This window comes from Pedobacter antarcticus, from assembly GCF_900103515.1.
Classification (GTDB): domain Bacteria; phylum Bacteroidota; class Bacteroidia; order Sphingobacteriales; family Sphingobacteriaceae; genus Pedobacter; species Pedobacter antarcticus.
In genome coordinates this window covers 230,687-288,357 of sequence record NZ_FNGZ01000003.1, presented here as the reverse complement: position 1 = coordinate 288,357, position 57,671 = coordinate 230,687, and the positions used below count along the sequence as shown (strand labels likewise).

Sequence of the window (57,671 nt, the reverse complement as noted above, 5' to 3'; positions counted from 1 at the left end):
GACCACGTTCAAAAAAGGATATTGTAAACTTTAAGCCACCAGCCAAACCAAAACCTGCAGCGAAGAGCAAAACGAAAGGTTTACCAGGCGCAATAAAGGCCAAAGAAACAGGACTTAAACAATTGCAACCGAAACAAGTTCCTTCGGCGAATGCTGTGAAGAAGGCTGCAGTAACACTCCTTCCAGTAGTCAAACCTGTCACAGACAGCCTGCTTAAAAAAACAGACGAAATTAAAAAAGCAGCAGACATTGCAGCTCCTCTGGTTAAACCGGTCGCGGACAGTGTGCTTAAAAAACTTAAATAGTTTCTGCCTTCAGAAAAGCAATCAGTTGCTTCATAGCCAGACCGCGGTGACTGATTGCGTTTTTTTCTTCGCCGCTCATTTCAGCAAAAGTAACGGAATATCCGTCTGGCTGGAAAATCGGGTCATAGCCAAACCCAGCCTCACCGGAAGGTTTTTCTCTTAGTGTACCGTTGACCCTTCCTTCAAAAAAGTGTTCCTCTCCATTGATAAGCAGCGAAATAACCGTCACAAAACGTGCACGTCTGTCTGCAGTTCCCTCCATCTTTTTCAGTACAAGTTCAAGGTTGGCCCGGTCACCGCCGCCGCCTGCATAGCGTGCGGAGTAAATCCCAGGCTCATCATTCAATGCTTTAACCTCTAATCCGCTGTCATCAGCAAAACAATCCAGGCCAAAATTCTGTGCAACATATTTACTTTTCAGTGATGCATTACCCGCAAAGCTATCAGCAGTCTCAGGGATATCGGTATCACAGCCAATATCCAGTAGATTAAGTACTTCATAAGTACCATTTAAAATTGCGCTTACCTCTTGAGTTTTATGTTTATTCTGTGTAGCGAAGACTAATTTTTTACTCATAATTCTAATTTCTTCAGACTTCCCCAAAGTGCTTTTTTACCATTAAGATCGGCCGCTAATAGATGCAGGTTGGCGGAAAAGATCATTTGAATCTGTTCATGAAAAACCAGTTCATTACTATTTTTCTCCGGCAGTCCCAGCATTGAGGTACTTACCCCAAAGCTTAGTACAATCCTGGGTTTGAAATAAGTGAAAAGCTCTTCATGTCTGCTTGTCGCGCAGAGGGAATAATTCAACAGCGCAAAATCATTTGCTGTAAGCTGAATTGCTTTCACGATGTTCCGGAGCAATTCCCTTCCTTCAACAGAGCTGACTTCTTCGTTATCATCCTGTACCAGGATCAGAATCTGCCGCTGATTTTTCCCCAGAAATTTATAACTGATTTCAGGAACTGAGACAGGCAATATAACCGGGGCTTGTATTACAACTGGCTCCTGTTCCTGCTGCAGGTAAATTTCTTCCGTAAAGAACATACGGAGTGCCGCATCATCTTGGATAAGTTGCTGACCCATGAACGTTTGTTTTGAGAATTAAATTTTGTGTTAAAATTAGTTAAATATCTTATTATAGCGCCTTAATTTGTTACTTTTATACCTCAAAATACCTATTTAACCTTTGTGAAGAAAGCCGGCAGTTTGTTCCTATTTTGTTTTTTGTATTTAGGCTCCCAGGCGCAAAGCGTTGCTGTGATTAATGGCAAAGAGCTGAGCCTGAAAGAATTTAACTGGGTTTATCAGCGACACAGACCAGATAAAACGACGCCAAATCTGGATGACCTTATCTCGTTTCTAAATATTTATATAGACTTCAAACTGAAAGTACAGGATGCAATTGCAGCCAAGATGGATCAGGACAGCTCTTTTCTGGCTGAAACAGGCTCTTATCAAGCGGCTTTGCAACAACAATTAAAAATGAAGCCCGGTCAGGAAAATGAAAAGATGCTGATGAATGAATTGAAAGATGCACTGCTTTTTTATAGCATAACGCAACAAAAAATATGGGAAGCTGCAAACCATGCTGAAAGCGGTATCCTGAGTTTTTATACGGATCATCAGCGTTCTTATCAAGACAGACCGTTTGAAGAAGTGAGAGATGAAGTCACGGAAGATTATCAGCATGAACTGGAGTGCGAGTGGATCAACTCCCTGCGTACCAGGTACCAGGTTAGTATTAACCAGCACCTACTGGGTTCGCTGGTCAGATAAACAGCTGACAAATCATTGAATAATAGTAGATTTGCAAATAAAATATAATTGAATAAAGTATAATGAAGAAAGTTTTATGGTTAGCAAGTGGATTACTCTTCTTGTTTTTTAACGCACAGGCTCAGATAAAACCACAATCCAAAAGCGTTGATAAGGTAGTTGCCGTACTGGGAAGTGATGTAATCTTATTGTCGGAACTCAATCAGCAATATGTGATGTACCTGAACTCAGGTAATCCGGTGGATGAAAAAGTTAAATGTTATATTTTACAGCAAATGCTGGTACAGCACCTGTTAAAACAGCAGGCTGAAATCGATTCGGTAATGGTCGATGATAAGCAGGTCGATGACGAACTGGACAGAAGAATGCGTTATCAGATTCAGCGCGCCGGTGGTCAGGATAAACTGGAAGAGTTTCTTAACCGCTCCGTTCTGCAATATAAAGACGAGCTGAGACCTGACATCCGTGACCAGTTGCAGGCCAACAAAATGCAGGGTACTATCACGGAAAAAGTGAGTATTACTCCTATCGAAGTAAAAAAATATTACGATTCTTATAAAAAAGACAGTTTACCAGATATCCCTGCTGAGTATGAGGTTGGTGAAATTGTATTACATCCTGAACTCACGAAAATTGAGAAACAACGTTATTATGACAAGTTGGATGCTATCAGGCTACGTGTTAAGAGTGGAGAAGATTTTGGCTTCCTGGCTAAAACTTACTCCGAAGATCCGGGTTCTGCTGCCGAAGGTGGAGACCTTGGTTTCTTTGACCGTACGATGATGGCTAAAGAATTCACTGCATATGCATTCAAATTAAAACCAGGAGATCTTTCCCCGGTATTTGAAACCGAATTTGGCTATCACGTACTGCAAGTTATAGAAAGACGTGGTGAGCAGGTTCATGCCCGACACATCCTGATTCGCCCGCAGACTACTCCTGAAAGTTTAAAGCGCGTAAAACTACACGCGGACAGTGTTTACAATACCCTGATTGATAAAAAACTATCATTCTCTGCTGCTGCATCATTGTACTCTACAGACAAAGAATCTAAATATAATGGTGGTATGATTCTCTTTGCTGACAACGTAACAGCCAGAACGACATTTATACCTGCTGACAAACTCGATCCTAAAACATTCCTTGTTGTAGATACAATGAAAGTTGGTGAAATATCCAGACCGGTTACTTTCACTGGTCAGGATGGTAAAGAAGGTTATAAAATTGTGTTCCTTAAATCCAAAATTCCACCACACAAAGGGAATTTAGAACAAGATTACACGAAGTTCAAAGAGAAGGCACAACAACAGAAATCGGACCGTGTTATGAGTGAATGGTTCGAGCAGCGCAGAAAAAATACTTACATCAGAATTGACGAAGATTATTTGGGATGTGATGAACTTAAAATCTGGACCAAACCAATGGAAAAGAAGTCGGCTGAATAATAACTATCCGTATAACAAAAAAGGTGCAATTTCTAAATTGCACCTTTTTTGTTATACGGATAGTTGATCCCGGAATTATCTTTTTATTTTTTGCGCCGACGGGCCGGCTTTTCCTTTTCAGCGGGTAGTTCCATTTTCTGAAAAATGTTGGGAAAGTCTGTGATGATTCCATCAACTCCGAGTCCGATCATATAATTCATGTCTTTCGGGCTATTTACTGTCCAGGGCACTATTTTAATACCCTTTTCATGGCAGCGGTCTACCAATCCCTTACCTACCAGCACTGCATACGGACTATAATAATCTGGATTGAAACCCAGATCACTGATATTCTTTTCAAAATCAACTTTCTCGTCGATCATCAATGCTGTTCTCTGCTTCGGATAATGCTCATGTACATATTGAAGTGAACGTACATCAAACGCCTGTATAATCACTCGTTTAGCCATTTTACGTGATTCTACCACGTCCATAACCAATGCTGCAAACTCGGCAGGCTCAGGATGGAATACGAGGTCACCGTTACGGATAGTTTTTATCTCAATGGCATAATCCGGTTTCGGTAACCGGTTCTTTTTAACATAGGCTTCAACCGAATCTATCACTTCTTCCAATAACGGTTTGTAGGCGTGATACTTCTGTTGTCCGGGAAACCTTTTGTGCACTTTACTGCCCACATCAAATTTCCTGACTTCCTCATAATCCATTTTATAGATATTAAACTTCTGCTGATCTTTCAGCGTAATATCCTTACCCGCAGGCGTAAGACTAATTTCGAAGTTAAAATAAGGTTCATGGGAAAGTAGTACCTGCTTATCTTTAGAGATAACGACATTCATACCCAAAGTATTCGCTCCCAGATCCAGTGCACGGAGCATTGCACCAATCGTATTTTCCGGCATGAGCCCCCGGGCGCCACGATGCCCTTGTTTTTCAAACTGCTGCGCTTGAAGGTTCTGCCCTGCAACAAACAGTAATATCCAGATTAGATGTCTTTTCATATCAATTAATATCTTCAGCAAAAAAGCTGTTTCGGGTAAATTATAATTTGAGATGGGTAAGCTAACAAAAAAAAGGGTTTCTCCTGCCTTGAAGCAAAAGAAACCCTCTCTACATTTAGAACTTAAATAGCTTAACGTTCAGCAGGCGTAAAGATTTGCTCTACCAAGTACCAGTTATGATCTGCCTGACGCTCATAAACAAAAATATAGTTGAAGCTTTCTCTCAGGTCTGTACGATAATCAATAGTAGCCAGGCCATAGGTATAAGCCAGATCACCACCCGGTGCTTTATTAGCAACCGTAGTCTTCAGGTTCATCTTATCTACAAAGCTGTTATAAAAAGCAACAATTTTGTCTTTACCAATTACCGGCTCATAACCAGGAAATGAAACTCTAGCCTCTTTGGCCAGAAAACCACCAAAAGCAGCTACACCATACGATTTCAAAGTCGCATTTAAAGTTTTTTCAGTGGTATTGATAATTTCTCTTCCAGCAGAAATTTGTTTTTCATCGCCATATTTCGGTTTAAAATAATCCTTAGGCTCTACAAACTCAGCTTTAGCTACTTTAAGAGGTTTATTATGCGTGGTCTCCATATCCATCAGTACTTCCCAACGGTTCGCCACTGCCTTCCAAATAGTCAGGTACTGACCATAAGTTTTCTCAGCTCCGTCTTTTGTGTACCCCCCGCTTGAAAAACCCCAGTCTCCGCTTCTGGAAACCCTGGCATAATCCACATTCCGGCTTAGATTTTTTTCATTTGATTGTGTCGAATAATATGTTTTTGCATTCACCGGATTTGGCCTGAACACCAGTGCATTTGAGGCACTATGTGAAATAAAGGCAGATTTAACGCCATCTTTCGCTGCATCTGCAGCAAAGTCTTCTCCAGCTTTAGCCAGTGATTTTGTCGTGCCATCAGATTTCTGTGCAAAAGCAGACAGAGACAGGCCGGCAGCCATCAGGGTACAGATCATTCTGTTCATCATATTGATAGGGATATATTTAATTAATATTTATAGTTTATTCCAGGTCGTACCTTCTTTGCTGTCTTTTAACTGGATGCCCATCTCCTGCAATCCTATTCTTATTTTATCCGAGGTAGCATAATCTTTATTCTCTTTTGCATTCTTACGGATATCAATAACCATATCTAAAACGGCATTCAGCTCTAAATTAGAACTTTCTTCGTCTTTTAGACCAAAGATATCGTAGACAAACTCTTGCATCAACTGTTTTAAAGCTATCAATTGTTCCGCAGAAATCTTAGCTTTTCCATCATAAACAGTATTAATGAGTCTTGCTGCTTCAAATAACTCAGCAATAACCACCGGACTGTTAAAATCGTCACTCATCGCCTGAATGCAGCGGGATTTTAATCCTGCCACGTCGATTTCGCCATCTGCTGAAGGCTCTAGTTTATCCAACAGGTTCAACGCGTTCATTAATCTTCTAAAACCTTTCTCCGATGCCTCCAGTGCATCATTTGAAAAATCTAGTGTACTTCTGTAATGCGCCTGCAACATAAAGAATTTTACGGTCATCGGACTATATCCTTTACGTAATAATGGATGCGCTCCCTTAAATAATTCGAGGGGAAGAAATCCATTTCCTGCCGACTTGGACATTCTGGTTCCGTTAACGGTTAACATATTCGTATGCATCCAGTATTTGGCCGGCTGTTGATGGTAGCATGCCTCTGACTGCGCAATTTCATTTGTATGATGAGTTGCGGCAAGATCCATTCCCCCGCCATGAATGTCGAACTGTTCGCCAAGATACTTAGCACTCATGGCAGAACATTCAATATGCCAGCCTGGAAAACCTACTCCCCATGGAGAAGGCCAGCGCATTAGCGTTTCGGGCTTTGCTTTAATCCATAAAGCAAAATCTAAACGTCCCCGCTTCTCGTCCTGCCCACCCAGTTCTCTGGTATTGGCCAGCATATCTTCGAGATTTCTATTGGTTAAAACTGTGTAATTGTATGTTTCACTATATTTTTCTACATCAAAATAAACAGTACCATTAATTTCATAGGCATAACCGTTCGCAATAATTTCCTTGATCATTTCGATCTGCTCCAGGATGTGTCCGGTTGCAGTAGGCTCTATGCTTGGAGGAAGTGTATTGAACATCCTCAGGACATCGTGAAATCCAAGTGTATATTTCTGCACGATTTCCATTGGTTCCAGCTGCTCCAGCTTAGCACGCTTTGCAAATTTATCATCTCCCTCATCACGATCACCTTCAAGGTGACCTGCATCGGTAATATTACGTACGTAGCGAACTTTATAGCCCAGGTATTTAAGGTATCTGAAAATTAGATCGAAGGAAATAAAAGTACGGCAGTTTCCCAGATGGACATCACTGTAAACTGTAGGCCCGCAGACATACATCCCCACATGAGGTGCATTTACAGGTTCAAAATTCTCCTTTTTACGGGTTAGGGTGTTATATAATTGTAAGCCTTTGTCCATTTTTTATGTGCATTTAATTAAAAGGGCCCTGCAAAAATCTATTCTTTGATACAATCTGCAAAAAACAGCATTCAGATAGCCCTGAAGCGCCCCGCAAAGTTAAAAATTTATAGGTATGATCTTGTAGATTTAAATTGACTTAATCAATTTTCAGGTCACTTCTTACAGGGAAATGATCTGAGAGCTTCGCATTGATAATATGATAGTTCATCACACTGACTGCAGGCGTAACCGCTATATAATCTATTTGGAAGTTAGGGAATTTTCCGTTATAAGTTCTTCCAAGCCCTGTACCCTGCTCTATAAAAGTGTTTTTTAATGATTTTGTCATTTGGGTCACTGCATAAGAAGCCGGAGTATCGTTAAAATCACCAGCGATCAGGTAAGGTGTTTTGCAGGTAGACATGTGAGCCTTCATGATATCAACTTGTGCACTTCTTTTTAGAAATGCAGTCTTAAGCATATAGGCGATCCGCTTCGCGGGAGTGATCTCGGGTTCCATTTTTGTTTTAACCTGGTCGAGATAAGTATAATCCTGTTTATCAAATGCGATAGATTGCAAATGAACATTATAGACCCTGAAAAGCTTTTCGTTTATTTTAAGATCGACATAGATACTGGCATTTCCGTTGTGATTGGTACTAAACAAAATGCTTCCTTTATCTTTTATCGGGAATTTGGAAAATATTGCCAGTCCGGTAGCCTCGTAATCATTAGATGAAGTCGGAACGAAATAATAAGAATGGGTTTTAAGCATTTGTTTCAGGCTGTCGGTAATTGCAAAAGTGCCTTTGTTCCTTGTGTAATATTCCTGAAAACATAAAATATCCGGATCCTGTTCCCTTACGACATTCAGCATTTTTTCTTTGATCAATTCGTTATTGCTCTCCCCGTAAGGTTTAAAGCTATGCACGTTATAGGTCATCATCCTAACCAGACCTTCTTTTTTCGGCCCGTCGCCGGTGTTTCCGGTAAAGCCCACAGTTGCAATCAGCGTATGCCAGCCACTAAGGATCAACAGCACAGTTAATACAGGGTAGATTAGTTTTTTTCTACTGATCCATATAAAGATCATGATCACATTGAGCAGCAAAAAGAAGGGATATGCCAATCCGAAGAAAGCGAACCATTTTACCTGGCGGGGATCAGTATAACCAGCCAAAATACCAAATAGCAAACCTAGAGCAGCTATTACAGCAATAACCAGATATACAAAGCCCAGATATGATCCTTTATTTCTTCTCATTTTAATTCCCCTGCCGGATAATTATTCTTTACTTGCCCTGAATAAAATCGCTTTTTCTGCTGTAGTCAGCTTATCATATCCAGATTTAGAGACCTTATCCAGAATTGCATCTACCGCAGCCTGGTTCGCCTGGTCTTTCTGCTGTTTATTTTTCTTCGTACTTGTTTCGTTTTTTACGACTTTAAGTTTTGGTTTAGGTTTGAACCAGTTACTCCAGTCTTTTCCGCTCCTTAGAAGTTTAATATAAGTAAAACCTGTCAGCGCGCCGCCAAGATGGGCAAAACTATCCGCCGCATTCATCGAAGCCATTCCGATCAGGTCAATTGCAATATAAGCAAGAACCAGGTAAATCAGTTTGATCCTTCCGATAAACAACAGGCTTATCGTATAATCAGGAACCAATGTGATCGTCGCAACAGCGATAGCCATTACAGATGCAGATGCACCGATCAGTGTTGCCGTATAAACACTGTCTGAAAATACCGGAAAAACATGATAAGCGATTGCGAAAAAGAGCGCCCCTACTATTCCACCTGTCAGATAAACAAAATGAAACTGTCGGGGTTTAAGGAAATCCATGAAGATTTTACCTAACCAGAACAACCATAAACAGTTGAAAAGTGCCTGAAAGATATCTTTATGAAAAAACTGATAGGTCAGCAGGGTATAAAAACGTGTTGGCAATTGTTGCCAGTCAGCCGGGAAAGCAACATATGGCCTTACATAATCAATAAACCGGATGCCCGTATTGCCTGCGAGAAAAAAGGTTGTGCCAAATAATGCCATGGCTACAAACACGATTGTAATTAATCCAATATATAAATATACGGGGTTTCCGGAACGGAATACTTTATAAGTGACTTCCTCTAGTGCTTTCTTTTTACTCATGATAATCGTAGAATGTATTTTTGTCTTTCCAGAGTTTAACTAGTATAAAGCCCAGAATTGCACCACCCAGGTGTGCATAGTGTGCCACAGAGTCTCCCTGGAAACTTGCAACGCCTAGACTGAGTTCAATAAGTATATAAACCGGAATAATATATTTTGCTTTAACTGGAACTGGAATAAACATAATATACATTTCCGCATTTGGATACAACATACCGAAGGCAACCAGAAGACCAAATATGGCACCTGACGCACCAACCATCGGACCTGAATAGATACCTAGCAATGTTTGTCCGCTTTCCTGACTCAGTCCGCTAATGTTAAGAGACGCCATGCCCCTCGCAATATCAATAGTGACAGCCCCCGGATTGATTGCCGAACCAGTCATCTGATAAACTTCAAACGCTTGTACACCCCACTGCAACGCGAGAGCACCTAAACCGGTAATCAGATAAAAATTAATGAACCTTTTTGCACCCCACCTGCTTTCCAGAACGGATCCGAACGAAAACAAGGCGAACATATTAAAAAGGATATGTGTAAAACCGCCATGCATAAACATGTAAGAGATTGGCTGCCATATTTTAAATAGTGGTGAATCGAAATAAAACGCACCCAGATAAAACGCGAGGTCGATACCTTTGGACTGGAAAACATAGGTGGCTGCAAAAAACAGCGCGTTTATAATGAGCAGGTTTTTGACAACCGGTGGTATATGAATATTGTTCATGCAAATTATTTATCAAATTTCTTATCTACTTCATTCATGGTCATAGTCTGAATTACAGGCTTTCCACTAATACTGAAATTAGGAGCTTTACAAGCGAAAAGTTGCTCAATCAACATATTCATTTCTTCCTGTCCCAAAACAGTACCGCTCTTAATAGCACTGTTTCTAGCCATACTTCTGGCCAGGGCATCTCTTTTACCGAGCTTAAGATCCTGCTGAGAATTCTTGAACCCTTCTATAAGGTGTTCAAATAACTGAGTCTCGTTTACTTGATTACTACCCAGATCTACAGGAATCCCTTCAATAACCAATGTGTTTTTTCCAAATTCGCGGACTTCAAACCCAAGACTCTTAATATCGTCAAGCAAGCTCTTTGCCAATTCGTAGTCATTCGGACTCAGTGTAACTGTTTGTGGAAAAAGACTTTGTTGAGAAGCTCCTTTTCTGTCTTCGAGATTAATACTAAAACGTTCGTACAAGATTCTTTCGTGTGCAGCCTGCTGGTCAATCAGCATCAAACCAGATTTGATCTGGGAAATAATATATTTGTTATGAAGCTGCATCAGCTGTTTCTGTACTGGTGCATATTGTGCTTCCGGACCATTACCCGGCAACTCCATTTTAACCTGTTCAGCCGGCTGACTTTCCGAAATCTCATACAGCGAACCCCAGTTCTTGGTTTGCTGTTGCTGTCTGCCCCCACCCTGATAAGATCCGACGCTGCTTTTTTCTACAGGAGCACTGTCATTCGCAAAAGGATTAAAATCAGGATTAAAGCTAATACTTGGCGGAACAATTTCATCCAGAGATTTTGGACTGATCATCCCACTGAAAGCAGATTCCTGATCAAAGTCTATGGTAGGACTGATATTGAACCTGCCCAATGAACGTTTTACTGCCGAATGTATAATTGCATAGATAGATTTTTCGTCGAGATACTTAATTTCTGTTTTCGTCGGATGTACATTTACGTCTATCTTGGCAGGATCTATATCTATAAAAAGCACGTAAAGCGGAAAATTATCTTCTGCCAGCAAATCTTCATAAGCTTTATTAAGTGCATGGTTAAGGTAGGAATCCTTAATGTAACGGTTATTCACAAAGAAAAACTGCTCACCCCTGGTCTTCTTGGCAAACTGAGGCTTACCAATAAACCCTTTCAGGTTAATTATAGTCGTTTCTTCCTCAACAGGAATTAGTCTTTCATTGTAATTATTACCGAACAAATGAACAATCCTTTGTTTAAGCGAAGAAGCAGGTAAACGATATACTTCCAGACCGTCATGATTAAGACTGAAGGAAATTGCCGGATTTGCCAGCGTGATGCGCTGAAATTCATCAACAATATGACGCATCTCTGCCGGATTACTTTTCAGAAAATTTCTTCTGGCCGGCGTATTGAAAAAAAGATTTTTAACGCAAATACTGGTACCAGCTACTGCAGCTACGGGTTCCTGACTAATGAAGGTTGAACCTTCTACACAAACCAGTGTACCCAGTTCATCTTCATGACGCCTGGTTTTAAGTTCCACCTGTGAAATTGCAGCAATGGAAGCCATAGCTTCTCCTCTGAAACCCATTGTCCGGATAGCAAAAAGATCTTCGGCTTTACGCACTTTAGAGGTAGCATGACGTTCAAAGCATTTTCTCGCATCTTTAACGCTCATACCACATCCATTGTCGATAACCTGGATCAGGCCTTTACCCGCATCCTTGAGGATCAGCTGAATCTTATTTGCCCCCGCATCAATTGCATTTTCCATCAACTCTTTTACTGCCGATGCGGGCCTTTGGACCACCTCTCCGGCAGCAATCTGGTTCGCAACACTCTCGGGTAAAAGTTGTATTATATCTGACATTTATTTCTATCCTAAAGGTTGCTAATTTAACTAAAATAAGCCTTACACATAAATCTTTTCCGATTAAATACCATTTAATGAAAACGCATTTAAGCATTTTATATATTTAGAGTTCAGATTTACGTTAGCCCTTTATGTTCAAAACCAATATGATCCGAAGCCTTGCAATATGCCTTGGCGCTATTATTTCTTTAAGTGCCTGTGCACAGCAGCAGCATCAAAGAAACGACGATCTACTGAAGAATGATTACAACATTCTCCATCAGACTGTCCTGCTGAACAATCAAACCGGACAAATCCCAATTCAGTGCCTTGATCAGAAAAACATTGCCGCGGTAAGTCTGGGGTATAATTTCGAGCTCGTTGCAGATAGTCTGCTGAATAAATATGCAAAAGTAACTCCTTTCCATCTTTCACCAGCAGCAACTGAACAAGCGTTACTCCAACTGGAAGACGACCTGAAATATTACAATACGGTTATTATTTCAGTAGACTCCAGGCTCGGCAGTCAACTGATCTATCGCAATTTCATCTTTGCCATGGCAAAAACAAAACTGGTAGTTCTTAACCTTTATGGAGACGCTGCAGTACTCAATAGTTATGACCAGCTGAATGCTCCGCTGATCTATTGTCCGGACTATACCGCTGCGTCGGCGGCACTGGTTCCTCAGCTGATCTTTGGAGGTATTCCCGCCACCGGCAAACTTAGTCAGACTTATTCTGCCCGCTATACTGCAGGCTCCGGTTTTAGCACCACGGCCACAAGGCTTAAATATACATTACCGGAAGACGCCGGCGTTAATGCAGAGGATTTGCTGGAAATTGACCAGATCACTGCTGAGGCTATCCGGGCAAGGGCTGCTCCGGGCATGGTTGTACTAGTCGCTAAAGATGGAAAGGTTATTTTTAATAAAGCTTATGGTCAGCATACCTACGATGGCCCCCCTGAACAGGTGGGTGATATCTTTGACGTGGCTTCAATTACCAAAATCAGTGCGACAACACCTATGGTTATGCGTCTGGTGGAAGAAAAAAAGCTAAATCTGGATACCAATATCGGCGCATATATCGCACTGGCCCGGAAAACACCTATGAATAATATCAGAGTCCGGGACGTGATGCTTCACCAGGCCGGGTTCATCCCATATATTGCTTTCCAGGATGCGGTGAAGCCAGCTGATCACAGCAGTGACTCTTCCGCTGCATTCCCAACTAAAGTTGCCGATGGTTATTATATCCGGAAAGATTACTTCAGAGATGTCATGTGGCCCAGAATGTTGAATGCGCCGATACGCACTCCTGGAAAATATGTATACAGTGACATCAGCATGTATGTGATGAAAGACATCGCCGAACATCTGAGCGGCGAACAGTTAAATGTCTATGCACAGGAAAACTTCTATCTCCCGCTCGGCATGCAGACAGCCGGCTTTCTACCGAGGAACCGCTTTGACAGGAACCGGATCATTCCAACTGAAAACGATACTTATTTCAGGAATACATTACTCGTAGGTTATGTACATGATCAGGGTGCTGCGCTGGTCGGTGGCGTGTCAGGACATGCAGGCTTATTTGCCAGTACCAATGATCTTGCTATTCTTTATCAGATGATGCTTAACAAAGGAACTTATGGCGGTCTGAGGTATTTCCAGCCACAGACTGTTGAAACCTTCACAAGCCGGCAATCCAATGTTAGCAGGCGCGGCCTGGGATTCGACCGCTGGGATCCCGATCTTACGAAAAAATATCCGTCCGCTACGGCTTCGCCCCAAACCTATGGACATACCGGCTACACCGGAACAGCCGTCTGGGTAGACCCTGCACGTGGCCTGGTCTATATCTTCCTTTCAAACAGGGTTAACCCTGCGGTGACTGACAAATTGGTTAAAATGGGCATCCGCTCCCGGATTCAGGACGTTATTAATACAGCAGTTGACAAACAACTGCATAAATAAATTGTATTTTTTCTTCCTCAGAAACAGGGAGATATAAGTAGCAAACCATTTTAAGGACCGAATTATTTTGGATTCAGCCAGTTTTCCTCTATAATTGCAAACGCTTAGCGAAAGCTAATCAGGCCTTCTTAGCTCAGCTGGTAGAGCAACTGACTTGTAATCAGTAGGTCATTGGTTCGATCCCGATAGAAGGCTCCTTAAAAAAGGCTGATCACAACGATCAGCCTTTTTTTTATTTCTGCCCAAACGGGCAAGCCAGGCACTCTATAGTTATATCATCTTTTGGTTTCATTCGGGTCTTGCTCGGGTTTGTTCACTAAGTACCCACACCATTGCAAATATCAGTAGGGTCTCGTGGTTAATGCATGTTAAATAGCGTGTAATTATAAACCATAAGTCTATTAAAGCAAAAAGCCGGACTCTTTTAAAAGCCCGGCTCTAATATAGTTTAAGCAATTTTTTATTTTTTAAGTCCTATCTCTCTGAGTCTTTCATCAAGATATTCACCTGCAGTCATATCAGTATAAACCTTAGGATGTGCTTCGTCAATACATGAATCCAAGCTGGTCAGATCCATATCTGAACGGGGATGCAAAAAGAATGGCACAGAAAAACGAGAAGTTTTCATAAGCTCACGCGGAGGATTAACCACACGGTGCGTCGTAGAACGCAACTTGTTATTAGTTAGGCGCTGCAGCATATCACCTACGTTAACCACGATATCGGAATGATGCGCTTTAATCGGCAACCATTCATTACTTCTTGTTAAAACTTCCAATCCATCTGCACTGGCACCGATTAACAACGTAATTAGATTGATATCTTCGTGTGCGCCTGCCCGAACTGCGTCAGGAGCAATTGCATCTGGATTCTCAATCGGAAAATAATGAATACCGCGGAGAATTGAATTTCCATTATGTACATGCTGGTCAAAATAATCTACAGGCAGTTCCAAATAGGTTGCAATTGCAGAAAGCAGATGCTTACCGTTATCTTCCAGCTTTTTATAAATTTCCGTGGTAATTGAGTTAAATTCCGGGAGCTCTGCCAATACTTCGTTATCCGGATATTGAGCTTTTACCGGATCACCGTCAGTAACGGTCTGGCCAATTTGCCAGAATTCTTTCAAGTCTGCAGTTTTCGCACCTTTTGCAGTCTCCTTACCCGGGCTTGTATAACCCCGTTGTCCTGCAAGCTCCGGCTTTTCATATTGTGCTTTTTGCGCAGGAGACAAACTAAATGCAGCCTTAATCTGCTCATATAACTGATCAATCAGTTCCTGGCTTAGCCCATGGTTTGTAATGGTTACAAAACCAGAGTCATTAAATGCCCGGCCAAGTTCGTCGGAAAACTTTTTACGCTCCTGCGATGTTCCGTTAATATAGGATCCCAGATCAAGGGTTGGAATATATGGTGTACTCATAGGTATGTTTTTGAATAGAAACGAAATTAAAAAAGAATTGTGGATAAATATCAGTTTTCAACGTTAAAGTCCCGTATTTGATTTAAAAACAGGAATTTAAGTTATTAACATTTCAACCACTAATTTTGATTTTATCAGGTAATTGTCAATTTAAGACGATTAAGCCATTCTAGGAAACCAGATGACGAATATGTACGTATAAATCAGTAAAAATCGTTTATTATCGTATAACTCCTATTCACATGAAATATTTAGCCACCATGATTCTTATTCTCTTAGCTTTCGAAGGCGCAGATGCGCAGAGTAAAACACAGAAAGCCACTTTCGGCATGGGTTGTTTTTGGTGTTCGGAAGCTCTTTTTGATCGCCTCGACGGCGTGACTGCAGTACGTTCCGGTTATGAAGGGGGTGCTATACCAAACCCATCCTACGAAGATGTGTGCACTGGTACCACCGGACATGCGGAGGTAATCGAAGTAACTTTTAATCCGGCGAAAATCAAATATGATGAACTGCTCGAAATATTCTGGAAAAGCCATGATCCTACAACGCTAAACCGTCAGGGAGCAGATGTTGGTACACAATACCGTTCTGTAGTCTTCTATAACAGTCCTGAGCAAAAAGCAACTGCAGAAAAATACAAAGCAGAGCTAAACAAGACGATGGCATTTGGTAAACCTGTAGTTACTGAGATCGCAAAAGCACAACCGTTTTATGTTGCGGAAAGCTATCATCAGGATTATTTCGCTAAGAACTCTAATCAACCTTACTGCCGTCTGGTTGTTCAGCCGAAAATAGAAAAGCTGGAAAAAATCTTCAAAGCAAAACTCAAAAAGTAAGCCTTCGAACAACAATAAGCATATCATACAGACAATAAAAAAGAGGGCTTGCATGCAAGCCCTCTTTTTTATTGTCATCTGTCAAAGATTTACAAACTAAGGAAACTTAACTCCTCTGTATTTCGTTACATCAACAATCGGGATACCAGACGCATAAGTCTTATTAATAGATCTTATAAATTCATTAGCTACGATCGCATAACCTAGTGGGGTTAGATGGATGCCATCCAGGGAGAAAATATTACCTGTAATATAAGCAGCACTCACCTCTGCGCCATTTACCATTTTACCGGCAGCGTATTCTTTAAAGATCGCATAGGTATCAACAACCGCCAGCTGCTTGGCCGCAGCAACAGATTTAATGGTTTGGTTATAGTAAGTAACATAATCGGCAACTTTAGCAGCTTCCGCCTCGTCCAGTACATATTGACTTTCTATTGGATTTAAAGGATGTAAACCATACGGAATACCCGATCCGTTTGGTTTCCCCAGAAGGCCTGCTGAAGAGAAGGGAAGAATGAAATAATCTTTAGCAGTTGCCGGCCTGACATCTCCTGCTCCCGTCTTAATATATAGAGATGTTACTGTCGGAGCACTCGCCTGTACACCTTTTAGCAAAGCAGCCAGTGTTACTGTTGTAAAATAAGGTGTGCTCAATACGTCTGGAATAGTTGCGACAACACCTTTTGCACCGTTTGCAGTCATTCTGCTGGCAGCTAAATTATATAGCGCAGTGAATGTTGCTTTATCGGTAGGCTGGTCTGCAGGTGAAGCACCACCCGTAGTCGCATAACCCAGGATATCGTTATTTCCAAGCCAAAGGCTAAAAAATGTAAATGGTTTTTCTGTTACGAAATCAATGTATGCTGTGTTATTAGTCGGAGAGTTTCCCGGAAGGAGGCGTTCGAAATATCCATTCAGGTTACCGTAAGGCTTATAAGTGATCTGGCCCAGTTTTATACCCGGAACCCCATAATTGTTAATTTCGCCGGAATACTTGGTCATCAGGGTGACCTTTCCAAAATCAGGAATAGTAATCACATCCCTAACGGCCTGAGCGGCTACATCTGTTATTACAGGATCTCCGGCTGCGGTAAAGGAAGACAACTTTTTATAACCTGTACCATCAGCCTGTGCGTCGTTAAAGAATGGTGTATAAAATTCTCCCCCGCCAACCGTTTTCATCTGTGTGGCTATCATGCCAGGAAACGAATTTTTCTGCCCATCCAGGTATAAGCCGCCGTCTGCAAATCCAGAAGTCAGAGAATTTCCCACGGCTATATAACGGCTGAAGTCCGCATTGCCCTGAGTTGGAGTAACCGTTTTCAATTCCGGTTTGCAGGATGCCAGCGAAAGCAGCGCTACTGCAAATATACTTTGATATATAATATTCGATTTCATGTTATTTATTGCTGAAGAGATTAACTACCATTTATAAGATAAAGAGATACCAGGGATATACGCGACTGTTTTAAATTCACCGCTTAAGCCTGTTTCAATGTTGGTTTCATTTCTTGCTTTCACGTTTTCATACAGGAAAGAAAAATCAATCTGGAATCTTTCAGACGCTTTATAACCCAGACCTGCACTCAGCAGAATACGGTTTGCATCCGGAACCTCCGGGGTGACATAACCCTTACCTACCGGTGTAAAGGCATAACCTACACCCGCCCGTAATGCAAGTTTCGATGTCGCCTGATTTTCAATTCCCACGCGAAGTGCGGCAGCATCATGATAGTTTCTCGGAGATACCGTGTTCTCGATTCTGTCATTATTATTATAGATAAAGGCCAGCTCTTTATATTTATTCCAGTGCACCCAGTTTGCATCGACAGCAATCGTTGTTTTCGCAGACGGGTAAAATCCTAAACCGATTGAAGTTGTAGCTGGTAAAGGTAAGGCTGCACTGAACTTTGTCGGGAAAGATGACCGTAGTGCATCGGGTACGTTAAAAGTTGCATCACCGTCTTTCACATTCGCAGTAACCTGCGAACGGTGGGTTATACCAATAGAAACTCCAGAAATCGTTTTAATATAAATACCAGCGTTCCAGCCAAAATCATGGGAATCACCCTTTAATTTAACATCTCCCTGTCTACCGTCATTCAATGTCAGCGGAACTGCCCTACGCAAATCGACCTTTCCCATCGAATAAACCAGACCACCACCAATACCGATCTGATCTGTAATTTTTATACTAATTGTAGGCTGCACATAAATAGCCTGTAAATCCAAAGAGGTAATTGCGTATTTACCCGTCCAGTCTTCCTTCCAGTGCATCGCACCACCAAATGGTGTGTAAATACCCAATCCAAACCTTATCCGGCCCTGAGGGTTACCAAACACAGCATACCCCATGATCGGTGTAGCGATCTTATCCTTATTATACTCTGTTATATTAGAACCGTTTTCACGAAAGGCCGTTTTGAGATACAACGGACTTATACCCGCCTGAACTCCATTTTTCTCCAGAAAGGAGACAGCCCCCGGATTAAAGAATACAGCTGCTTCGTCCATGGCGACGCCCGTTCCTGCCCCGCCCATTGCAGTTTGTTTCTGTCCCTGCAAGTTGACCTGAAAGGATTGTGCGAAACCCAGAACAGGTAGAACAAGCAGCACACTTAGTAGAATCTTTTTCATATTTGGTTAGAGTTAAAATGAATTGCTGATGATGTATAAAGCTAAAATTCAGCTGTTTTGTTTCATCAGAAACTTAAAAATGATTTTGCAAAGCCATCGTATACGTTATGCATGCATAGTATTACGAGTTTAATAAAAAATCCTCCATGATCCAAATGTTCCATCACATTTATTTTTGGAACTATCATTAGAAAGTAAAATCAGAAAATGAATTCTATCGATTAATATAACATGCATACATTTGTTAACACCGTTAGCTTAACAAGCCAAACTGCTACATTAGAACTCAAAAAATTATTAATATGACTACATTCTCAAACGCCCTTAACTGGCGTTATGCAACAAAAAAAATGAATGGCGAAAAAGTTAGCCAGGATAAGGTAGACCAGATTTTAGAAGCAGCTCACCTGGCTCCAACGTCTTCAGGTCTACAGCCGTTCCGCGTAATTGTTGTAACCAACCCTGCTCTGAAAGCTCAGATCCAGCCAATTGCATTTGGTCAGGCGCAAATTGTAGATTCTTCCCACCTGCTAATTTTCGCAGCATGGGATAATTATACAGAAGAACGGATCCGTGGCGTATTCTCCCATGCCAACCAGGAACGTGGTTTACCCGATGAAACTCCTGGTGATTATGAGGTAATGCTAACTTCGACCTACACCGTCAGAACCCCGGAAGAAAATTTCCAGCATGCAGCGAGACAGGCCTATATCGGATTCGGGATGGCCATTGCGCAGGCAGCTTTACTGGAAGTAGATGCAACACCAATGGAAGGATTTAATGGTCCGGAACTGGACAAATTATTGGGTCTGGAGTCCAAAGGACTACGCAGTGTTACATTATTGCCATTAGGTTACCGCGATCCTGAAGGTGATTGGTTAGTAAAACTGAAAAAAGTACGTACGCCGATGGAAGATTTTGTAATTCATTTTTCTTAAGCTAAAAGAATCCCAGCCTGGAAATACAATGGCATAATTCAGACGTTAATTGGAAAAGAGGAGCCTTTAAAGGGCTCCTTTTTCTTATTTAAGGAATTTGTATATTGTAAAAATATGTTAAACATACCGGACTGATAAGGATGCTCTTACATTAATCAATATCTTAGTCCGGTTAAATCTGTATTATTAAGCCATTCATGAAATACTTTAAAACCTCCTTTGCCTTATTTATACTTTTCCTTTCTCTCGGTTATCAGGCATCTGCACAGCAGGATACGACGATTCTAAAAAACATACTGGACAAGTCTAAAATGATTGCAGAGCAATATCCGGCAGAAAAGGTATACCTGCATTTTGATAAACCTTATTACAGCGTTGCAGATACCTTGTTCTTTAAAGCCTACCTTACTTTCGACCAGAACCTGCCATCAGCACTAAGTAAAATCGTTTATGTCGATGTATTGAATAGTCAGGATTCACTGGTTAAATCTTTAAAGCTTCCGGTGAACAACAGCGTTGCATTCGGTAGCCTGGAGTTGGACATGACGAACTTTAAGCAGGGAAATTACTACGTCAGAGCTTATACACAATGGATGTATAACTCTAGTTCTGACTATTATTTTCATAAGACAATTCCTATAGGAGAAGCTATTGACAAAAAGGTGATTACACACTTTAATTATAAGTCAAGCCAGAGTGACAAGGGGCAGACTATAGATGCGCAGATTCAGTACAAAAATTTAGATAAAATTGCCATGGCCGGTAAACCTGTCAGCTGGTCAGTAACCTCCAATTATGAAGTTATCGGCAGAGGGCGGGGAGTTACAGACCAAAACGGTGTACTTAAGATCTCAGTACCGGCTAAAAAGAACCAGGTTATTACGAAAGCTAATCTGGTTACCGATCTGAAAATTAACGATACAGACAATGCTTCTAACACATTTGTCATGAAACCCAAAACCGGGGCCAATGATATTCAGTTTTTCCCTGAAGGCGGAGAACTTATAGAAGGTGTTCCCACACAAATGGCTTTTAAAGCCGTTAATCCAAATGGTCTGGGTATAGACGCCACAGGGATAGTAACTGATGAAAGTGGAAATCAACTCGCAACTTTTAACTCAACTCATCTGGGCATGGGGTCTTTTTATCTCAATACAGAAAAGGGAAGAACCTATAAAGCCGCTATTACCTTTAAAGACGGCACTAAAAAAGTAGTAGAACTTCCAAAATCAAGTACCTCAGGAATTACCCTGCAGGCTGTGAATACGAGTCCGGATGTAGTCAATTTTAAAATTGTCGCCAACGATGCCTATTTCCAGGCAAACCAGGGAAAAGGGTTATATATAGTGGCTCAGAACGGAGGCCGTGTTTACTATGCTGCACAATCTAAACTGCAAACACAGGTAACCGCAGCTAAAATTCCTGCTGAAAAATTCCCTTCAGGTATTATACAGCTAACCTTATTCTCCTCAACAGGCGACCCCATAAGCGAGCGAATGATTTTCATTCTGCATCAGAATGCGATGAAGCTTTCAATGAAATCTGATCTGCCTTCTTATAAAGTCAGACAAAAGGTAAAAATGACCATCTCAGCCAAAGATTCAACGCAGAACCTTGCCGGTGATTTCTCGCTGAGTGTAGTCGATCAGCAAAAAGTTCCTGTTGATGAAAATACAGAAACCACTATTGTGAGTTCGTTATTACTTACCTCAGATCTCCAGGGGTTTGTTGAGCGCCCAAATTATTATTTTATAAAAACGGATGCAAAAAAACGGGCAGAGTTAGATATACTAATGCTAACACAAGGGTATCGCCGTTTCTCTTATAAGGATATCCTCGCCAATCGTTTTCCACAGACAACTTATCTTCCTGAGCAAGGTATAAACGTAAGTGGTATTTTAAGAGATAGAACTGGTATGCCTGTGAAAAAGGGTGCATTGAGATTAACGGGGCCGGGAAGAAGTGTCTCTGCAGAAACGTTAACTACTAATTCAGGTATATTTAATTTCAAAAACCTCGTTTTCGAGGATGGTCTGGAGTTACTCTTAAATGCCAAATACAGCGCCAATGGCAGTAATCTGATGATCATGCTGGATGAACAGGCTTTCCCGGAAGTGTCCGGCAATCCTGACGTGGCTACTGAAGTAATGAATATTGACAGTACATTATCAACCTATCTGGATAATAGTAAAAAACAATATAGTAACCTGCGTACACTGAAAGAAGTTCAGATTACAGGTGCCACAGTTAAAAAACCAAGTCATTCAGATCACCCTGCGTTAAGTGGTTTAAGCTCCGTGCCCGACCACCAGATTGACGGGGAAAGATTTAAAGACTGTAATGACCTGCTCACCTGTTTAAAAACAATGGCACTGGGCCTGACTTTTGACATAGACAAATTCTATGTTAACCGCGACTATCAGCAAGGAAACAGAACACCGGTTCAAATATTTATTAACGGTGCTCCTGTAGATGCCATTAACTTAAGCTCTGTAATGCCTGGTGAGGTAGAATCTGTCGAGATCTTTTTGAGAGACCAGTTGGGAATTACGTTTAAGAATTATAATGCCAATGGTATCCTGGTAATTAATACCAAGAAAGCCCCGAAATCTAATATGTCATTATCAGACTTAAAAAAAATGCTACCGGAAAACAATACCCTTAAGTTTATTCCAAGAGGTTACACCAAAGTGAGAGAGTTTTACGCACCGAAGTATACGACACAAACGAGTTCCTACACGGGTAATGATCTGAGAACAACTATTTACTGGAATCCTAAAATTCAGACCACCGAAGCTGGAGACACAGTAGTTGAATTCTATAATGCCGATGGTAAAGGTACTTACCGTGCAGTAATTGAAGGCCTGGATAAAAATGGAAACCCTGGTAGATTTATCTACAGGTATACGGTTAAATAAGTAAGCCGGTAATAATAAAAGGCAGTTTCTGATTACCCCCAAAAAGCTAAACACTTATTGGGGGTAATTTTTTTTATGGATAGAACAACATGACTTAGTTCTGGCACCTCAATCCCTCAGCGGTGATTATACCTTTGTAATAATATTCAGTACCGGAATGATCTTCATCGTCACGGCATTCCCATAAAGAATAATTACGGAGATAGCGATCCATTTCAGGATCTATTTTTACTCTTATACCTTCCGGCAGACGCAAGATCAATTCTACCTGTTGATCTCTCCAATTTGCTTTTTGCATTAACTGCAGTTCAGGACTAAATTGCAGCAGAGAGTCCTGCTGTGTAAAATCATAACGGATCTGCTTAGCCAGGTTTAATGCCTGCTCGAAGCTCCTTCCCTTGGAGCTGTAATTCCGAATCAGCTCCGGCTTACCGCTTTCACTTCTTTCAATCGTTAAGGATACATTCTTTGGTAAAGTAAAAGGACTCTCTTCCAGACTTCTAACCACAGCTCCTGCTTTTTCGGTCGTATCCAGATGGTAACGTAAACTGTCTTCTTTGCTAAAAAACATGCGGGTGTCCATTTTCAAGGTAAATTCAGGATAGCTCTTCAACTCATAATTTCGGGTAAAAGCCGCAGTGTCCTTAAATTCTGTCGTGGTTCTGGCTACATAAAATATGGTGAAAGACAACCCGGCAAGCCAGATAATCAGCATTCCGAAGGAGAGTGCTTTAGGAATTGAAACGGTATTAAAAGCTACCCGTACCGCAAATAGAATCAGCGCCAGTAATGGAATGGCAATTACCACAAATACAGCCAGCAGTAAATTATTAATTTCAGCGGCATCAACTAAAGTAAAAGGAAAGAAGCTATTCAATCCAGTGTTCCAAAACCCCATAGATGCAGCCAGTGCCCCTATTGTCGCCAGAAAGGCAATTGAACTGAAAATCATAATCAAGATCGCAATAATCTGAAGTAATTTCTTTCCAGTACCCTTCAGGAAAATGTCCATGACCTCAATAAATTCGGTGATAAACGTACCCGAACGTTTAACCATTGGCTGGATATGTGCATTGGCGTGTTGCAGATTATCCTTCAACTGGGCCAGTTCCTGGTCAAAATTCCTTTTGAACCCTTTCAGATTAACGGCTTCACCTTTCATTGCCATTCTTTCCGATCGGCTATGTGCCTTAGGGATAGTAATCCAGAGAATCAGATAAGCTAATACGCCGGATCCTCCCATCAAAGCAGTGATCACAGCGATTACCCTTAATATACTAACGTCTATTTTGAGATAATAACTTAAGCCGGAACAGACACCTGAAATCATCGCATCTTCTGTATCTCTATAGATCCTGCGTTCGCCAAAAACAGGTCTTTCTTCTTTGTCAGCAGTAAATACAGGTTGTTCTTCCTCTTCAGCATCTCCGAAATCACTTACGGACCCCATTAAACCAGTTACGACTTCGACGTCTTCTTTTTGAATAACTTGTTTGTGCTGTGCCTGCAAAATATCGGCAAACATTTCTGCGATTCTGTTCTCAATATCTTTTACAATCTCAAAATCGTCAGCACTTTTCCCAAAATGCTGCTTAACAGCGATCAGATATTGTGTGAGTATTTCATAGGCATCCTCCTCGATGTGAATAATGGAGTTCCCTATATTAATATTTAATGTCTTCTTCATCGGAATATATTTGTTTATGTCTTATTAATGTTTAGCCTGTTATCTATGGGGGCTTAGGATAGTGAAGCATTTTTTGCGTGATCAATAGCAAACGAGAGCTCCTGCCATGTCCCATCCAACTGCCCGAGTATTGCCGTGCCCTCGGGTGTTAGTACATAGTACTTTCTCGGAGGTCCGGAAGTCGATTCTACCCAGTTATAGCTGAGTAAGCCATTGTTTTTCAGTCGTGTTAATAATGGGTAAAGCGTTCCTTCCACAACCAACAGCTTGGCAGCTCTTAATTCTGCGATAATGTCCGAGGCGTATATCTCTCCTTTTGAGATAATCAGGAGCACACAATATTCAAGTATGCCCTTGCGCATTTGTGTTTGTGTATTTTCTGCAATCATAATACAAAGATATATGCTTTGTATAGTAATATGCAATACATAGTACTATATGAATACAAAATATAAATACAATTATTTGATAATCAGTTAAATAAAATTTGAATCAATAACTCATTTGATTCAAAATCATGGGAATTACATTAGAAAAATCCTGTTTTTAAATCCGAATTAAGAAATATTAGAGAAAAATTACTGAATTGAAGGATGATATTTAAAGAAATTAAGAGCTGGAAATAACAGGAATGTCATAGAAAAATTTAAATATCAACATCTTAGCAGATTCAAAGATTTTGGCGCACAGTTTGTTTATTCTTGATTGTACCTTTAAGAATTCGCTTATGTTAGTGAAATTAAGTTTATTATTTCCCCCTTTAGCCAGAAAGGACCGATCAGCAGAAAAAGCTGCATTAACCAAGAAACAATGGATCAATGCAGACCGGATAGTTATGCTTCTATTATTCCTGGGTGTGATTGCCGGAGCCATTTTATTTTCCTGAAACGGGACATAAGTCTTAAGATATAGTACTTATTTTTTTTAAGCGTTTGGAGACCCAAACGCTTTTTTTGTGTCTTATTTTCAGTCCATTAAGATTAAATGGACACAAAACATATTTTAAAGTAGTAATGTGTCAATACGATGTGCCTGAACGCGGCTCTGCAGGGTAGACCAGGAGTAAATGGTGAAGTGCCCATCCTGTGAAGCCACCAGCGCAATTGCACCATTCTGATCGTGAATAAACTGAGCGGCAGATAAATGTCTCGTTCCGCCAACTTTGGCGGGATGAATAAGGACAGCATCACCGCCGGCAATTGGCTCCATAAAGGACAGTTCCTCCACCGGTTCCTTTCCTTTTGCCCGCCCGATTTTAGCACCAAACGCGAGCAGTTCATAATCCGAAGTAATCACTGTCGCGCCGTCTACTGCAGTAAGTCCTGCCAGATGTTCCACTTCTCTTTTAAGTGCCGTCTGCCAAAAGATCTGACTTGCCTCCTTACGATCCTGCCTCAGCAGGTTCGACAGTCCGCCAAAAGCCGGCTGAACCCCGTATTGGATTGGCTTGATGATAGATTGCAACCAATTATTATTATCGCCCGGTACAACCAGTAAAGTGCCTCCACGCTGGTGCGACCTCATAGATACGGCGAGCTGGATCAATACATTAACGGTATCATTCCAATACGATGGCGCAGTAAGGTCAAGCAGGGAGAGCAGCATAGGCGGGCTGTCCGGAACATTAGCAGAGTTAGTATCTACAATTTTAATCTGATCTCCTTTAAGTACCGCAAGGTTCGTGAATTTACCAAATCCATATATTCTGCGGTGCTTAATAACCAGCAAAGCTGGTTCCGAAACGTCAAGAACAAAACAAAAATTAGGAATACTTGTGGTGGTTCCCCAGATGAATAACTCACCTTCTTCCTCCCAGATTCCTATATGGATACCAGCACGTTCCACTCCGGGTGCTATTTTAGTTAGTACCGCAGGATTAAGCGGAAGCCGCTGTTTAAACAACAAGGGATTTCCCGCCTGCGCGGGAGATAGAAAAGCAAGGGATATTTTAGGAGAATGTCCCTCTTCTTTCCGGATACTGGCCCAGAAAGTCACATCAATTATAGTCTCGACAATTTGTGCGGAGGGCAGCGGAGCCAGATCTTCTTCCCCGTTATCCCTGGCTTTCGCGAGGTGCTGCGCAAAAATAGCTTCTACTTTAGGAGCAATAATTCTGGCGGCCTGATACGTGGTTTTATCGAACATGGTTTAAAGTTAAGATATTAATTTGTGCTTCAAAATTTTTAGTTTTACCGGATCAGCAAGTCATTTCAGCATTATAAACATGATCTACGCCAATAAAAAAGTACAGGAGTCGCCTAATCAGGCCGCACAACATGCAAAAATCATCGATACTATGCTCCAGCTTCAGGAAAAGGAATTTGTGCGTATCGAAGGACAAACCGTTTGGCTCAGATCCAATCTGTGGAAGAACGTACTGCTTGCCCAAAACTGGATGAAATGTGCCCATATTTACTGTAACCTGATTCTGAAATATAATAAAAAATCCCCATTGGAGTTTAGGGATATTGAAACCGATGCAGTGATCGGTAAATTAAACGGAAAACAGGTGAAGGTATTACTCTTTCACTAACTTTTTTTAGTCAGCCTTTTTACACGCCAATCCTCCAATTCTGGATCGTTAAGAAATGTCCAGGCTATAAATCTGCTTTGTTTCTGCCCTTGAGACATCGAAACCGTTTCAACCCTTGTCGCCCCTGCTCTTTCCAAAGCGGCATATAAAGGTGGAAGGTTCGCGCTTTTTGACACCAGGGAACTAAACATACAGCACTGATTTGCGTATTCTTTGCTTTCGGTAATCATATTACGGACAAATTCCAACTCACCGCCTTTGCACCAAAGTTCTGATTGCTGACCACCAAAATTTAATACAGGCACAGTTTTCTTGCCTTTACTCAGATTTTGCACCTTTCTTTTAGACCCCGCCAATGCTTCTTCTGCCGACGCGTGAAAAGGTGGATTACAAAGGGTAAGATCAAACAGTTCTCCCGGTTTAAAGATTCCCTTGAAGATAGCGGAAGGATAATGCTGCAGTCTGAAGTTTAAATCATGCTGCAATACTGGATTTAAAGCGGCAATATTTTCGGCTGAATGAATAGCTTTTTTATCTATATCTGTTCCCGTAAATGACCATCCATACACTTGATGCCCAATGATAGGATAAATACAGTTCGCACCTGTACCGATATCCAATATTTTGATTTGTTTACCGCGAGGGACTTCACCCCCATTTAGTGCAGCAAGCAGATCTGCCAGATAATGAATGTAATCGGCCCTTCCCGGAATTGGTGGACACAAATAGTTTGCAGGGATATCCCATTCCTGCAATCCATAAAAATGCATAAGCAAAGATTTGTTCAGCATTTTGACAGCTTCAGGATCAGAAAAATTTATAGATAGATCGCCATAAGGATTTTCTGAAACGTACTTCTCCAACTCAGGAGAGGTTTGAATTAATTCTGGAAAATCATACCTGGAACGGTGAAGATTTCTTGGATGGAGGGAGTTTTTTTCAATAGACATAAAATAACGCTTACCCAAAGGTAAGCGTTAATCTTATTTATTGGGCAAGATATCCGCCATCTGCCGCATAATAAGCTCCTGTAACGAAGGAAGCTTTATCTGAAGCAAGCCATAATACGAGCTCTGCAATTTCTTTGGATTCACCCAGGCGGCCAACCGGATGCAGCTGCACCAGATTATCCATTTGCTCTGGAGTGAGGTGTTTAGTGATTAATGGGGTCCGGATATATCCGGGGCCTACGGAGTTGACCCTGATATTCTGCTCTCCATATTCCAGCGCAGCAGATTTTGTTAAACCTACAACTCCATGCTTGGCCGCTACGTAGGCACCTGATAACTTGGTGCCCACCTGCCCTAAGATGGAAGCCATGTTAATGATACTTCCACCTCCGTGCTCGAGCATTGCCGGAATCTGATATCTCAGGCCATAGAAGACACCGGAGAGATTAATGGCAATTACCTTATCCCAGCCGTCAACCGGATACTCTCCTGTCCGGGCTGCAGGTCCACCGATACCGGCGTTGTTTACAGCGATATGTAATGCACCGAACTGTTCGATTGTAATTTTAACTAATTTTTCATTGTCTTCTGGCTTTGAGGTATCAGCCTGCACAAAAATTACATCTGCCCCCTGCGACTTAAGTTCTGCGACAACGCGTTCTCCATTTTCCTGGTCGACATCAGATACAACAACCTTGGCGCCAGCCTCAGCAAAAATATGGGCGACGGCTTCTCCGATACCGGAGGCAGCACCTGTAACTATAGCTACTTTATTCTCTAATAATTTCATGGATCTTAATTATGATTGTATTCTAAAAGAATAACAAATTAGAGTTCGAAAGGTTCCATAAAACAGAAGAGCCTGTTCAACTTTCATTGACCAGGCTCTTCTCACGCGTTTCCGCAATAAATTTTAATGGTTTACATTCACTTTCAGATCAGGGTCTACTTTAACCTTTTTCATACAGTATAATCCAAAGATCAGGATGTAAATATAGCAGGCAACAGGAATAAAGAAGGAATCCTGTATACCGGCAGAATCGGCAAGACTTCCTTGTACCAAAGGTAAAATTGCACCACCTAAAATAGCCATTACCAGTAACGAAGATCCCTGACTCACATATTTACCTAATCCGGCAATAGAAAGGGTATAGATATTAGAGAACATAATCGAATTGAATAATCCAATACCTAAAATTGGATACACTGCCATCTCACCTTTACTAAAAATAGAAACAAGTAGTAAGATCACGTTAACTACGGCAAACAACACCAATGTGCGTGCAGGTGCAGAGCGGCCTACAAAGAATGCCAGGATATTTAATACGATAAATACAAGGAAGAAACTCGTCTGTGCAAAAGTGAGGTCGACGATGCTAAAAATAACCAGGTAAACTACCGCTGCCGCGACTATCATATAAAGTATCTTTTTAGCCTGTGCCAGATTACTTAATGAAATCGCGCCCAGGAAACGACCAATCATAGCACCCCCCCAGAATAAAGCGAGATAGTTTTTACTAACAACTTCTGGCAGGCCCATTGTATCGGGTTTCTCCATAAATGCAATTAATAAACTTCCGATACCAACCTCGGCACCTACATAACAGAAGATACCTACGACACCTAATTTCAGTTGAGGGAATTTTAAAGCACCCAATCCTCTTTCTTCTTCTGCATCAGTACTGAATGAAGGCAATTTAACCTGGCTGATCACTATAGCTAGTAAAACCAGGATACCTGCGAAAATAAGGTAGGGAATTCGCGTAGAATCTGCAGTAACCTGTCCGTTCTGAGTGAACAGCGTAAAAATCAGGTGACCACCAAGTACCGGAGCGATTGTAGTTCCGAATGAATTGAAAGCTTGCGTAAGGTTTAATCTGCTGGACGCACCTTCTTCATCTCCAAGAAGCGTAACATAAGCGTTTGCGGTGATCTGCAAAATAGTAAAGCCCAGTCCTAAAACGAACAAAGCCGTTAGAAAAATACCGTAAACTGAGAATGATGCCGCAGGGTAGAAAAGACAGCAACCTACTGCCGATAATAACACGCCGGCAATAATTCCTTTTTTATAACCTACTTTATTAACAGGGTCACCTTTATAATAAGAGATCATAAAATAGATTACTGATCCGATAAAGTAAGCGCCAAAGAAAGCAAACTGAACCAGCATGGACTGCTGGAAATTCAATTGAAACTGCTGTTTCAGATGCGGAATAAGTATATCATTCATGCAGGTAATAAATCCCCACATAAAGAACAGCAGGGTCATAGTAATCATTGGGATAACAGAGCTTGGTTTTTTTTCGGCTAACTTACTTTCCATATTGGATTGAATCGTTGAAATTGATAATTATTTAATATTAATTAAGAAGAACGGAGCTTTCTAAACGTGCTTCAGGCTTCTATAATTGGAGGCACAAGGTACAAAATGACCTATTCATCTCATATAGCAAATATGCTTATTAATTTATATGTTTGACCAATATTTATGCTATGCACAAATTCATCAAAGGTTTTGGCTATGCATTCTCCGGAATTGCTTATACCGTCCGCACCCAGCTTAACTTCAGATTTCACCTTTTTGCAGCAGCTGCAATTATTTTAGCTGGCTGGTTTCTGAAAATCAGTACGGCTGAATGGTTATCGGTAATATTAGTAAGTGGCTTAGTACTCTGTACAGAACTCATGAACACAGCAATTGAGGTTCTGGTTAACCTGGTATCTCCGGATTACAACGAGAAAGCCGGGCGTGTAAAGGATATAGCTGCCGGCGCTGTACTGATAGCTGCTGTTATTGCAATCCTGACAGGTGCGGTTATTTTCATTCCAAAAATCATCTGCTATGTTGTATAAGACGCGTGGAATAGTACTAAAAACGACACTTTACAGCGAAACCAGTGTGGTGGTACAAATGTTCACGGAGAAATTCGGTATCCAGTCTTATATGATCAACGGCGTGAAAAAACCGAAAGCAAAGATCAGGATGAATATGCTTCAATCTCTTCATCTGGCGGATCTGGTCGTGTACCATAAACCCAATATCGGGATTCAGCGGATTTCAGAACTGCTGCCTACCCCGGTATTCCGCAGCATCCCTTATGATCTGATTAAAAGTGCAATGATCATATTCCTGAATGAAGTGCTGTATAAAAGTATCCGGCAACAGCATGCAGATGAGCATTTATTTAATTACATCTTTAACTCATTGTGCTGGATCGATGAGACGGCACAGGCAAATCCGAGTTTTCACCTCGCTTTTTTATTGAAATTGACCAGGTTTCTTGGTTTCGCGCCAAGTATGGAACATAAAACAGATCAAAGTTACTTCGACCTACAAGAAGGTGAATTTAAATCCCTCCCTCCTTTACACCCGTATTTTATTCAGAAAAAGGAGGCTTTACTGTTTATTCAGCTTTTCACAACCTCTTTCGAAAATTTAAATGAGATAAAAATAGATAATGCCACCCGGAGAATTATCCTTGATAAAATACTGGTTTACTACAACTTACATACTGCTTCTTTTGGAGAAATTAAATCTCATCAAATCCTGGAAGATGTTCTCTCTTAAAAATATTAAAAAAGTTTTGGTGTTTTAAATTAGAGGTGTATATTTGCACTCCCAACAACGGGGAATAGCTTGCTCAGCTAGCCAAAAGGCGCAAAGAGCAGAACCAAGGGGAGATTAGCTCAGCTGGTTCAGAGCACCTGCCTTACAAGCAGGGGGTCACTGGTTCGAACCCAGTATCTCCCACCAAATAAATAACCGAAAGGTAATTATTTAAATCAGGACAGCCGGTCCTGTATAATAAATGGCAGAACCAAAGGGAGATTAGCTCAGCTGGTTCAGAGCACCTGCCTTACAAGCAGGGGGTCACTGGTTCGAACCCAGTATCTCCCACAAAAAAACCTTTCAGAATCTGAAAGGTTTTTTTTATGCCTGGTTTTTATCTGGCCTCCCACATATTATCGAGCGGATTGACGTCGGCATCAAAATTATCACCCAGCACAATTCGTTTCAATTGCTTTTTTGCAGAGAAATTAAAAGTGACACTTCGCTTACCATCCTTCCAGCAGGCTATACTGGCATTAAGAATTTGGGTAGTTCCGTCTTTAAATAAAACAGTGAGATGTATGGGTATTGGTGATGTACCTACATTACCAACAACGACTTTATGACTGGCGCCCTTACTACTAACTTTACTAATAGCCAGGTCAGGAACTCCTTTTTCAAAATACCAGCTTTTCCAAAACCAGTCCAGATTTACGCCAGTACCGGTATTCATCGTATAGAAAAAATCATAAGGTGTCGGATGTTTTCCTGCCCACTCTTTAATATAGTGTCTCAGTCCTTTAAGGAATATTTTATCCCCGAGCATTTCCTTCAGATAATGGAGCCCCAGGGCTGGTTTCAGATCTTTGTCCATATACCTCGCCTTACCGGAAAGCTGAGAAGTAAGTGTCATTAGCGGCAGATCTTCCTCGGTGCCCGAATATTTATTGATATCACTGATATCGTGCTTAAACTGACCAGTATCAACCATAGGATAGAGCAGAAACTCAGATAGCGTAGCCCAGCCTTCGTCCATAAAAGAATATTTTGTCTCGTTTACTCCGACATAAAAAGGGAACAGTGTGTGAAATATCTCATGCATAGTAAATTGAATGACTTCCTGTTTATCTTCAAAAGGCAAATTATTTACCATCATCGGATACTCCATGGCGTCTAAACCTTCGAATATCGTAATATGGGGATAAGGGAAAGGTAGAGCCGGAAACTGATAGCTCATTGCAGCGACAGTTTTGTGGGCATAATTAATTACCGGTTCAAAAACTTTATGTTCTGGATTAAACACAGTATTCACGGTTGTACGTCTCTGCGTAACCGGGTCGACGACCAGGCTCGACGCTTTCCACACATAATGATTACTTATTGCAAATGCCAGATCAGTTACATGGCTGGCCTTAAATTTCCAGGTATTAGTCTTATTTTTTCTGGTCACCATACCGGATTTAAGATCCTGTACCGTAGTAATATCAAGAATTTCGCCGCTCTTTCCAGATTCGGCTATGCGCGCTGCAGTTTTCTCCGAATAAACGTCATTTGTATTCTGCAGCTCACCTGTCGCCCATACCTGATAATCTCCGGGCACGGTAATCTCTGCATTGAAATTACAATAATCATTATAAAACTCGACCCGCCCGGTATAGGGATATTCATTCCAGCCGTCTATATCATCATAAACTGCTATGCGCGGGAAAGAATAAGCGATAAAAAAGGCGCCCGGCTCAACTTGGCCTGTCCTGACAAAAGAGCCTTCGTTTAAAATATAGTTGTAATCAATTTCTACATGTACCTTTTCATGAGGAGGTATTTTCACACCCCGCACATACATATTTGTACTTCTGATACTCCGCTTTGTACTGTCTTGCGTCTGGTTATTAATCGTAACAGCATCGATCTTCACGCCACTGGTCAAATCTTTTGCAGAAACCGGAACTGTCCGCATCGCCTCTTTCTGATATAAATTCGGATAGAGTTTAAAAACCAGTTGCCGCAAGGTATCCGGACTATTATTCATATAATCGATTTCTACTTTTCCTTTCAACAAACGGCTGGCTGGATCAAATTCAATCTTTAACTGATAATCTGCACTATTTTGCCAGTATTTTTTACCGGCAGCACCGGATAAATCTCTCGTACCTTTTTTATAAGCTGAAGATATGTTTGGTGGAATAGGCAGTACAGTTTGGGAGACCGCGCCATAACCCGTAACAAAAAAGAGCAGCAACAACGGCAATCCGGCAACAAAAACACGACTCCTATTGCTGTTATTCATAATTCATAAGATTTTAATTGAACCTGGTATAAAACTAAACATTCAGCAGGATTATCCCGATAATAATGTTTTAGCTCTTTCACTGGTTTTTAAAAATTTGAAACACATCGAGATCATAAATGTTAAAAGAGTTATTATGGAAGAAGAAAAGAACGCACAACAAAATCAGGAAGATGTGAACCCAACAAGTCAGTTTGATAAACTTGTCAAAGAGCAGGCTGAAGAGGCTCTTCCAGATACAACAGGTACAGGATCAAACAGAGAAGTGTTTAACGGAAGTTCCCTAATTATCAAAAAGGATGAGGAATCCGCTGATCAGGAATAAAACCTGATCAGCATCACTTATATTACTGACAGAAATCAACAACAAACAAATGCTGTTTTATAACTTTATAGTATGGTAGCACGTCTCAGCGGATATGCACCTGCTAAAATACAGCAATCATGAAAACATTGACCGTACTCACCGATTTCTCTCCAAGATCAGAAAATGCAGCAATCTACGCCTTGCATATGGCTGCTTCTATTCACGCGGATTTATTATTGTTTCATGCTTTTGAACTGCCGGTCGCAGAAAGCATGGGGATGCCGGTGGCCTGGCCGCCGGAAGTTTATGATGAATTCAGAGAAAGTGCTATCAGTGAACTTACTTTACAAGCGAAGAAACTGGAAACGTTGCTCACGCTGACTGACACCACCTATAAACCGAAAATCACTTACCAGTTCCAGGATGGCCCCCTGTTTCTTCAACTCGATAAATTATTCACAGACCGCAATAACCTGATGCTGGTAATGGGCAGTCACAAAAAAGGATTATCAGGCATGATCGGGGGAAATCATATGGCGGCCGTAATGGAAGGCACCAACAGACCTGTACTGATAGTGCCTGAGCATGCAGTTTATAGCAAACTTTGTAAAATCGGTTTTGCCACAGATTTAAGCCATAGTGATATTGCCGTAATTTCTTCCCTCGCGACATTGGCTACACATACTAAAGCAGAAATCATGCTGGCACACATTCATGCCCCTTTAACAGTAAACGCCAAACCAGGTGAACAGGTGAGAAATTTTCTGGAAGAGGTAGCTACCCATATCAATTATCCAAAAGTATACTACCGCAGTGTAGAAGAAGAGCATTTACAAGAAGGACTAAGCTGGTTATCTACAGAAGTAAGCTGCCATATTCTGGTGATGGTACATAGACAAAAAACTTTCCTGGAAAATCTCTTTGGAAAGAGCGACACCAGCAAATTTGCCAGCGAGACCAGGTTACCTTTATTAGTTTATCCAGACCCGGCAATTCATCTACCTGTTTTTTAAGTTAAAACAAAATACAGTATCTGACAGTTAAAAGACAATCGTATTTTAGCATTCCGGCTTAAATCAGATATATTTGTCGTGCTGAATATAAACAGCTCATAAATATTGCTTTATGCGGATAATTGCACTTTTCTGTTTAATGATGGTCAGCTTGCTGAATTTCGTGCCTTGTGCCGATGAGCAACCTGTACCCTCAGGCATAGAAGTAACTCTCAAGGTCGCTGTGCAAAACCATGAAAACGCCTTATCTGCAGATCACTGTTCTCCCTTTTGCAACTGCACCTGCTGTGCAACGTCCAGTATTGCGAAAATTATGAGTCTCACTTCTACTCCGGTGAAGGAACACCAGACTAATACACGTCCTTACCAGGCAGGAAAATATATCGAAATCAGTATGCCCGTCTGGCAGCCGCCGCAAATAGCCTAAGCATCTAATCCAGCCAATTCATTGGCTTATCTTGTTATTTTTTGCTTATTGCAGCCCTTCTGGCTGCTATTATAACCATTTTTATGTTTGACCGTATTATCTCGTTCTCTATCAGGAACAAGGTAGCTATCGGGCTAATGACCTTTGGACTCATCCTTTGGGGCATTTATTCTATCTATCATTTACCGATAGATGCACAGCCGGATATTACCAATAACCAGGTACAGATTATATCCCAGGCACCAAGCCTGGGTGCACAGGAAGTAGAACAATATATTACCGCTCCTATCGAACTTTCCATGGCCAATATTCCGGGCATACTGGAAAAAAGATCTGTTTCCCGCTCAGGAATCTCTGTGATCACCCTTGTTTTTAAGGATGAAACTGATATCTACTGGGCACGTCAACAGGTCAATGAACAATTAAAAGAGGCGGAGGCCAATATTCCGCCAGCTCTCGCCAAGACCATATTGGCTCCCATAACTACGGGATTGGGAGAGATTTACCAATATGTCCTCCACACTAAAAAGGGCTACGAGGGAAAATATAGTGCGACCGATCTGCGTACCCTGCAGGATTGGCTGGTGAGAACCCAGCTGGCAGGAACACCGGGCGTAGCCGAAGTAAGCGGTTGGGGCGGCTTTGTGAAGCAATATGAAGTTGCGGCTTGACAATGACAAGCTAAATGCAATGGGCCTGACCATTCCAGAGATATTCACCGCACTGGAAAAGAACAACGAAAACACGGGCGGCTCCTATATTGAACAGCAGAATAATGTGTATTTCATCCGCGGCACCGGCCAGGTTGCTTCCCTGGAAGAAATCGGAAGTATTGTCGTCAGGAATATTGCCGGCAGGCCGGTTTTAATCCGTGATATTGCTAAAGTTCAGTTTGGAAGCGCCACCCGTTATGGCGCGGTTACCCGGAATGGGGAAGGTGAAGCAGTAGCAGGGGTTACTTTAATGCTGAAGGGTGAAAACTTTAATGATGTCATTAAGGCTGTAAAAACCCGTATGGCACAAATCCAAAAATCACTTCCCGAAGGTGTCGTTATTGAACCGATCATTGACCGGACGGAGTTAGTCGGCCGTGCCATGAGCACCGTAAAAACCAATCTGATGGAGGGCGCGCTGATTGTGATCCTGGTTCTGGTTTTGTTATTAGGTAATCTGCGGGCAGGACTTGTAGTTGCCTCTGTTATTCCGCTCGCTATGCTTTTTGCTTTCGCTATGATGCGGCTCTTCGGTGTATCCGGGAACCTGATGAGTCTTGGTGCTATAGATTTTGGGTTGATCGTGGATGGCGCAGTCATTATCGTTGAAGCTATAGTCTTCCGTCTAAGCACACGAAAAAATGAAAGCGGAAAAATCAGGCTTACACAAAAAGAAATGGATGAAGAGGTCTATCAGGCGTCTTCCAGAATAAGAACCAGCGCTTCTTTTGGTGAACTGATTATTCTGATTGTTTATCTGCCGCTATTTGCCCTGATGGGCATAGAAGGTAAAATGTTCCGTCCCATGGCTGAAACTGTAGTATTCGCCATTTTAGGAGCATTTATCCTCTCACTTACCTATGTACCAATGATGAGCGCCTTGTTTCTCAGCAAAAACACCGTACATAAGGAGAGCTGGTCTGATCGTATGATAGTCCATTTACAGCGGTATTACCACAACGCATTAGTTAAAGTTCTGCGTATCCGAACCTTTATCGTTTCGATTACTTTAGTGCTTTTCGTCTTGTCAATCTGGTTTTTCAGCCGGATGGGCGGCGAATTTATTCCTGTTCTGGAAGAAGGCGATCTGACCGTAGAAATTTCGATGATGCAGGGTACCTCATTATCCGAAGTCGTAAGTACGTTCGGCAAAGCAGAGGCCTTACTGAAAGCTAAGTTCCCCGAGGTTAAACAAGCGGTTACCCGGATCGGAAGTTCGGAGATTCCGACAGATCCTATGCCACTGGAAAGGGGCGATATGATGTTGTCTATGCTACCTAAATCAGATTGGACTTCTGCAAAGACGCGCAACGAGATGATGGAAAAGATGGAGGAAGAGCTTGAACTGATTCCTGGAATTCAAGTAGAAATTACTCAGCCAATGCAAATGCGTTTTAACGAGCTCATGACTGGAATCCGCCAGGATGTTGCTATTAAAATTTTTGGGGAAGATCTGGATGTTCTGGCTGTCCAGGCAGAACAAATTTCTAAACTTATCGCACCTGTAAAGGGTGTATCAGAGCCTTATATCGAAAAAGTAAGTGGCCTGCCCCAGATTACGGTTAACTATAACCGGAATAAGATTGCCCAGTATGGGTTGAATATCAGCGATGTGAATATGATCCTGCGAACTGCATTTGCCGGGAGCGTCTCCGGAGTTGTTTTTGAGGGGGAGAAAAGGTTTGATCTGGTCGTAAGGCTGCAGGATGAACTCCGGAATAATATTACCGATGTAGAAAACCTGCTGATTCCGCTGCCCTCCGGACATCGCATCCCGCTAAGCCAGGTAGCAGATATCGGCTTCAAGGAAGCTCCGGCTCAAGTGAGTCGCGAGGATGGCAAACGCCGGATCTTCGTAGGTTTTAATATTAGTGGCCGGGATGTAGAGAGTACAGTGAAAGAAATTAGAAAGCTGATTGATCAGAAAGTGAAGCTGCCAACTGGATACTTCATTACCTATGGTGGCCAGTTCCAAAACCTCCAGGCAGCCAAGCAAAAGTTATCACTTGCAGTTCCTGCCGCCTTGCTTTTAATTCTTGCCTTACTTTACCTGACCTTCCGTTCGGTGAAACAAAGTCTGCTGATTTTTACCGCCGTTCCTCTTGCCGCAATGGGCGGTATTGTTGCATTGCACCTGCGGGATATGCCTTTCAGCATCTCAGCAGGAGTTGGCTTTATCGCTCTTTTTGGCGTCGCAGTACTAAATGGAATTGTATTGATCGGTTCTTTCAACCAATTGAAAGCAGAGGGTGTAGCCGATATTTACGAGCGGGTATTGGAAGGTACGAAGATTCGACTTAGACCTGTCCTAATGACCGCAGCCGTAGCCTCGTTTGGCTTCCTGCCTATGGCTTTATCAGGTAGTGCAGGAGCAGAAGTACAACGCCCACTGGCCACAGTAGTTATCGGAGGACTGTTAATGGCTACCTTTCTGACACTATTCGTTCTACCTTGTCTTTATATCCTGTTCAGCGGAAAAGACGAGAGTAAAGGGCTGGGTAAAACAGGTAAAACCCTGGCAGTATTATTTCTTGTGCTGGCAGGTACGGGCACAATTCAGGCACAGGATTTCCGCTCTAAACCTGTACAGACAGAACTAGCTGCGGATACGCAGCTAAACCAGCTGCTGGAAGATGCCGCAACCGGTAACCGGCAGCTTAAGCAGGCCGGTTTAACCATTGAACAGGCCAAAGCCCTGCAAGGTTCCGGAACCGACCTGCCTAAAACGGTATTCACTCTCAGTCAAGACCCAACTGGCGGCGGAAACAATGACAATGCGATTAGTATCAGCCAGGAATTTTCATGGCCAGGATTATATACCAGTCAGCATAAACTATTGGAAAGTCAGACGGGTCTTGCTGTTAACGCCGGCAAAATGACGACAATGGAAGTGCGCAAAGCAATTACCCAGGCATATTACAGTCTGCTGCATGAGCTGGAAACTATCCGCTTGCTAAATTATCAGGATAGTATCTACCAGGATTTTCGGGAAAAGGCGACTTCCAGATTTAAAACGGGTGAGACCTCCAGCCTGGAATTGATGACGGCAAAACAAAAATATCAGGAAATCCGATTGTTATTAATGAGAACTATCGCTGCTAAAGATCAGCAGCAGCGTATTCTGGAACAGTTGACAGGCAAATCTTTATCAATCAGACTGCCGGCTGCAGGTTTACCTTTATTACAATACAAATCTGTCAGTAAGGAAGTCTTAAGCAATAATCCGCAGCTGCTGTATGCACAACAGCAGATTGAGGTCATATCTGGAAAAATAAAAGTAGAAAAGGCCAGGCTTATGCCCGATTTTAATGTCGGCTACAGCCAGCAAATGCTTATTTCAGGCTTTAACCCGGCTAATATATCCAGAACCTATTTTCCAGGGACCAGGATAGCAGGGTTCCAGGCAGGAATTGCGGTCCCACTTTGGTTTAAAGCAGGCAAATCAAAGATTAGCAGTGAGAAAATTGCACTGCAGGTTGCCATGCAAACACTGGAGCAAGACAGGTCGCTGCTGGAACTCAAATATGTACAGGAGCAGGAACAAGCCCAACTTTCTGCCAAAGAGCTCGCATGGTACTTATCTGAGGGCCTACTTCAGGCAGAGGAACAGCTGCGTATTGCCCAGGTATCTTTCCGTCTGGGAGAAATCGGATACATGGAATATGTGCAACACCTGTCTGCAGTGGTCCAGACAAGACTGTCTTATCTGGAAGCCGCAGACCGCAGCAATCAATCGGTTATTCAGTTACACTATTTAAAAGGAGAAAAAAATGAAGCATCTAATTAAAGTCACCCTGCTCCTGCTTTTCGTTCCCTTCCTCTTACTGCAAAGCTGTCAACAGGGAAAAGGAGAAAATGCAGAAGCTTCTCATGAAGAACATGGGCATGAGGAAGAAGAAATAGCGCTGAATGAAGCGCAGATGAAAGCTGTTGGCATAAAACTAGGCACTGTGTCTATGAAAAACCTACATACCGTAGTCAAAGCGAACGGACAGCTTGCAGTTCCGCCGCAAAACAGGGCAAATGTAAGTGTATTATCAGGCGGGATTATCAGTAATATCTCTGTGCTGGAAGGCGAACAAGTGCGTAAGGGACAGGTCCTTGCCAGTATTGAGAATCAAGACCTGCTAAAAATACAGCAGGACTACCTTTCTGCAAAAAACAGTTTTAGTTATACGTCTGCCGAATATGAGCGGCAAAAGCAGTTGCGTCAGGCTGGGGCGGGTACCGGCAAATTCTTTCAGTCTGCAGAAGCGGCCTACTTATCTGAAAAGTCTGGTATTGCTGCAATTGAAAATCAATTACGCCAGCTAGGTATTTCTCCGGGAGAGGTTTCTGCAGGAAAAATGAAACATGGTTTTCCACTGCGTTCTCCAATCTCGGGTACCATCGGGAAGATCACTGCAAATACCGGCTCTTTTATTCAGCCTGGCACTTCAGTAATGGAAGTTGTTGATAATTCCAAGATTCATTGTGACCTGATTGTGTTCGAAAAGGATCTGATGAAAGTTAAAAATGGTCAGGAAGTAAACTTTCAGCTCACTAATCAGGATGATCAGCAGGTAACGGGTCGTATTACCGGTATCAACAAATCTTTTGAAGATGAAAGTAAGGGCGTAACTGTACATGCTGTTATAGATAATCAGGCAGGAAAGAATCTTATTCCGGGTATGTATGTAACCGCATTAATTAATATCGGGCAAGAGCACACCACAGCCGTTCCACAGGATGCTGTAGTTAGATCGGCAGGACGTGAATATATTTTTGTAGTTGATAATCATCAGAAAGAGGATCAAGGTAAGCGCGAAACTAAAGCAGGTTCGAAAGAAGTTCATTTCAGAAAACTTGAAGTGAAAACGGGCACTGCCGAACTGGGCTTTATCCAGATCAGTCCGCTTGAAACGCTTTCTGAAGATGCAAGGATCGCAACTAAAGGTGCGTTTTATCTGCTTTCAAAAATTACCGGCGGCAGTGATTCTCATTAATGGGTGAAGTAGCTATCTTAACAAAGATATATAATTAAAAAAGGCGCTGAGATTTTGTCTCAGCGCCTTTTACCTTATTACGAATGGTTAATCCAGCAGTGCTTTCGCTTTGTTGATCACATTCTCTTTTGTAAAACCAAATTCCTTATACAGATCCTCTGCCGGAGCAGATTCACCAAAGGTATGCATAGCCAGGATATCTCCTTCATCTGTAACATATTTATGCCAGCCTAAAGGGGAACCGGTCTCAACGGCGAGTCTTTTACGGATATTTTTCGGAAAAACGGACTCCCTATAAGCAGCATCCTGCTTTTCAAATAACTCCCAGGAAGGCATACTTACTACTCTAACAGGAATTCCGGCAGCTTCCAAATCTTGTTGTGCTTCCAATATAAGCGCAACTTCGGAACCTGTAGCAATCAGTATCAGTTTCGCCTCGACAGATGCTTCAGAAAGAATATAAGCTCCTTTTTCCAATCCTTCTGCTTTTCCATATTTCTGCTGATCCAAGACGGGAAGACCCTGACGGGTTAAAACCAGTACCACCGGACCATCATTATGTTCCAGCGCAACCTTCCATGCTTGTGCAGTTTCATTTGCATCTGCAGGCCTGATTAAAGTAATATTGGGAATTGCTCGTAATGCGATTAATTGCTCAACTGGCTGGTGAGTTGTGCCATCCTCTCCTAAACCTATACTATCGTGTGTATAGATAAATATAGGTCTGATTTTCATGATGGCGGCCAGCCTGATCGGAGGACGCATATATTCAGAGAATATTAGAAATGTAGCTCCGTATGGAATTACACCGTCGGTTAGTGCCATACCCACAAGTGCCGACCCCATAGCGTGCTCCCGGATTCCAAAATGAAGGTTCCTTCCGCCCCTGTCTTCGCTGCTAAAGCTGGTGAATTTCTTCAATAATGTCTCAGTGGACGGTGCAAGATCAGCCGCGCCACCAATTAATCCCGGCAGCTTATCAGCAATCGCATTCAAAACTTTTCCTGAGGCTACACGGGTAGCCATTTTATCTTTGGATGGTTCAAATACAGGAAGCTGCTCCTTCCAACCTTCCGGCAATTGTTTTTTTCTGGCAAGTGTATACTCAGCAGCCAGGTCGGGAAATTCCTGTTCATAGGCAGCAAAGAGTTCATCCCATTTCTGATTAGTCGTTTTACCTTTGTCTCCAGCTTTTTTATAAAAATCTGCAACTTCAGCAGAAACTTCAAAAAAGGATTCAGGGTCAAAACCGAAACCTTCTTTGACCAGTTTAATTTCATCAGGACCAAGGGGCGAACCATGTGCTCCGGCAGTATTTACTTTATTCGGACTACCATAAGCGATCTGTGTACGGACTTTAATCAGGGATGGTTTCTGTGTCTCGAGTTGTGCATTACGAACCGCATTCTGAATAGCTGTCAGATCATTTCCATCCTCCACCACCTGAACATGCCAGTTATAAGCCTCAAATCTTTTAGCGACATCCTCATTAAAAGATATTGCTGTATCGCCTTCAATGGATATATGGTTGTCATCATACAGATAAATCAGGTTACCGAGCTCGAGATGCCCGGCAAGCGATGCTGCTTCCGAAGTTACTCCCTCCATCATATCTCCATCGCTGCAAATGGCATATATTTTATAGTTAAAAATCGGGAAGCCTGGTTTATTATACCGGGCAGCCAAATGCTTCTGCGCAATGGCAAAACCGACTCCATTAGCAAACCCCTGCCCAAGCGGACCGGTCGTGACATCCACACCATCGATCAATCCATGTTCGGGGTGTCCGGCAGTTTTACTGTGCAGCTGCCTGAAATTTTTCAGATCATCTATGCTGACATCAAATCCGGTTAGGTGCAATAAGCTATACTGCAACATACAGCCATGACCAGCAGAAAGGATAAACCTATCCCTGTTTGCCCATTCAGGGTTTCCAGGATTATAATTCATCGTATGTGCATACAGCACATGACCCATTGGCGCAGCTCCCATAGGCATTCCGGGGTGACCGGAATTAGCCTTCTGCACTGCATCTATTGATAACACGCGAATCGTATCGACCGCTTGTTGTTCTAAGTTGTTTTCTGACTCCATATCAAATAATTAGGTGTACAATTAAACAATCACATTCGCGCCGTTTTGTTTTCTAAGGTTTATTTTTTGACAGAAAACTTATAGACAGTTGTGGAATTAAGTGTTTTACCTGGCTGTAAAATGGTAGAGGGAAATGATGCCTGATTCGGTGAATCCGGGAAATGCTGTGTTTCCAGACAGAAAGCAGAACGGTATCCGTAACGGCCTTTTCCTTTTCCATTATCTTTTTCACCCGTCATAAAGTTTCCGGTGTAGAACTGTACGCCTGGCTCGTCGGTAAGCACTTCCATTTCGATCCCTGTTTTTGGGCTGCTTACTATCGCGGCCTGCTTCAGACCTGCCCCTTTTCTCAATACAAAATTGTGATCATATCCTTTACCATTTTTAAGCTGAGCATCGTCTGCATCAATCCGCTCTCCTATTGGCGTTGGTTTGGTGAAATCGAAAGGTGTACCCACAACTTTAGCCAGCTTGCCGGTTGGTATCAGAGCGGTATCAACAGGTGTATATTCATCAGCATTTAATTGAACGATATGGTCCAATACCGATGGATCACCAGCGCCGTTCAGATTAAAAAAGGAATGATTAGTGAGATTAACTGGCGTGGCTTTATCTGTTTTTGCTTCATAAGCGATCTTTAAAGAATGATCATCCTGTAGCGTATAGGTAACTTTAACCTGTAAATTACCAGGATAACCGCCTTCGCCATCTTTGGACGTATAACTAAGTTCCAGGGTTTGCGGATCTACCTGCACGCCGGTCCAAACTTTGGCCTGGTAACCATCAGTTCCACCATGCAATGAGTTTAAGCCATTATTTACCTGCAGCTGATAGCTCTTACCATTGAGGGTGAATTTCCCTTTTGCTATACGGTTCCCATATCTGCCGATCAGGGCGCCATAATAAGATTCCGGTTGTTCCTGGTAAGGTCCGATAGCATCATGGCCCAGGACTACGTCGACGAGTTGATCTTTATTATCTTTTACAAGCAGCGACACTACCCGGCCACCATAATTGGTAATTGCGGCTTCATCGCCACTTTTATTTTTTAATACGTATAAATGAGTTGCCTGTTCATTATATTTTCCCTGAAAAGCCAGCGAATCGGGCAGAGCTACTGCAGCAGAACTATGGTTCAGCGAGTCTACCGCTGATTGCTTAGCGCGTTCAGAAGTACAGGCAGTAGATAATCCTGCAAATAATACCACTGCAGGAAAGACGTAACGGTTCAATTTCATAATTACATGTTTATATTTAGCAAAAGCAAATTAGTCAAATTTATATTAACTGTCATAACAACAATTAATATAAATTCTTCATATTTTGCGTAAAAATTATTAATATCAAATTTAGTCATTATATCTAATTAGCCTAAAACACCACTAATGACCGACGCTACGAATAAAAAACGCATACTTGTTGCTATAGATTGTATCATCTTCGGTTTCGATGGTGAACATTTAAAAATCCTGCTGATCAAAAGGGGCTTTGCACCCGAGCAAGATAAATGGAGTCTGATGGGTGGTTTCATTAATCCCGACGAAGGCATGGATGAGGCAGCCAACAAGATTCTGCTTCAGTTGACCGGACTGGACGGAGTTTATCTGGAACAACTACATGCTTTTGGCCGTCCAGACCGTGACCCGATGGAACGTGTAGTTTCTGTAGCCTATTTTGCTTTAATTGATATTCATAAATATGAGACACAACTCAGTGACCAGTACCATGCCGAATGGTTTCTGATTAACGAAATGCCGAAGCTGATCTTTGATCATGATGAAATGGTGGAAATTGCCAAACAGAAAATCAGGTATAAAGCTGCACTCCACCCGCTGTTATTTGAGCTGTTACCGCGCAAATTCACTATCCCGCAGCTGCAAAGTTTATACGAAGGCGTATACAATACGAAAATTGACAACCGTAATTTTATACGTAAACTAACTTCTACAGGCCTGCTGATCAAGCTGGAAGAGAAAGATAAATCTAACTCTAAAAAAGGTGCTTTCTATTTCAAACTAGACAAGAAAAAATATAAAGCCAAGTTCCAGGCTTTTCTGAATTTCATTCCTAATCCGGAAAACCTGATTAGTTAATCTTTATGGCCGGCAATCGCCGGCCATTTCTTTTTTCGCCATTTCATCCCATAATCTTTCCTGAAACAGTAATCAGACAAGTTTTGATTACCAGTCCGCCGCATTTCTCTTGCGACACTGAAAAAAAATTATCTGCTTTTTTCCTAAATAATTTCGTTTACCAAATAAATAAACGTTAATTAGACATTTATAAATCTGATGGTATATCCATTAGCTAACCAAATTATAAAACTGATGAAAACAGACCAATATGTTATCGGGGTTGACTACGGTTCAGATTCTGTCCGTTCCGTCCTGATCAACGCAACGAACGGAAAAGAAATTGCTTCTTCGGTATTCAACTATCCCCGCTGGAAACAGGGTTTATATTGTGACCCCTCCGGCAACCAGTTTCGCCAGCATCCGCTGGATTATACGGAAGGACTCATCTATACGATAAAATCATGTCTGGCACAGGCTGAAGAAAAGGATATTGCCTCGGCCGTACGGGCTATTGCAGTAGATACAACCGGATCGACACCCGTAGCAGTGAATGAAGCCGGGGTCCCACTCGCATTATTACCAGGATTTGAAGATAATCCTCATGCTATGTTCGTACTATGGAAAGACCATACTGCTGTTAAAGAAGCTGCACAAATCAATGCGCATGCAGTCAAATTTGATACAAATTACCTCTCCTATTGCGGCGGCATTTATTCCTCGGAATGGTTCTGGGCAAAACTACTCCGTACCTTACGCGCAGACGCAGCAGTTCGTGAAGCTTGCTATTCCTGGGTAGAACATTGTGATTGGATCCCTTTTCTGCTAACCGGAGGAACCAGCGTTACCAGCATGAAAAGAAGTCGCTGTGCTGCAGGACACAAAGCACTTTGGGCAGAGGAATTTGGGGGACTGCCACCTGAAGAATTTTTCAGTTCACTGGATCCCCTATTAAATGGCTTCACCTCAAGATTATTCAAAGAAACATATACTTCCGATATCTCTGCCGGCACCCTGTCAGAAGAATGGGCAGAAAAGCTAGGCCTGCACACTGCAGTTCAGGTCGGTGTAGGCGCTTTTGATGCACACATGGGTGCTGTTGGTGGGCAAATCGAACCTTATCATCTCAGTAAGGTAATGGGTACATCAACCTGTGATATTCTTGTCGCCCCTGCGGCTGATATCAACGGTAAACTTATCCACGGTATCTGCGGCCAGGTCAATGGATCTGTTATTCCCGGAATGACAGGTCTGGAGGCAGGGCAATCGGCTTTCGGTGATACTTATGCCTGGTTCCGACAACTATTGTCATGGCCATTAAAAAACCTGCTTGCGCAATCAGCCTTGATCGATGCGGCAACTGCTGCTGCACTGGAACAGGAATTGACTGACCGGCTAATTCCTGAATTAAGCAGACAGGCTGCGCTACTGCCATTATCTGCTGACGATGAGCTTGGTCTGGACTGGTTTAACGGAAGAAGGACACCAGACGCCAATCAGGAATTAAAAGGTGCACTGATTAACCTGGATCTGGGCACCGATGCGCTCCGAATGTTCCGTGCACTAGCGGAAGCTACCTGTTTCGGTGCCAAAAACATTGTAGATCGTTTTACCAGCGAAGGTATCCCCGTAAAGGGAATTATAGGCATCGGCGGTGTGGCGAAGAAGTCACCTTATATTATGCAGATGATGGCTAATGTTCTCAATATGCCAATACGCATTCATCAGTTCGAACATACCTGCGCATTAGGCGCCGCCATATTTGCCGCAGTAGTTGCCGGGATTTATCCCACTGTGGAAGAGGCGATGAAGGGCATGGGAAGTGGATTCGACGCAGTCTATGAACCAGAACCAGAAAAGGTGGGGTATTATGAGTCCAGATTTGGTCAGTATCTGGCTTTGGGAAATTTTATTGAACAACATCAACCTTAAATCAAATGAATAACTACGAAGATATCAGGGAAGAGGCCTATGCAGCGAATATGCAGTTGCCAGCCTTTGGACTAGTACTTTTTACTTTTGGAAATGCCAGTGCCGCAGACCGGAAAAAAGGAGTTTTTGCGATTAAACCAAGCGGGGTTCCTTATTCAGAATTGTCACCGGAAAAAATGGTTATCGTAGATTTTGACGGTCAAACTGTCGAAGGGAATCTACGTCCCTCTTCAGATACGCAGACACATGCCGTACTTTATAAGCACTGGTCGGAAGTAGGCGGAATTGTTCATACCCATTCTACTTACGGAACAGCCTGGGCCCAGGCATTGGAACCAATCCCGGTCTTTGGCACCACTCATGCTGACCACACGACACTTGCAGTACCATGCGCGCCGCCGATGGATGATAAAAAAATCAGTGGTAATTATGAATATGAGACTGGCTTCCAGATTATGGAACACCTGGAAATTTCAGGATTGAACTATAAGGAAACGGAAATGATTCTAGTGGGTAACCACGCCCCTTTTACCTGGGGTAGCACTGTAGAGAAAGCCGTTTACAATAGCGCTGTTGTAGAAGAACTGGCCAGAATGGCTTTTCTCACTATGCAGATAAACCCTGCTGTTCAGCCAATGAAAGCAGCATTAATTAAAAAACATTACGAAAGAAAACACGGCTCGGACTCATACTACGGCCAATAAAAAAAATCAGATGACTATAAATCTTAAACAATCAGAAGCCTGGTTCATTACAGGAAGCCAGCATTTATACGGTGAGGAAACACTGAGACAAGTTGCTGAACATTCCATGAAAATTGCAGCCGCGCTTAATGACGCATCGGAAATACCCGTAAAAATTGTGTTTAAACCAACTGTTAAGACGCATGAGGAAATTTATGAGGTCTGTCAACAGGCCAATCAATCAGAAAACTGCATAGGCATTATTGCCTGGATGCATACATTTTCACCGGCTAAAATGTGGATAGGCGGGTTAAAAATATTGCAAAAACCACTTTTACACCTGCATACCCAGTTTAACCGTGATATCCCATGGAGCACGATGGATATGGACTTTATGAATCTGAATCAAAGTGCGCATGGAGATCGCGAATTCGGTTTCATCATGTCCAGAATGCGCATTAACAGAAAAGTAGTTGCAGGTCACTGGGAAGATCCGGAATTACGGGCAGGTGTAGGTGCATGGCTGCGGGCTGCGGCTGGATGGGCAGACCTCCAGGGAGCAAAATTTGCACGTTTTGGTGACAACATGCGTAACGTTGCGGTAACTGAGGGCGATAAGGTTGAGGCAGAGATTAAGTTTGGCTACTCCGTAAATACTTATGGGATCGGCGATCTTGTTAAAGTTATAAACCAGACCTCAGATGCAGATATTGACCGTCTGGTTAAAGAATATGCCGACTCCTATGAACTGGCTGTAAACCTGCAAAAAGGAGCTGCACAGCATGCTTCTTTACGTGAAGCGGCCAAGATTGAAATAGGTCTGCGTAACTTCCTGCAAGACGGAAATTTCAAGGGATTCTCCGACACTTTCGAGGATTTGTATGGCATTAGCCAATTACCTGGAATTGCAGTACAGCGTTTAATGAGTGAAGGTTATGGCTTTGCCGGTGAGGGAGACTGGAAAACGGCAGCACTAGTCAGAACCATGAAAGTAATGGGTAGTGGTCTTAAAGGTGCGAATGCTTTCATGGAAGATTACACTTACCATTTTGAACCCGGCAACTCTTTTGTCCTGGGCTCACACATGCTAGAAGTTGATGCCGCATTAGCTAAAGGACCAATAAAATGTGAAGTTCATCCATTGGGGATAGGCGGGAAAGCAGATCCGGTAAGACTGATCTTTAACGCAGAGAATGGTCCGGCATTAAATGCTTCTATAGTAGATATGGGCAACAGGTTCCGAATGCTCGTAAATGTAGTTGATGGCGTCCAGCAGGAGCATGAATTGCCCAAACTGCCGGTTGCCAGAGTATTGTGGAAACCACAACCCGATATGAAAACGGGGTGCGCAGCGTGGATTTATGCCGGAGGTGCACACCATACCTGCTATAGCGAAAACCTGACTGCAGAACACCTAACCGATTTCGCGGGCATGGCGGGCATTGAATACGTTGGTATCGATAACCATACGCAAATTCAGCAACTGCAGAATGACCTTAGATGGAATGATGCCTATTACCAGTTAAACAGATAAATCCAGGAATTACCTAACCAAATATACTTTATGAGCAATAGTTTAGTGACTGCAGATTATGTGGTCTTCATTATCTACTTTCTGGTTGTATCAGGATACGGCTACTCGATATACCATAAAAGGAAAAAAGATGAACAGGATGCGAAAGCATTCTTCCTGGCTGAAGGCACATTAACGTGGTGGGCTATCGGAGCTTCACTAATAGCATCCAATATATCGGCTGAGCAATTCATCGGTATGAGTGGCGAAGGATTTTTCCTTGGTATTGCTGTAGCTGCCTATGAGTGGATTGCAGCCATTGCCCTAATTATTGTGGCTGTCTGGTTTATCCCGGTCTACCTCAAAAATAAGATTTATACCATGCCACAATTTCTCCAGACCCGGTATAATGAATCCGTAGCCTTAATTATGGCTATTTTCTGGTTATTTTTGTATGTCTTTGTTAACCTGACATCCATTCTTTATCTCGGTGCAGTCGCCATTAATGGCCTGACAGGAGGAGGTTATCTGCATATCATTATGATTGCACTGGCTGTCTTCGCACTGTTTATTTCATTAGGAGGAATGAAAGTAGTGGCGTACACAGACGTAATCCAGGTGGGCGTTCTGATTCTGGGCGGATTAGTTACCACTTATATTGCATTAACAGTAGTTGGTGAGAAATTCGGCGTGGGCAGCAATGCAATTGCTGGTTTTAATGTGCTGATGGAACAAGCTCCGGAGCATTTTAAAATGATTATTCCAAAGCCTACTGCAGAATCGACACAAAACGAGATCAGCAAATACCTGACGTTCCCCGGACTGGCTTCTTATGTTGCAGGAATCTGGATCATCAATCTAAATTACTGGGGCTGCAATCAGTATATTACACAACGCGCGCTGGGTGCCGATCTGCATACTGCAAGAACGGGAATTCTGTTCGCAGGGTTACTTAAATTATTAATGCCCTTAATAGTGATGCTTCCAGGTATAGCTGCTTATGTTCTTTACAAAGGCGGCCATCTCCCGCAGCTGATAGGCGGCAAGGACGGTGCATATTCTGCAGTACTCACGTTCCTCCCTACCGGACTGAAAGGACTGTCTGTGGCAGCACTTACAGCTGCTATCGTAGCTTCTCTTGCCGGAAAGGTAAACAGTATCTCAACCATCTTCACATTAGACGTATATTCAAAGTATTTCAAAAAAGATGCGAATGAAAAAGAACTTGTATTGGTGGGAAGGACTACCGTATTTGCGGGGCTGATTCTGGCAATACTTTTCACTTGGAATGACGTCCTGGGCATTGGCGGTGTGGGTGGATTCACCTATATACAGAAATATACAGGATTTATCAGCCCAGGTGTATTTGCTATGTTCTTTTTAGGAATGTTCTGGAAAAGAACTACTGGCTCTGCGGCTATTGCAGGCGTCCTTGCGGGTTTCATTTTCTCTGTGTTTTTCAACGAGTTTGCCCCTGCGGTTATGGGTAATGAAAATATACTCTACACTGCATATCCGAATGGAAACGGCGGTTATGAAATTCCTTTTCACATCTGTATGGGATTATCGTTCGGCTTCACAATGCTGATTATGATTGTGATGAGTTTTGCAGGACCTAAAATTAATCCGAAAGCATTTGAACTGGACAAATCCATGTTTAAAGTTAAACCTTCAACCATGGCATTGATTATCCTTACGCTTTTAATCATCACTGCCCTTTACGTAAAATTCTGGTAAAGGCTCAAACTGTCAAAATTTCAATTAAAAATAAAGAGCCTGTATCATTGAAGTAAACCCCAAAAGTTGGACAGATTAGAAAATTAAGTTTTTTGTGCAAGAGCTCGGTATTCCACCGGGCTCTTTTTTATTTCGTTGAGAAAGTATGGAATCTGCATTCACATTCGGATATTGTTAAAGGTTAAAACGGTGTTGATAGGGTATTGATACGGTGTTGAGTCGGTGTTGATATACCCAATTACCGACTGAATACCCTGTCAATACCGGCTCAATAGCCTTTTAGCGTAAAGCAAGCTAACCGGTATACTTATTTCAGGAATGAACAACATGGTTAAGGTTAGGCAGATCTTAAATTCAAACATTGCTATGGCCTAAAGAGCTATTTTTAATTGAAATTCTATATATTTTAGAACAGGTTTACATTATTCTTGTAAATTCTGTTTTTCTTCAGCCTGTACCGGAGCTTCAGGGTCAAGTTCCACACAGCCTTCTTTATCCTTACGTGAAAACAAGATTGGATAAAGAAAGAGGAACCCTCCTAGCATGAACAAAAAACCTGAAAGTTCAAGCAGGTATTTACTCCAGCTACTATCCTCATCGCTCATTAAATATGTCACAAGAGCCACAACAGCCAATAAAATAGCAATTAAAGCTTTTTGAAGTTTCATTGTTTTGATCATGATGCAGGTGTTGAGGTTAATTTCTGGCAGTAAATATATATATCAAAAATCAAACTAGCTGAAGAATCTGAGTTCCAATGTAATTCTTGACACTTCTACTATTTTTCATTCTTAATACGTAACTTTGCATCCTTATTTTTTTAAGATACTGGATTGATGTATAGGGAATTTAAACAATTAGAACTGCCTAAAATAGGTAAAGAGATACTGGAATTTTGGAAAGCGGAAAATATCTTTGAGAAGAGTATTTCTACCCGCTCTAAAGCTAACCCATTTACTTTTTATGAAGGTCCGCCTTCCGCAAATGGCATGCCTGGTATACACCACGTTATGGCCCGTGCTATTAAAGATATCTTTTGCCGTTACAAGACCCTGAAAGGTTTCCAGGTGAAACGTAAAGGCGGATGGGATACGCATGGTTTACCAATCGAACTTGCTGTTGAAAAGAAACTAGGTATTACAAAGGTAGACATCGGTACTAAAATCACTGTGGAAGCTTATAACGCTGCCTGCCGTGAAGAAGTTATGCGTTATACAGATATCTGGAATGACCTGACTGAAAAGATGGGTTACTGGGTAGACCTGGAAAAACCATATATCACTTATGAAAATGAGTATATCGAATCACTGTGGTGGATCTTAAAGACATTTTACAATAAAGGACTGCTTTATAAAGGATATACCGTACAGCCTTATTCCCCGGCTGCAGGTACTGGCCTGAGCTCTCATGAGCTTAATCAGCCAGGAACCTACAAAATGCTGAAAGACACTTCGATCACGGCACAGTTCTTTATTAAAAAAGATCAGGAACATCCACTGATGTCAGTTCTGTTCAGTAATGAGCAGGAAGAAACAGCGATTATCGCCTGGACAACTACACCATGGACTTTACCATCCAACGGTGCACTGGCAGTAGGTGAGAAAATTGCTTATATTAAAGTGGCAACTTTCAACCCTTATACCTTCAAACCCGTTAGCCTGGTGCTCGCAAAAGATCTACTTGCCAAACATTTCAAAGCTGATGCGAAAGACCTTGATTTTACGGCCTATAAAGGAGGCGATAAACTGATCCCCTGGACAGTTACAGCTGAATTTACGGGTAAAGATCTTTGTGGCCTGAAATATCATCAGTTACTGGATTATGTAACTAATCCGGAACTGGAAGAAAAAGCATTCCGTGTAATTCCCGCAGATTATGTAACCACAGAAGACGGTACAGGTATCGTACACATTGCCTCTGTTTTCGGAGCAGACGATTTCCGGGTTGCCAAAGAGAATGGCGTACCGGCAGTTATGGTGAAAGACGAGCAAGGCAATGAACTTCCGTTAGTGAATAAACTAGGTAAATTCGTAGACGAAGTAACAGATTTCGCTGGGAAATATGTCAAGGAGGAATATTATACAGACGAAGAGCGTCAGGCATCCGATTTCAAACCGACCGATGTATTAATCGCGATTAAGCTGAAAGAAGATAATAAAGCCTTCGACGTTAAAAAATACGAACACAGTTATCCACATTGCTGGAGAACTGATAAACCGATCCTCTATTATCCACTGGACAGCTGGTTTATTAAAACGACTGCGGTAAAGGAGAAAATGGTGGCATTGAATAAAACCATCAATTGGAAACCTGAAGCTACCGGTACAGGCCGTTTTGGGAACTGGCTGGAAAATTTGGTAGACTGGAACCTTTCCCGTTCACGCTACTGGGGTACACCGCTTCCAATATGGAGAACTCAGGATGGAACGGAAGAGAAATGTATCGGTTCAATTGCAGAGCTGAATGCTGAAATTAAAATGGCTGTTGAGGCTGGGTTTATGGATGCCGCTTTTGAATTGAAAGATATGCACCGTCCTTTTGTAGATGATGTGATCCTGAAATCAGAAAAAGGTGAACGTATGTTCCGTGAGGCAGACCTGATTGACGTTTGGTTTGACAGTGGAGCTATGCCTTATGCACAGTGGCATTATCCGTTTGAAAATGCAGAAGAGTTTGAAAATTCATATCCTGCAGATTTCATTGCAGAAGGTGTAGATCAAACGCGTGGTTGGTTCTTCACCCTACATGCTATAGCAGTGATGTTGAGCGAAACCAGTAAAGAAATTAAAGCCGTGAATGCTCGTGTGGGTAACGGTGGAATCGCGTATAAAAATGTTGTTTCTAACGGTCTCGTACTGGATAAAAACGGCAATAAAATGTCTAAACGTCTCGGCAATGGTGTAGATCCATTCCATACGATTGACACTTACAGTGCAGATGCCACACGCTGGTATATGATCAGTAATGCTTCTCCCTGGGACAACCTGAAGTTTAACACAGAAGGCCTGGACGAAGTAAGAAGAAAATTCTTCGGTACTTTATATAACACCTACGCCTTCTTTGCACTGTATGCAAATATCGACAAATTCGAAATCGATCCGGAAAATGAGACACCTGTTCAAGACCGTAGTGAATTAGATCGCTGGATTCTTTCTCTACTGCAAAAGCTGATCAATGAAGTTGACGAGAGCTATGCAACATATGAACCAACAAGAGCAGCCAGAGCAATCCAGACTTTTGTAGATGAGCATTTGAGTAACTGGTATATCCGTTTATCACGCCGTCGTTTCTGGAAAGGTGAAATGACAGACGATAAGAAAGCAGCTTATGAAACGCTGTATACTTGTTTGGTACGCATTTCTCAGCTAATGTCTCCCGTAGCACCATTCTTTGCAGACTGGTTATACCAGAACCTATCAGTAGGTAAGGCTGTTACTGCAGAACAATCTGTTCATTTGAGCCTATGGGAATCTGGCAACACCTCACTGATCGACCAGGACCTGAACGAAAGAATGGAACTTGCACAACAGATCTCTTCAATGGTACTTTCACTGAGAAAGAAGATGAGTATTAACGTACGGCAACCATTAGCCAAGATCCTGATTCCTGTACTGGATAAAGGTTTTGAGCAAAAAGTTGAAAAGGTGAAAGATATCATTCTCTCTGAGACAAATATCAAAGACATTGAATTCATTACCGACACTGCCGGATTTATTAAAAAGAAGTTAAAACCAAATTTCAAGGCTTTAGGCCCGAAAGTTGGTAAGGATATGAAAACTGTAGCGGCTCTGCTAACTGCTTTGAGCCCGGAAGAACTGGCTGTCTTTGAAAAGGATGGCTTATTTAAAGTCCCTGGAACCAGCTATGAAGTCCTGCTGGAAGACGTAGAAATTATCGCGGAGGATATTCCCGGATGGCAGGTAACTAACCTGGGCAGCCTGACGGTTGCACTTGATGTTACCATTACCGGAGAGCTTAAAGAAGAAGGCTTGTCAAGGGAGCTGATTAACAGAATTCAGAACCTGAGAAAAGAGCTTAATTTTGAAGTTACAGACCGCATTACAGTAAGTTTACAACAGCATTCATTGATAAGTACTGCAGTAGAAAAGAATAAAGACTACATTTGCGCGGAAATTCTTGCCGATAACATTTCACTACAGACTGCTCTGGATGGAGGAAACAAAATAGTGATCGATGATGTTGAACTACAAATTTTGATTGCAAAACAATAATTACTATGGAAAAACCAACGAAAACACGCTACTCAGACCAGGAGCTTCAGGAGTTCAAAGAATTGATCCAGGAAAAATTACGCATGGCGAGGGAAGAATTCTTGTCTTTGACCAATTCCTTAAGCAGCCCTAATTCCAATGGAACTGAAGATACCTCTGGAACTTACAAAACGCTTGAAGATGGATCTGCTACTTTAGAGAAAGAACAATTGAACCAGCTTGCTGCCCGTCAGAAAAAATTCATCGAGAATTTGGAAGCTGCATTGGTACGCATCGAGAATAAAACTTATGGTATTTGCCGTGAAACCGGCAAACTGATTCAGAAAGAAAGATTACGTGCAGTTCCACATGCAACTTTAAGTATGGAAGCTAAATTGAAACAAGCATAATGAAAGGCTATACTAAACCGATACTTCTGATATTACTTGTGGTTTTGATTGATCAGCTTTCAAAGACGTGGATTAAAACCAATATGTTTATCGGGCAGGAATATAAAATTCTCGGCAACTGGTTTATTATCCATTTCACAGAGAATAACGGTATGGCATTCGGTATGGAGTTTGGCGGGGAGTTCGGAAAACTTGCCTTGTCACTCTTCCGTATTTTAGCTGTTGCAGGTATTGGTTACGGGCTTCATTATATGATTAAACATAAGTACCACAGAGGGCTCATCCTGAATGTGGCACTGATCTTTTCAGGTGCATTAGGCAACATTATAGATTCTGTGTTTTACGGAAGGATCTATGATTATGCTACACTATTCCACGGACGGGTAGTAGATATGCTCTACTTCCCCTTAATGGAGGGTGTATTTCCCAAATGGGTTCCAATCTGGGGAGGCGAAGAATACATCTTTTTCCGTCCGGTATTCAATATTGCTGATTCCGCCATATTTATTGGTGTAGTTACAATCCTGATTTTTCAAAAAACTTACTTCAAGGAAGAAGTCACAGAAGAAATTGGTCCTAACAACGAATTACTGGAAGACTAAACACACTAAAAACACTTATAGACTAAAGCTATCCTCCTGTAGGATAGCTTTTTTTGTGAATTTAAATCTAGTGTTATGGAAACGGCACGATTTTTACATCTATTCATTAAACACACAAAAATTATTATCATGAAAAAATTATTAACCCTGGCTATCGTTGCCCTTTTCAGTTTCAATGCTATGGCGCAAGCCGATTTACGTAAGAAAATATCTGTCAACGGTACTGCTGAGACCGAAGTTACCCCGGATATCATCTACCTGAGCATCTCACTTAAGGAGTATCTTAAAGATGGAAACAGCAAGAAAAAAGTTGAAATTAACGAATTAGAAACACAGCTTTTTAATGCCGTACAAAAAGCGGGGATTCCATCGGAAAACCTGATGATCAATAATTTATCCAGCTATAACACAATTGCTGAGAAAAAGAAAAACCCTGACTTTTTAGTAAGTAAACAATACCGACTAAAAGTAACTGACCTGAACAAATGGAACCAGCTAATGGCAGCGATTGACCCAAAAGGCATTGCTTATACTAACATTGAAAGCTTTGATTACTCCAAAATAGAAGCACTAAAAAAGGAATTAAAAATTAAAGCATTACAGAACGCTAAGGAGAAAGCTCAATATCTGGTTGAAGCAATAGGTTCTCAGCTTGGTGCGCCACTAGACATCCAGGAGATCAATAATGAGTCATTTCCACAGATGAACTACCGTTCAAGCCCAATGATGATGAAATCAATGGCTGAAGATTCTTCTGGTGGAATGGTATCCCCGGATATTGACTTCAAAAAAATCAAATTAAACTACCAGATGAATACTGTATTCGAAATTAAATAATGCCTATTGTAAACTACACTCCCTTCAGATAAATCGGGGTTATAGGAGCAATAGAATCAGTATAATGATTGAAAAAGGATGTTTATCACCCTTAAAAAGAACCTACCAGGAAATTGGTAGGTTTTTTGTTATCCAGAAATAACAATCATCTCCAATCAAAAATTTAGAACTATGAAAAAATTAATTTACTCCCTTACGCTGATTTTCATGTTAGGTATCAGTGTCAACACAGTTTCTGCTGCGACTACTAAAGATAAGGTAGAAATGACCGTCGAGCAGAAGGCAAAATTAGAAAGAATTACAAATCGTGTGGAAGAAATTAAATCCATGGATAAGTCTAATCTTTCCAAAGCAGAGAAAAAAGAACTGCGTAAAGAACTTAAGGAAATGAAACATCAGGCCCGTGCTTTAGGCGGAGGTGTTTATCTTTCTGTGGGTGCTATTATCATTATCATCCTGGTACTGATCCTGGTTCTGTAAGAATCACCAAAAACTTATAATAAAAGGCGTTCAGTTATTGAACGCCTTTTCTATTTTACATCGAATATTAACGGACATCTACATGTTCATTAATGAACACTTCAAGCGCAAAATCCGCATTTAAGAACCCCTGATAAGGGTATTCTATCATGGCATTTGGATTGGCATAGGCTCATCAAACATTACAAAAACTTATCGATGA

At 41.9% G+C, this 57,671-nt stretch carries 50 protein-coding genes and 3 tRNA genes (2 of these 53 running past the window's edge); 31 read left to right on the top strand and 22 right to left on the bottom strand.

The window, feature by feature from the left end:
- A protein-coding gene (locus BLR53_RS08460; RefSeq protein ID WP_244889467.1) for an OstA-like protein crosses the window boundary here: on the top strand, positions 1 to 305 show its end. Its footprint begins 1,936 nt before the window's first position; 305 of the gene's 2,241 nt are visible here — the last part of the coding sequence; its start codon lies off the left edge, out of view; its stop codon occupies positions 303 to 305.
- Here the strand turns inward: BLR53_RS08460 and rdgB are convergent.
- Both rdgB and BLR53_RS08450 read right to left on the bottom strand, forming a co-directional pair.
- The gene (gene rdgB, locus BLR53_RS08455) at positions 298 to 882 is read right to left on the bottom strand and encodes an RdgB/HAM1 family non-canonical purine NTP pyrophosphatase (protein ID WP_074588975.1); all 585 of its coding nucleotides are present in this window, start codon (positions 880 to 882) and stop codon (positions 298 to 300) included. The two genes, BLR53_RS08460 and rdgB, sit on opposite strands and share 8 nt — an antisense overlap.
- Positions 879 to 1,394, bottom strand: coding sequence for a hypothetical protein (locus BLR53_RS08450; RefSeq protein WP_074588970.1), 516 nt, complete (start codon positions 1,392 to 1,394; stop codon positions 879 to 881). Before BLR53_RS08450 ends, rdgB begins: the two co-directional genes overlap by 4 nt.
- Positions 1,395 to 1,535: 141 nt before the next feature.
- On the opposite strand from BLR53_RS08450, the gene BLR53_RS08445 reads away from it, so the two are divergent.
- Together BLR53_RS08445 and BLR53_RS08440 are read left to right on the top strand one after the other, a co-directional pair.
- Entirely contained in the window at positions 1,536 to 2,087 is a 552-nt protein-coding gene (locus BLR53_RS08445) for a hypothetical protein (RefSeq protein ID WP_083332041.1), read from the top strand.
- 62 nt (positions 2,088 to 2,149) lie between these two features.
- Positions 2,150 to 3,532, top strand: a complete 1,383-nt coding sequence (locus tag BLR53_RS08440) for a peptidylprolyl isomerase (RefSeq protein WP_051759868.1) — start codon at positions 2,150 to 2,152, stop codon at positions 3,530 to 3,532.
- 83 nt (positions 3,533 to 3,615) lie between these two features.
- Here the strand turns inward: BLR53_RS08440 and BLR53_RS08435 are convergent, their stop codons facing one another.
- The 7 genes from BLR53_RS08435 to mutL form a co-directional block, all read right to left on the bottom strand.
- A complete protein-coding gene (locus BLR53_RS08435) occupies positions 3,616 to 4,533 on the bottom strand; it encodes a glycerophosphodiester phosphodiesterase family protein (protein ID WP_051760127.1) in 918 nt (305 codons plus the stop codon).
- Between the two features lie 131 nt (positions 4,534 to 4,664).
- Complete coding sequence (locus tag BLR53_RS08430; protein ID WP_037443169.1) at positions 4,665 to 5,522, bottom strand: nuclear transport factor 2 family protein; 858 nt, start codon at positions 5,520 to 5,522, stop codon at positions 4,665 to 4,667.
- Between the two features lie 27 nt (positions 5,523 to 5,549).
- The gene (gene cysS, locus BLR53_RS08425; RefSeq protein ID WP_037443171.1) at positions 5,550 to 7,010 is read right to left on the bottom strand and encodes a cysteine--tRNA ligase; all 1,461 of its coding nucleotides are present in this window, start codon (positions 7,008 to 7,010) and stop codon (positions 5,550 to 5,552) included.
- Between the two features lie 139 nt (positions 7,011 to 7,149).
- Positions 7,150 to 8,256, bottom strand: coding sequence for an endonuclease/exonuclease/phosphatase family protein (locus tag BLR53_RS08420; RefSeq protein WP_074588961.1), 1,107 nt, complete (start codon positions 8,254 to 8,256; stop codon positions 7,150 to 7,152).
- A 21-nt stretch (positions 8,257 to 8,277) separates the two neighbouring features.
- Positions 8,278 to 9,144, bottom strand: a complete 867-nt coding sequence (locus BLR53_RS08415) for a rhomboid family intramembrane serine protease (protein ID WP_037443173.1) — start codon at positions 9,142 to 9,144, stop codon at positions 8,278 to 8,280.
- Entirely contained in the window at positions 9,137 to 9,874 is a 738-nt protein-coding gene (locus tag BLR53_RS08410) for a rhomboid family intramembrane serine protease (protein ID WP_037443175.1), read from the bottom strand. Before BLR53_RS08410 ends, BLR53_RS08415 begins: the two co-directional genes overlap by 8 nt.
- 5 nt (positions 9,875 to 9,879) lie before the next feature.
- Positions 9,880 to 11,733, bottom strand: a complete 1,854-nt coding sequence (gene mutL / locus BLR53_RS08405; protein ID WP_037443176.1) for a DNA mismatch repair endonuclease MutL — start codon at positions 11,731 to 11,733, stop codon at positions 9,880 to 9,882.
- A 134-nt stretch (positions 11,734 to 11,867) separates the two neighbouring features.
- Between mutL and BLR53_RS08400 the strand changes: the two genes are divergently transcribed.
- Together BLR53_RS08400 and BLR53_RS08395 are read left to right on the top strand one after the other, a co-directional pair.
- Positions 11,868 to 13,688 (top strand): serine hydrolase domain-containing protein, encoded by a 1,821-nt coding sequence (locus BLR53_RS08400; protein WP_074588957.1) that lies wholly within the window; start codon positions 11,868 to 11,870, stop codon positions 13,686 to 13,688.
- A 122-nt stretch (positions 13,689 to 13,810) separates the two neighbouring features.
- A tRNA-Thr gene (locus tag BLR53_RS08395) sits at positions 13,811 to 13,883 on the top strand.
- Positions 13,884 to 14,148: 265 nt separating this feature from the next.
- Here BLR53_RS08395 and BLR53_RS08390 read toward each other — a convergent pair.
- A complete protein-coding gene (locus tag BLR53_RS08390) occupies positions 14,149 to 15,111 on the bottom strand; it encodes an isopenicillin N synthase family dioxygenase (protein ID WP_074588953.1) in 963 nt (320 codons plus the stop codon).
- Positions 15,112 to 15,353: 242 nt separating this feature from the next.
- Here BLR53_RS08390 and msrA point away from each other — a divergent pair, with 242 nt between their 5' ends.
- Positions 15,354 to 15,950, top strand: coding sequence for a peptide-methionine (S)-S-oxide reductase MsrA (gene msrA / locus BLR53_RS08385; RefSeq protein ID WP_037438019.1), 597 nt, complete (start codon positions 15,354 to 15,356; stop codon positions 15,948 to 15,950).
- Between the two features lie 96 nt (positions 15,951 to 16,046).
- Here msrA and BLR53_RS08380 read toward each other — a convergent pair whose 3' ends face one another.
- Together BLR53_RS08380 and BLR53_RS08375 are read right to left on the bottom strand one after the other, a co-directional pair.
- Positions 16,047 to 17,351, bottom strand: coding sequence for an SGNH/GDSL hydrolase family protein (locus BLR53_RS08380; protein ID WP_074588948.1), 1,305 nt, complete (start codon positions 17,349 to 17,351; stop codon positions 16,047 to 16,049).
- A 24-nt stretch (positions 17,352 to 17,375) separates the two neighbouring features.
- On the bottom strand, positions 17,376 to 18,590 hold the full coding sequence (locus BLR53_RS08375) for an OmpP1/FadL family transporter (RefSeq protein WP_037438022.1): 1,215 nt from the start codon (positions 18,588 to 18,590) through the stop codon (positions 17,376 to 17,378).
- Between the two features lie 302 nt (positions 18,591 to 18,892).
- Here BLR53_RS08375 and BLR53_RS08370 point away from each other — a divergent pair, with 302 nt between their 5' ends.
- Positions 18,893 to 19,528 carry an NAD(P)H-dependent oxidoreductase gene (locus BLR53_RS08370; RefSeq protein ID WP_037438023.1) on the top strand — a complete coding sequence of 212 codons (636 nt, stop codon included), beginning with the start codon at positions 18,893 to 18,895 and terminating at the stop codon, positions 19,526 to 19,528.
- Between the two features lie 197 nt (positions 19,529 to 19,725).
- Entirely contained in the window at positions 19,726 to 22,446 is a 2,721-nt protein-coding gene (locus BLR53_RS08365) for a hypothetical protein (RefSeq protein WP_074588946.1), read from the top strand.
- 94 nt (positions 22,447 to 22,540) lie between these two features.
- Here BLR53_RS08365 and BLR53_RS08360 read toward each other — a convergent pair whose 3' ends face one another.
- Together BLR53_RS08360 and BLR53_RS08355 are read right to left on the bottom strand one after the other, a co-directional pair.
- Positions 22,541 to 24,133 (bottom strand): PspC domain-containing protein, encoded by a 1,593-nt coding sequence (locus BLR53_RS08360; protein ID WP_074588944.1) that lies wholly within the window; start codon positions 24,131 to 24,133, stop codon positions 22,541 to 22,543.
- A 53-nt stretch (positions 24,134 to 24,186) separates the two neighbouring features.
- Positions 24,187 to 24,522 carry a PadR family transcriptional regulator gene (locus BLR53_RS08355; protein WP_037438025.1) on the bottom strand — a complete coding sequence of 112 codons (336 nt, stop codon included), beginning with the start codon at positions 24,520 to 24,522 and terminating at the stop codon, positions 24,187 to 24,189.
- A 338-nt stretch (positions 24,523 to 24,860) separates the two neighbouring features.
- Between BLR53_RS08355 and BLR53_RS19930 the strand changes: the two genes are divergently transcribed.
- Positions 24,861 to 25,019 (top strand): hypothetical protein, encoded by a 159-nt coding sequence (locus tag BLR53_RS19930; RefSeq protein ID WP_157282749.1) that lies wholly within the window; start codon positions 24,861 to 24,863, stop codon positions 25,017 to 25,019.
- 116 nt (positions 25,020 to 25,135) lie between these two features.
- Here BLR53_RS19930 and BLR53_RS08350 read toward each other — a convergent pair whose 3' ends face one another.
- The gene (locus tag BLR53_RS08350; RefSeq protein WP_037438026.1) at positions 25,136 to 26,278 is read right to left on the bottom strand and encodes a putative sensor domain DACNV-containing protein; all 1,143 of its coding nucleotides are present in this window, start codon (positions 26,276 to 26,278) and stop codon (positions 25,136 to 25,138) included.
- 79 nt (positions 26,279 to 26,357) lie between these two features.
- Here BLR53_RS08350 and BLR53_RS08345 point away from each other — a divergent pair, with 79 nt between their 5' ends.
- The gene (locus tag BLR53_RS08345; protein ID WP_037438028.1) at positions 26,358 to 26,666 is read left to right on the top strand and encodes a hypothetical protein; all 309 of its coding nucleotides are present in this window, start codon (positions 26,358 to 26,360) and stop codon (positions 26,664 to 26,666) included.
- Here the strand turns inward: BLR53_RS08345 and rlmF are convergent.
- The 3 genes from rlmF to BLR53_RS08330 form a co-directional block, all read right to left on the bottom strand.
- Positions 26,663 to 27,616, bottom strand: coding sequence for a 23S rRNA (adenine(1618)-N(6))-methyltransferase RlmF (gene rlmF / locus BLR53_RS08340; protein WP_037438029.1), 954 nt, complete (start codon positions 27,614 to 27,616; stop codon positions 26,663 to 26,665). The two genes, BLR53_RS08345 and rlmF, sit on opposite strands and share 4 nt — an antisense overlap.
- Positions 27,617 to 27,653: 37 nt before the next feature.
- Positions 27,654 to 28,406 carry an SDR family NAD(P)-dependent oxidoreductase gene (locus BLR53_RS08335; RefSeq protein WP_074588942.1) on the bottom strand — a complete coding sequence of 251 codons (753 nt, stop codon included), beginning with the start codon at positions 28,404 to 28,406 and terminating at the stop codon, positions 27,654 to 27,656.
- 123 nt (positions 28,407 to 28,529) lie between these two features.
- Positions 28,530 to 29,939 carry a sugar MFS transporter gene (locus BLR53_RS08330; RefSeq protein ID WP_037438032.1) on the bottom strand — a complete coding sequence of 470 codons (1,410 nt, stop codon included), beginning with the start codon at positions 29,937 to 29,939 and terminating at the stop codon, positions 28,530 to 28,532.
- Between the two features lie 170 nt (positions 29,940 to 30,109).
- Here BLR53_RS08330 and BLR53_RS08325 point away from each other — a divergent pair, with 170 nt between their 5' ends.
- From BLR53_RS08325 to BLR53_RS08310, 4 genes are all read left to right on the top strand, one after another.
- Positions 30,110 to 30,469 (top strand): diacylglycerol kinase family protein, encoded by a 360-nt coding sequence (locus BLR53_RS08325; protein WP_074588940.1) that lies wholly within the window; start codon positions 30,110 to 30,112, stop codon positions 30,467 to 30,469.
- Complete coding sequence (gene recO / locus BLR53_RS08320) at positions 30,459 to 31,184, top strand: DNA repair protein RecO (RefSeq protein WP_037438035.1); 726 nt, start codon at positions 30,459 to 30,461, stop codon at positions 31,182 to 31,184. Before BLR53_RS08325 ends, recO begins: the two co-directional genes overlap by 11 nt.
- Positions 31,185 to 31,292: 108 nt before the next feature.
- Positions 31,293 to 31,370: transfer RNA gene (locus BLR53_RS08315), tRNA-Val, on the top strand.
- 69 nt (positions 31,371 to 31,439) lie between these two features.
- Positions 31,440 to 31,514 (top strand) — tRNA-Val (locus BLR53_RS08310).
- A 46-nt stretch (positions 31,515 to 31,560) separates the two neighbouring features.
- Here BLR53_RS08310 and BLR53_RS08305 read toward each other — a convergent pair.
- Positions 31,561 to 33,453: a M1 family metallopeptidase gene (locus tag BLR53_RS08305; protein ID WP_051759521.1), complete on the bottom strand. Its 1,893-nt coding sequence runs from the start codon at positions 33,451 to 33,453 to the stop codon at positions 31,561 to 31,563.
- Between the two features lie 136 nt (positions 33,454 to 33,589).
- Here BLR53_RS08305 and BLR53_RS19770 point away from each other — a divergent pair, with 136 nt between their 5' ends.
- From BLR53_RS19770 to BLR53_RS08280, 6 genes are all read left to right on the top strand, one after another.
- Complete coding sequence (locus BLR53_RS19770; RefSeq protein WP_037438036.1) at positions 33,590 to 33,778, top strand: hypothetical protein; 189 nt, start codon at positions 33,590 to 33,592, stop codon at positions 33,776 to 33,778.
- A 119-nt stretch (positions 33,779 to 33,897) separates the two neighbouring features.
- Positions 33,898 to 34,773 carry a universal stress protein gene (locus tag BLR53_RS08295; RefSeq protein ID WP_074588935.1) on the top strand — a complete coding sequence of 292 codons (876 nt, stop codon included), beginning with the start codon at positions 33,898 to 33,900 and terminating at the stop codon, positions 34,771 to 34,773.
- Positions 34,774 to 34,885: 112 nt separating this feature from the next.
- Positions 34,886 to 35,200: a DUF6660 family protein gene (locus BLR53_RS08290; RefSeq protein ID WP_051759522.1), complete on the top strand. Its 315-nt coding sequence runs from the start codon at positions 34,886 to 34,888 to the stop codon at positions 35,198 to 35,200.
- An 83-nt stretch (positions 35,201 to 35,283) separates the two neighbouring features.
- Positions 35,284 to 35,871, top strand: coding sequence for an efflux RND transporter permease subunit (locus BLR53_RS20275; protein WP_342342066.1), 588 nt, complete (start codon positions 35,284 to 35,286; stop codon positions 35,869 to 35,871).
- A complete protein-coding gene (locus tag BLR53_RS08285) occupies positions 35,855 to 39,700 on the top strand; it encodes a CusA/CzcA family heavy metal efflux RND transporter (RefSeq protein WP_342342065.1) in 3,846 nt (1,281 codons plus the stop codon). Before BLR53_RS20275 ends, BLR53_RS08285 begins: the two co-directional genes overlap by 17 nt.
- A complete protein-coding gene (locus tag BLR53_RS08280) occupies positions 39,684 to 40,898 on the top strand; it encodes an efflux RND transporter periplasmic adaptor subunit (protein ID WP_074588932.1) in 1,215 nt (404 codons plus the stop codon). Before BLR53_RS08285 ends, BLR53_RS08280 begins: the two co-directional genes overlap by 17 nt.
- Positions 40,899 to 40,985: 87 nt before the next feature.
- Here BLR53_RS08280 and tkt read toward each other — a convergent pair whose 3' ends face one another.
- Complete coding sequence (gene tkt, locus BLR53_RS08275; protein WP_074588930.1) at positions 40,986 to 42,992, bottom strand: transketolase; 2,007 nt, start codon at positions 42,990 to 42,992, stop codon at positions 40,986 to 40,988.
- 59 nt (positions 42,993 to 43,051) lie between these two features.
- Positions 43,052 to 44,230, bottom strand: a complete 1,179-nt coding sequence (locus tag BLR53_RS08270; protein ID WP_083332040.1) for an aldose epimerase family protein — start codon at positions 44,228 to 44,230, stop codon at positions 43,052 to 43,054.
- A gap of 147 nt (positions 44,231 to 44,377) precedes the next feature.
- Here BLR53_RS08270 and BLR53_RS08265 point away from each other — a divergent pair, with 147 nt between their 5' ends.
- The 5 genes from BLR53_RS08265 to BLR53_RS08245 all read left to right on the top strand — a co-directional run bounded on the left by BLR53_RS08265 (position 44,378) and on the right by BLR53_RS08245 (position 50,929).
- Complete coding sequence (locus tag BLR53_RS08265) at positions 44,378 to 45,085, top strand: NUDIX hydrolase (protein ID WP_037438423.1); 708 nt, start codon at positions 44,378 to 44,380, stop codon at positions 45,083 to 45,085.
- Positions 45,086 to 45,319: 234 nt separating this feature from the next.
- Complete coding sequence (locus BLR53_RS08260) at positions 45,320 to 46,996, top strand: ribulokinase (RefSeq protein WP_074589292.1); 1,677 nt, start codon at positions 45,320 to 45,322, stop codon at positions 46,994 to 46,996.
- 5 nt (positions 46,997 to 47,001) lie between these two features.
- Complete coding sequence (gene araD / locus BLR53_RS08255) at positions 47,002 to 47,700, top strand: L-ribulose-5-phosphate 4-epimerase AraD (RefSeq protein WP_037438424.1); 699 nt, start codon at positions 47,002 to 47,004, stop codon at positions 47,698 to 47,700.
- A gap of 10 nt (positions 47,701 to 47,710) precedes the next feature.
- Entirely contained in the window at positions 47,711 to 49,213 is a 1,503-nt protein-coding gene (gene araA / locus BLR53_RS08250; RefSeq protein WP_037438425.1) for an L-arabinose isomerase, read from the top strand.
- A gap of 30 nt (positions 49,214 to 49,243) precedes the next feature.
- The gene (locus BLR53_RS08245; RefSeq protein ID WP_037438426.1) at positions 49,244 to 50,929 is read left to right on the top strand and encodes a sodium:solute symporter family transporter; all 1,686 of its coding nucleotides are present in this window, start codon (positions 49,244 to 49,246) and stop codon (positions 50,927 to 50,929) included.
- Positions 50,930 to 51,351: 422 nt separating this feature from the next.
- Here the strand turns inward: BLR53_RS08245 and BLR53_RS08240 are convergent, their stop codons facing one another.
- On the bottom strand, positions 51,352 to 51,609 hold the full coding sequence (locus BLR53_RS08240) for an isoleucyl-tRNA synthetase (protein WP_074588928.1): 258 nt from the start codon (positions 51,607 to 51,609) through the stop codon (positions 51,352 to 51,354).
- Positions 51,610 to 51,765: 156 nt separating this feature from the next.
- Between BLR53_RS08240 and ileS the strand changes: the two genes are divergently transcribed.
- The 6 genes from ileS to BLR53_RS08210 form a co-directional block, all read left to right on the top strand.
- Positions 51,766 to 55,161 (top strand): isoleucine--tRNA ligase, encoded by a 3,396-nt coding sequence (ileS, locus tag BLR53_RS08235; RefSeq protein WP_074588926.1) that lies wholly within the window; start codon positions 51,766 to 51,768, stop codon positions 55,159 to 55,161.
- A gap of 5 nt (positions 55,162 to 55,166) precedes the next feature.
- The gene (locus tag BLR53_RS08230; protein ID WP_037438429.1) at positions 55,167 to 55,550 is read left to right on the top strand and encodes a TraR/DksA family transcriptional regulator; all 384 of its coding nucleotides are present in this window, start codon (positions 55,167 to 55,169) and stop codon (positions 55,548 to 55,550) included.
- A complete protein-coding gene (locus BLR53_RS08225; protein ID WP_037438430.1) occupies positions 55,550 to 56,152 on the top strand; it encodes a lipoprotein signal peptidase in 603 nt (200 codons plus the stop codon). Before BLR53_RS08230 ends, BLR53_RS08225 begins: the two co-directional genes overlap by 1 nt.
- Positions 56,153 to 56,281: 129 nt before the next feature.
- On the top strand, positions 56,282 to 56,989 hold the full coding sequence (locus BLR53_RS08220; protein WP_074589287.1) for an SIMPL domain-containing protein: 708 nt from the start codon (positions 56,282 to 56,284) through the stop codon (positions 56,987 to 56,989).
- Between the two features lie 171 nt (positions 56,990 to 57,160).
- Positions 57,161 to 57,469 carry a seryl-tRNA synthetase gene (locus BLR53_RS08215; RefSeq protein WP_037438432.1) on the top strand — a complete coding sequence of 103 codons (309 nt, stop codon included), beginning with the start codon at positions 57,161 to 57,163 and terminating at the stop codon, positions 57,467 to 57,469.
- A 198-nt stretch (positions 57,470 to 57,667) separates the two neighbouring features.
- Positions 57,668 to 57,671, top strand: partial view of a nuclear transport factor 2 family protein gene (locus tag BLR53_RS08210; protein WP_051759627.1) — the 5' portion only. 488 nt of this gene lie beyond the right edge of the window; 4 of the gene's 492 nt are visible here — the first part of the coding sequence; its start codon is at positions 57,668 to 57,670; its stop codon lies off the right edge, out of view.

What these genes read in the sequence shown, in the direction of transcription:
- BLR53_RS08400 (WP_074588957.1), top strand. Translation starts at nt 11,868, where the DNA reads ATGTTCAAAACCAATATGATCCGAAGCCTTGCAATATGCCTTGGCGCT.
- rdgB (WP_074588975.1), bottom strand. Translation starts at nt 882, where the DNA reads ATGAGTAAAAAATTAGTCTTCGCTACACAGAATAAACATAAAACTCAA.
- BLR53_RS08345 (WP_037438028.1), top strand. Translation starts at nt 26,358, where the DNA reads ATGATCTACGCCAATAAAAAAGTACAGGAGTCGCCTAATCAGGCCGCA.
- BLR53_RS08435 (WP_051760127.1), bottom strand. Translation starts at nt 4,533, where the DNA reads ATGAAAAGACATCTAATCTGGATATTACTGTTTGTTGCAGGGCAGAAC.
- BLR53_RS08295 (WP_074588935.1), top strand. Translation starts at nt 33,898, where the DNA reads ATGAAAACATTGACCGTACTCACCGATTTCTCTCCAAGATCAGAAAAT.
- BLR53_RS08410 (WP_037443175.1), bottom strand. Translation starts at nt 9,874, where the DNA reads ATGAACAATATTCATATACCACCGGTTGTCAAAAACCTGCTCATTATA.
- BLR53_RS08240 (WP_074588928.1), bottom strand. Translation starts at nt 51,609, where the DNA reads ATGATCAAAACAATGAAACTTCAAAAAGCTTTAATTGCTATTTTATTG.
- BLR53_RS08305 (WP_051759521.1), bottom strand. Translation starts at nt 33,453, where the DNA reads ATGAATAACAGCAATAGGAGTCGTGTTTTTGTTGCCGGATTGCCGTTG.
- BLR53_RS08365 (WP_074588946.1), top strand. Translation starts at nt 19,726, where the DNA reads ATGAAATACTTTAAAACCTCCTTTGCCTTATTTATACTTTTCCTTTCT.
- BLR53_RS08375 (WP_037438022.1), bottom strand. Translation starts at nt 18,590, where the DNA reads ATGAAAAAGATTCTACTAAGTGTGCTGCTTGTTCTACCTGTTCTGGGT.
- ileS (WP_074588926.1), top strand. Translation starts at nt 51,766, where the DNA reads ATGTATAGGGAATTTAAACAATTAGAACTGCCTAAAATAGGTAAAGAG.
- BLR53_RS08360 (WP_074588944.1), bottom strand. Translation starts at nt 24,133, where the DNA reads ATGAAGAAGACATTAAATATTAATATAGGGAACTCCATTATTCACATC.
- BLR53_RS08350 (WP_037438026.1), bottom strand. Translation starts at nt 26,278, where the DNA reads ATGTTCGATAAAACCACGTATCAGGCCGCCAGAATTATTGCTCCTAAA.
- BLR53_RS08370 (WP_037438023.1), top strand. Translation starts at nt 18,893, where the DNA reads ATGACTACATTCTCAAACGCCCTTAACTGGCGTTATGCAACAAAAAAA.
- BLR53_RS19770 (WP_037438036.1), top strand. Translation starts at nt 33,590, where the DNA reads ATGGAAGAAGAAAAGAACGCACAACAAAATCAGGAAGATGTGAACCCA.
- BLR53_RS08215 (WP_037438432.1), top strand. Translation starts at nt 57,161, where the DNA reads ATGAAAAAATTAATTTACTCCCTTACGCTGATTTTCATGTTAGGTATC.
- BLR53_RS08330 (WP_037438032.1), bottom strand. Translation starts at nt 29,939, where the DNA reads ATGGAAAGTAAGTTAGCCGAAAAAAAACCAAGCTCTGTTATCCCAATG.
- mutL (WP_037443176.1), bottom strand. Translation starts at nt 11,733, where the DNA reads ATGTCAGATATAATACAACTTTTACCCGAGAGTGTTGCGAACCAGATT.
- BLR53_RS08420 (WP_074588961.1), bottom strand. Translation starts at nt 8,256, where the DNA reads ATGAGAAGAAATAAAGGATCATATCTGGGCTTTGTATATCTGGTTATT.
- BLR53_RS08335 (WP_074588942.1), bottom strand. Translation starts at nt 28,406, where the DNA reads ATGAAATTATTAGAGAATAAAGTAGCTATAGTTACAGGTGCTGCCTCC.
- BLR53_RS08230 (WP_037438429.1), top strand. Translation starts at nt 55,167, where the DNA reads ATGGAAAAACCAACGAAAACACGCTACTCAGACCAGGAGCTTCAGGAG.
- BLR53_RS20275 (WP_342342066.1), top strand. Translation starts at nt 35,284, where the DNA reads ATGTTTGACCGTATTATCTCGTTCTCTATCAGGAACAAGGTAGCTATC.
- BLR53_RS08325 (WP_074588940.1), top strand. Translation starts at nt 30,110, where the DNA reads ATGCACAAATTCATCAAAGGTTTTGGCTATGCATTCTCCGGAATTGCT.
- BLR53_RS08355 (WP_037438025.1), bottom strand. Translation starts at nt 24,522, where the DNA reads ATGATTGCAGAAAATACACAAACACAAATGCGCAAGGGCATACTTGAA.
- BLR53_RS08270 (WP_083332040.1), bottom strand. Translation starts at nt 44,230, where the DNA reads ATGAAATTGAACCGTTACGTCTTTCCTGCAGTGGTATTATTTGCAGGA.
- BLR53_RS08265 (WP_037438423.1), top strand. Translation starts at nt 44,378, where the DNA reads ATGACCGACGCTACGAATAAAAAACGCATACTTGTTGCTATAGATTGT.
- BLR53_RS08380 (WP_074588948.1), bottom strand. Translation starts at nt 17,351, where the DNA reads ATGAAATCGAATATTATATATCAAAGTATATTTGCAGTAGCGCTGCTT.
- BLR53_RS19930 (WP_157282749.1), top strand. Translation starts at nt 24,861, where the DNA reads ATGTTAGTGAAATTAAGTTTATTATTTCCCCCTTTAGCCAGAAAGGAC.
- BLR53_RS08245 (WP_037438426.1), top strand. Translation starts at nt 49,244, where the DNA reads ATGAGCAATAGTTTAGTGACTGCAGATTATGTGGTCTTCATTATCTAC.
- BLR53_RS08220 (WP_074589287.1), top strand. Translation starts at nt 56,282, where the DNA reads ATGAAAAAATTATTAACCCTGGCTATCGTTGCCCTTTTCAGTTTCAAT.
- BLR53_RS08430 (WP_037443169.1), bottom strand. Translation starts at nt 5,522, where the DNA reads ATGATGAACAGAATGATCTGTACCCTGATGGCTGCCGGCCTGTCTCTG.
- rlmF (WP_037438029.1), bottom strand. Translation starts at nt 27,616, where the DNA reads ATGTCTATTGAAAAAAACTCCCTCCATCCAAGAAATCTTCACCGTTCC.
- BLR53_RS08290 (WP_051759522.1), top strand. Translation starts at nt 34,886, where the DNA reads ATGCGGATAATTGCACTTTTCTGTTTAATGATGGTCAGCTTGCTGAAT.
- BLR53_RS08450 (WP_074588970.1), bottom strand. Translation starts at nt 1,394, where the DNA reads ATGGGTCAGCAACTTATCCAAGATGATGCGGCACTCCGTATGTTCTTT.
- BLR53_RS08440 (WP_051759868.1), top strand. Translation starts at nt 2,150, where the DNA reads ATGAAGAAAGTTTTATGGTTAGCAAGTGGATTACTCTTCTTGTTTTTT.
- recO (WP_037438035.1), top strand. Translation starts at nt 30,459, where the DNA reads ATGTTGTATAAGACGCGTGGAATAGTACTAAAAACGACACTTTACAGC.
- cysS (WP_037443171.1), bottom strand. Translation starts at nt 7,010, where the DNA reads ATGGACAAAGGCTTACAATTATATAACACCCTAACCCGTAAAAAGGAG.
- tkt (WP_074588930.1), bottom strand. Translation starts at nt 42,992, where the DNA reads ATGGAGTCAGAAAACAACTTAGAACAACAAGCGGTCGATACGATTCGC.
- BLR53_RS08280 (WP_074588932.1), top strand. Translation starts at nt 39,684, where the DNA reads ATGAAGCATCTAATTAAAGTCACCCTGCTCCTGCTTTTCGTTCCCTTC.
- msrA (WP_037438019.1), top strand. Translation starts at nt 15,354, where the DNA reads ATGAAATATTTAGCCACCATGATTCTTATTCTCTTAGCTTTCGAAGGC.
- BLR53_RS08390 (WP_074588953.1), bottom strand. Translation starts at nt 15,111, where the DNA reads ATGAGTACACCATATATTCCAACCCTTGATCTGGGATCCTATATTAAC.
- araA (WP_037438425.1), top strand. Translation starts at nt 47,711, where the DNA reads ATGACTATAAATCTTAAACAATCAGAAGCCTGGTTCATTACAGGAAGC.
- BLR53_RS08260 (WP_074589292.1), top strand. Translation starts at nt 45,320, where the DNA reads ATGAAAACAGACCAATATGTTATCGGGGTTGACTACGGTTCAGATTCT.
- BLR53_RS08415 (WP_037443173.1), bottom strand. Translation starts at nt 9,144, where the DNA reads ATGAGTAAAAAGAAAGCACTAGAGGAAGTCACTTATAAAGTATTCCGT.
- BLR53_RS08225 (WP_037438430.1), top strand. Translation starts at nt 55,550, where the DNA reads ATGAAAGGCTATACTAAACCGATACTTCTGATATTACTTGTGGTTTTG.
- BLR53_RS08285 (WP_342342065.1), top strand. Translation starts at nt 35,855, where the DNA reads ATGAAGTTGCGGCTTGACAATGACAAGCTAAATGCAATGGGCCTGACC.
- araD (WP_037438424.1), top strand. Translation starts at nt 47,002, where the DNA reads ATGAATAACTACGAAGATATCAGGGAAGAGGCCTATGCAGCGAATATG.